A 57,671-nucleotide genomic window follows, 5' to 3' on the forward strand; every position below is an offset into this window, starting at 1 on the left:
AAAGCAGCATACATCCTATGTGGCACAGACAGAATATTATCAGCAGTATATTCAAAGTCGAGAGGATTGGGAGTATGTCGGAATTTTTGCTGACGAAGCGAAAACCGCAACTAAGGTAAAAAATCGTGACGAATTTTTACGGATGATGAAGGAATGCGAAAAAGGTAATATTGATATGATTATCACCAAATCCGTCACAAGGTTTGCCAGAAATACGGTAGACAGCATAGAAACCATCCGAAAGCTGAAAGCACTTGGAATATCGGTATTTTTTGAAAAGGAAAATATCAATACCATGTCCGAGCAGAGCGAGCAAATGCTGACCATTTTAAGCTCCATCGCACAGGGAGAATCGGAGAGCATTTCTACTAATAATCGCTGGGGCATCCAAAAACGATTTCAAGATGGCAGCTTCAATATCGGTTGCGTTGCATACGGATATACCAAGGATGAAGATGGCGAGCTTATCATAAAAGAGGATGAAGCAGAAATCATCCGCAGGATTTTCAATGAATATCTCGCAGGAAAAGGTAGTTACACCATTGCAAAAGAATTAAACTATGATAGCATTCCAACCATCCGCAATGCAGAAAAATGGAATGACAGCGTGGTAAAGGCGATTTTGCAAAATCCCATCTATGAGGGTGAGCTGCTTATGCAGAAAACTTATACGACAGAGGTGCTCCCTTTTACCAAAAAGCGAAATAATGGCGAACTGCCAATGTATTCTATCAAAGAAAATCACCCGGCTATTATCACACAACAGCAGGCAGAAAGAGTGAGAGAAATCTATGCCTACCGCAGAATACAGATGGGTGTTGATGACAGTGGCAAATACCAAAACCGCTATGAATTCAGCAGTAAAATCATCTGTAAAGAATGCGGCGGAGTATTCCGCAGGCAAAAAATTTATATTGGAAAACCATACGAGAAAATACAATGGTGCTGCATTACTCACATAGAGAACATCAAAAAGTGTAAAATGAAAGCAGTGAGAGAGGACATGATCAAGAACGCCTATCTCACCATGTGGAATAAGCTGGTCAGCAATTACAGTGAAATACTCTATCCCCTCTTGGAATCGCTAAAGAGTCTCAGAACCAGCCCAGAGCAGGAAGTGCAGATATTAGAGTTAAATAATAAAATAACGGAATTAACAGAGCAGAGTCGTATCCTAAGCAGAGTTGTGCAAAAGGGATATATCGACTCTGCTATTTTTATGGAACAGCAAAACACCTTGAATGTACAAATTGAAGAATACAAGAAACGAAGAAATACCCTGCTTGATGATAATGGGTATGAAAAAGAAATTGACGGTACAAACAGGCTGCTGCAAATTATTAAATATAACCCTGTCATTATGGAGGAATATCAAGAGGAATTATTTATCCATACCGTAGATAAGGTGCTAATCGGAAATAACGGAGATATCACCTTCCGACTGATTAATAGCCTTGAACTGACAGAAATAATTATAAGGGGGTGAACCAAAGTGCAAACACACTTACCCATTGGCTATAAAATGGTGGATGGCAAAATTCAGATTGAACAGGAAAAATCAGCTACTGTAAAGAAAATCTACAGCGAATATGTCAATGGAAAATCCATACTCGCTATCTCAAAAGAGCTAAAAGAAAATAATGTACCCAATGCCAATAATAAAACCAACTGGACGCATGGTGCAGTGGGAAAAATCTTGCAAAACATCAAGTACATGGGTGATGACCTTTATCCCCCACTTATCATCAAGGAACTGTTCCATCAGGCAAAGAAAAAACGGCAGCAAAAAACAGCACAGTTAGGGAGAACGGCACAGCTCAACAGTATGAATAATCATAACGCATTCACCAACAAAATATTTTGCGGAGAGTGCGGAGAGCCGTACCGCAAATATGTGGAACACTGCGGTAAGCCGCAGGAAAAGGTACGCTGGAAATGTAAAAAGTACATTTTTAATAACAGAGTTGTATGCAGAAACCTTTTTTATACTGAGGATGAAATAAAGGCTGTTGTTATATCAGCAATCAATAAACTGCTGCAAAAAAGAAAGCTACTGGATAAGCCTTATCGAAAAGAACCTCTGAAAAAGGATTTGGCGCTAAGAGAGGTAGAGATGCAAGTTGCAGACTTGGAGGAACAAGAACAGTTTTCCTCGCCGGATCTTGCAACGCTTATCTTCAAACGAGCAGAGCTTACCTACAAAGCTTCAAAAATAGAGGATTATCAATTTGCCACCCAACGGATTAGGGAGAGCATAGAGGAAATCCACGAACAGACGGATTTTAACGAAGAACTGATGGTGCAGATTATCAAAAAAATCACCATCTACAAAGATGGAAAAATAGAAACAGAATTTATCAATGGACTGAAATTCAGTGAAATCTTAGAATATAAACGAAAGGATGAGCCTAATGGCAGTACAGAAAAAGAATGTGGCGATTATACCGCCGCAGATGAAATATGATAAACAGCTTCGAGTAGAGCAGAAAACCTTGCGTGTAGCCGCCTACTGCCGAGTAAGCACCTTGCTTGAGCAGCAGGAGGGCAGCTATGAAGCTCAGGTAGATTACTATACCAATAAAATAAACAGCAATCCCAACTGGAAGTGTGCCGGTATATTCGCTGACGACGGCAAAAGTGCCACGCAGACCAATAAGCGTGATGACTTCAATGCCATGATAGATGCCTGCCTTGCAGGTAAAATAGACTTAGTCCTTACCAAATCAGTCAGCAGGTTCGCCAGAAATACCGTAGATGCCTTACAGAACATCCGAAAGCTGAAAGAGAAAAGTATCCCCATCATCTTCGAAAAAGAGGGCGTGAATACAATGGAAAGCGGTGGAGAGCTTCTCATCACCATTCTAAGCAGCCAGGCACAAGAGGAAAGCCGTAACATCAGCGAAAATACAAGATGGGGTGTGACAAGAAGATTTGAGAATGGAATCGTCCAGGTCAACCACAAGAAATTTTTAGGCTACACCAAAGATGAGGACGGAAACCTTGTGGTAGTGCCGGAAGAAGCAGTCATCGTCAAGCGGATTTTCCGAGAATATCTTGAGGGCAGTAGTATTATAAACATTGCCCGAGGGCTCCAGCGAGATGGCATTAAAACAGTAACAGGGCTTGACCACTGGCACCCAGGAACCATAGATAAAATGCTCTCAAACGAGAAACTGTGCGGGGATGCCTGTATGCAGAAAACCTATACCGTAGATTTCCTCACCAAGAAAAAGGTTAAAAATGATGGCTATGTCAGACAATACTATATCGAAGATAATCATGAAGCTATCATACCCAAGGAGCTGTTCCATCAGGTGCAGGAAGAAAAGCTCCGCAGAGCTTCTCTGAATAAAGCGGCGGTAACCCGAAAGAAAAACAAAGAGGAAAAAGAAAAAAGCAAATACAGCTCCAAATACATACTGACCGACCTCATGGTCTGTGCGGAATGTGGACACGCCTATCGCAGGCAGATATGGAGCAAATACGGTGAAAAATCGGCAGTATGGAGATGCGAAGATAGGCTCAAGCAAGGTAAAAAGTCAAGATGTCAGAACTCACCGACCTTAAAAGAGGAACAGCTACACGATGCCATCATGACAGCCATAAACAGTGTGGTGGAAAATACAGGTGAATTTATAGGCACCTTCCGAGAAAATGTCATCAGAGTAATCGGCAGCTACAGCACCCAAGGAGTTACAAGCGAATATGATACGCAGATAGAAAAGCTGCAGCAGCAAATGCTGATACTCATAGAAAATAATGCAAAGCAAGGAGCTGTCAGCGAGGATTTCGATGCAGAATATAAGCAATTATCCGAGCAGATCAATGAGCTAAAAACAGCCAAAATCCAAATGGTACAGGCACAGAAACAAGCAGAAAACTACAAAGAGCGTGTGGATCAGCTGGATAAGGCAATCACCACGGTAAACCCACAGGTGCGAGAGTTCGACCAAGACCTTGTAAAACGGCTCATATCCTCCATCAGAGTGCATAAGGGCATGAAACTGGAGATACAATTCCACTCGGGGATTGTGGTAAAACAGGAAGTAGACTACTATGAATAGGCAGTAAAATAGGAGTGGGGTGTGTTCCCCGCTCCTATGATAAAATTGCTAAGACTAAAGCCTTTGGTGCGTGTCGAGGGCTTTAGTCTTTGCAATTATTAGAACAAGAAGGTTGATGTTGTAATAAGGCAAAAAAAGATATAAAATAAAGTGTGTAGATTAGCGAATAAACATGAGAGGAAAATCACTATGAAAAAGCCTGTAAAAGAAACTATTCATGCTAAAGGTGTAGATATAACCATATATACACATAATTTTCAAGATGAATTTTTATCATTGACGGATATTGCACGCTATAAAAATGCAGATTATCCAAGTGATGTGATTAATAATTGGATGCGTAATCGTAACACAGTTGAATATTTGGGGATTTGGGAGCGAATACATAACCCTGATTTCAATTCCCTCGAATTCGAGGGAATTGACCGAGAAGCAGGTCGTAATGCTTTTGTGCTTACACCGAAGCGTTGGATTGAAACGACAGCTGCAATTGGAATGACCTCAAAGCAAGGAAGATATGCTGCAACTTTTGCACATAAAGATATTGCATTAAAATTTGCAGCATGGCTTTCCCCTGAGTTTGAATTGTATATCATTAAAGACTATCAACGATTGAAAAGTGATGATAGTAGCCGCCTTTCATTAAATTGGAATTTAAACCGTGAAATTGCAAAACTGAATTACAGAATTCACACAGATGCAATTAAGGGGAATCTTATTCCGCCGCAGCTGACGCCGTATCAGATATCCGTTACTTACGCCAGTGAAGCAGATGTGCTGAATGTTGCATTATTTGGTATTACCGCAAAAGAATGGCGAGAGCAAAACCCCGGTAAAGCTGGCAATATGCGAGATGATGCTACACTAAACCAGCTACTTGTCTTGTCTAATATGGAAAGCTATAATGCTATTCTAATTGAGCAAGGAAAGCCGCAGGGGGAGCGATTAAAATTGCTAAATGAATTGGCAATCAGACAATTGAAAACCATAGAACAAATCAATACAGATACCATTAAAAAGCTTGAAGAAAAATAGATGAATAGGTCTCATTTATGACGGAAGATGTGTTGCCGCCAAGGAACTGTTAGGTCTTGGCAGCATACTTATTGTCTCCTCAAGGCATGTCGAGTGTATAATAATGATGCGGAATTGTGGTTTGGAGAAAAAATAGAGACTTAAACTACAACATATAGTAGTTTTTGCGGAAAAATCGGGAGAAAAATCAGGCTAAAAACGGCCGATTTTGACCCCGATTTTTTGGCTCTTCCACAGATGTGAGATAGATAAAAGGAGATATGGAGTAAAAATCAAGGGCTGACCGACTGATCACCGAATCCGAAGTCAGATTCCATATTTACCAGATTATCTGCCGCCAAGCATACCGTAGTGGAATTGAACCAGGCGGTAAAAGCAATATGAGAAGTGAGCGATAGGTTGGAGATGTCAAGGAAAAAGCTGCTGGCTTCGCTGGAGGCAGAGGTTCCCAGAGATATAGACGCTGTGTGCAGCGTGATACGAAATCATGGAGATTATAAATTTTTGCCGATAGATGATCTGAGCCCAGAGGAGTTTGCAAAGTATATATTGAGGATCCATCATGTGGCAATCGAACTGAAAATGGAGATTTTCTATGATTTGAAGGAGTTTGGAAGGCAGAAAACGAGGGAAAATGGCCCTGTCAATACTTACTATGATGTTCTGGTCGATAAGGTCCGCCCGATCCCACAAATCAACGCAGACTTGCAAGAATTCCGGTTCTACAATTCGTTGGCCTTGACTGCTTATTGGAATGACAGGGATTCCACTTTAGCGGTTATATTGGGCGGTGAGACGGCAATTCTTTTTAAAGATTTGATACAGGAGAAGATAAATAAAAACTTGGGTGACTGTTCGGAGAAGGGGCTGGCAATGTACCTCTCAAATGAACTGCTGGGTAAGAGGATTTTTACCATGTACCCAAATGTTGAGGAATATGGGGGAGAGTTATGGGGAGTCCTTACCGTAAAAACATACGGGGAATTAAATCAGCGGGAGCTGGAGGCATTACGAGAAGAGTGGAGAACCATGGCAGACGGTGGCTGGGGAGAGGATTTATTTTACCGCCCGATACTGACCAAGCGAGGGGAAAATTATATCGGATTCTGGGACACAGACAATAATGACAATCTGTTCATAAAAATTGAGGATGCATTTAAATGGGAATTTCCAGATGGTATTCATCCGGGCCGGCTAAGAGGTGAAGTGACCGAGGAATCGGAATCGCCATTTAAAAGTTTTATAAGTCCATTCTTCTCTGAATGAAATAGAATAGAACAAATGTTCTGGAATACTATTGCACTCTTTTTCGCGGTCCTGTATAATAGGATCAGAAGCAGGAAGGAGAAGTTTGCGTGATACGGTTGTTTGAATTTCGAGATTTAGATAAAATAATGGAGATCTGGCTGGAGGGAAATCTGCAGGCCCATGCATTTATAGGGAAAGAACACTGGAAGCAGAACTATGAATCAGTCAAAACGGTTCTGCCCAATGCGGAAGTATATGTGTTTGAGGAGGCGGGGGAGATACGGGGCTTCATTGGAATGGAGGCCGATTACATTGCCGGATTATTTATAAAAGAGGAGTACCGGGGCAGGGGAATCGGTCACCAGCTGATTGAGACTGTAAAGCGGAAGAAGCGTCTGTCCCTACATGTATATAAAAGAAACACTGGAGCAGTGGCATTTTATCGGGCAGAAGGTTTCAAGATTCAACAGAGCATGACAGAAAAAGAGAGAGGGGAGAAAGAATTCCTGATGGTTTACGGTGAATCGGAATAGAGGTATGTTTGGAAAACTATAGTAAAGATCGTTACCTGTTTTGTAATTTGTGGGGGTGGTACGATGCCAACGTGGAACCCTTGGCATGGCTGTAAGAAAATTAGTCCGGGCTGTCTGAATTGCTATGTGTATCGCAGAGACGCGGAATTTGGAAAAGACAGTAGCATTATATCTAAAACGGTCAGCTTTCATCTGCCCGTTAAGCGCAGCCGAAGCGGTGAGTATAAGCTCCAGCCCGGAGGAGAATGTGTTTATACCTGCATGACCTCGGATTTCTTTTTGGAGGAGGCCGATGAGTGGAGGCTCGCGGTATGGAACATGATCCGGGAGCGCAGCGATCTGCAGTTTGTGATTATCACAAAACGAATCCATCGCTTTCGCGTAGGTCTTCCAGAGGATTGGGGAGGCGGATATAACCATGTTACCATCTGCTGCACCTGTGAAAACCAGAAGATGGCGGACGCCAGGCTGCCGATTTTCCTGGAATTGCCCATCCGGCATCGTACTATTATCCATGAGCCTATGCTGGAGGCAGTGGATATCCGCGAGTACCTGGCTGGCGGTCAGATTGAGCAGGTAACCTGTGGCGGAGAGTCGGGGCCGGAGGCCAGAATCTGTGATTTTGCATGGGTTTTAAATACAATGCAGCAGTGCATGGAATATGATGTCCCATTCTGGTTTAAGCAGACCGGAGCGAACTTCAAAAAGGGAAAACGTGTGTATTACATTGAGCGCAAGGATCAGATGAGCCAGGCCGAGAAGGCTGGGATTAATTATAGACATGAACATAGGGTATAAAAAGATGTGTAAGAACAGATACGATTCTGGAAGATTTTGTTCTTAGCTTTTGTTAATAGACATTACTTTCCGAATGAACTAAGAATATGATAGTTACGACAGTATGGATATAGATAAATTTGAATTTGTAATAGAGCTTATTTATATAGGAGGAATTACCAATGCAAGATTTTTTTGAAGCATTAACAAGTGAGAGTAAAAACACAGCATTACCTGACGAGTATAATTATTTTGGAAAACTTATCGGCAGTTGGGCGATAAACTATATTGAGGGTAACAATTCCCTTGCAATTAAAGGGGAATGGTATTTCTCATGGGTTCTTGAAGGAATGGCGATTCAAGATGTTATTATTCTGCCCGATTATGAATGTGGGACATCGTTGCGTATCTATAATCCCGATACACACGCATGGGATGTAGCTTATGGTTATACTGGAAAAATAATACAGCTTGAAGCAAAAAAACAAGATGACATGATAATGCTCACCTTCGTCAATGATGAAAGAAGAAAGTGGGTTTTTACGAATATAGAGGATAATCGTTTTCATTGGGAAAACATTACTGTAAAAGATGATGGCGATTGGTATATAAATGCGGAAATATATGCTGAACGTATCATATAACTAATGTTCATAATGTTACAAATTCCAGGTTTGTGGGATTGGAAAATTAGAATTGATGGAAAAAATTATGATAAAAAAGTTGGCTTTGATATTAAGCGTAATATTTATAATATTAACATTTGTTGGAGCTGGATATGTCCTCTTTAATGGTGGAAAAGTTAATGCAGGGTATGCTTGTGTGCCTATGATTTTTGCATTGATTTCTATGTTTTTTTATCGGGAGTACAAGTAAAGTGCAAATCCCACCTGATAAGGAAGGAAAATTGGAATTTTGCCAAGGTGAAAAAATGATTATATTAAATATTCTTCAAGGCGTTTCTTTGAATACAGGTGAAAAATTGTTATTGGAAGAAGGTTATATTGCAGAAGAATGTATCGAAAAAAACGATACTTCATGCGACAAGTTATTCCTTTATCCTTATTGCTTATATGATACTCAAGGAAAAAAACTTGATTGTGTTTATCTTGCCGAATATTGTAATTACGTAATTGATGATGAATATATAGATGGTAGGATGATGTGGAAATCTATCAAAGCAAAATGGACAAGGAGATAATGGCCTGCCAACTTCCAGCTTGTCGGGAAGAAAAATTTGAAGTTGAGGGGGGATTTTTTTGAATCAGTCTTTGTGCGAAAAAGTTACTCATATTATTCAACAGAGAAATTTATATAGCATAATGAACAATACAAAATGGACAGAACTTATTTCTTCAATCATTCAAGAAATGCCATTTCCAGCCGCCTTTGTTATTAAATATGTGACTTCTGAAATTGAACCATCAATAGATGTGTCGGCTTGTAATTATTGCGGGGACTGGACGGGCGAGAATTTTCCGCCTTTAGAATACTATTTCAATATTGAATGGATTAAAGTACAGCCACGGTATTGTAAGCATATAGGACAACTTGTTAGTCCGGAGATTGTTGAACTATAACACCAATTATTTTGTACAGGGATGATTTTTACTCTGGGGCTATCAATGTACCAGACTGTCAACCGTAATGTACGGACCATTTCAAGGAAATAATACAGCCTGGAACAGAGTATGGTGTTCCAGGCTGCTTCGGTATCTATCAGATACGAGATGTTCAGGTGGCATGCTGTGAACCGCGCGAATAACGGTATTCAGAACCCTGAAATTTTGTATCTTGAAAACGGTAAATCAAAAACGGTAAATCAAAATTGGTAAACCAAAAACGATAAATCAGAATCTAACGGAAATCTAACATAGCATATGGTATTCTTAATCAGACTTCCAGCCATATAACAGGCAGGGTTGTGATTAAGAAAGGGGATTTCCATGAAAAACAGGAATTATAACAGACTCATAAAATTGACAGCTGCGGTATTGACAGCGTCTATTGCTCTGACTGCCTGTGCTGCGCCTGGCACAGAGGGAATAAAGAGTTCCATAGCGGCAGACATTATAACCAGTGAAGGACAGGAAACGTCCTCCGATAACCCTACGGCAGGGCAGGCGGCGGATTATCTGATTCAGGCTGCCGAAAAATACGGGAGAGCCTCGGATCGGGCAGACGTTCTGGCGGGATTTCAGGAAGAGGAGGCAGTCACATGGATGCAGCTATTGGTACTGGCAGGCCGCGCATTTGGAGAACTGCCTGCTCCGGAAGGAGCCGCTAAGCTGATGGCGCCGCCGTCGGTGGATCTGTCAGGTGTCCCGGAGTGGGCTGAGGCAGAGCTGCAAAATCTGGCCAACGGTGGGATACTGGCTCCTTCCGATCTGGAGCAGGCGGAACAAACAGAAATATCCGCAGAGCAGAATCCTTCGGCGGATACAGAAAAACCAGCTGCCATGAAAGATTTGGAGAACCTCACATCGCGTTTCCATGCACGGTTGGGGACCAGTCTGAACGATGATTTTTACCATACAGTAAATAAAGAGCTTTTTGACCGTCTTGAAATTCCGGAAGGGGAAATGTTTGCGGGAGGTGCAAGCGCGGTGACTGCTAATACAAACCGGCAGCTTCATGAGTTGATTCTGGAGCTCACGGAAAGCGGGAACGAATATCCCATCGGCAGCTCCGAACAGAAAATCCGTGACTTATATCTAAGTGTGCTGGATACAGAGCTTAGGAACCGGCAGGGGATAAAGCCTCTTGAAAAATATTTTTCGGCGGTTGACAACGCCCGGGACTATTCCGAGCTAAATGCCGCCATTGCGCTGGCGGTTAATGAACTGGGGAATTCCGGGAACGGCCTGTTTCCGATGATCGCGGTAGCCGACACGGAAGACAGCAGCTGTTATATCATGCAGCTATTGACCATGCCGGCTAACCTGTCTTTAGAAGATTATACCAATGAAGACAGTGAGGTTCTAAAGGAGTACCGGGAATCCATAATAAGACAGTTAACAGTCGCTGGAGACAGCCTGCAGGAAGCAAAACGGCTTGCAAACGCCATCATCCAGATGGAACGTGAACTTGCCGGACAGACGACTGACCCGAAGGAGCTGGGAGATTTACAGAGAAAGCCAAAGCGATACACACCGGAAAGCCTCGATGCGCTGATGCCTCAGGCGAGACCGTCCGAATTGCTTGCCGCCATTGGTTTAAGCCCGGATGTAGTTATGCAGGCGTTTGATGAGAAACAATTTGAAGCCTTTGCCGGCTGGTTTACTCCAAAAAATCTGGAATTATTCAAGGCATACCAGAAGATGGTGCTCCTGACAGGATTCAGCGGCTATCTGAGCGAAGAGCTGGCATTTGAATTCTACTATGGACAGGCCGCTGTCAGCGATGCTGCGAATAGTGCGGTTCAGATGTTTCTATCCGAAGAATTGGGGGAACTCTACGTAGAACGGTATTTTTCTTCTGAATCCAAGGCAGGGATAGAAGAGATGGCTGATATGATGATCGATGTGTTTAAAGACCGTATAAGACGCCTGGACTGGATGGAAGAAAACACGAAACAGGAGGCTCTCAAAAGCTGGACAATATTACGATCCTCATTGGATATCCGGATGAGTGGCAGAAAACCGATGTGACGAGTGATGTCTTTCCATATATGTGGGCTGAAGCAAATAATTACTATTATCGCGGGCGGCTGGTTGCAAAAACAAAAGGTGGCTCTTTATACAAGAAACCAGAAATTATTTTGATAGATGAACCGGAACCAGATGGTGATTACCTGCGATTTGTAGATATTCCGGCTATGGTTGTAAAGAATCGCGAAATTATGGAAAGCCTTGCACAGGAGACAATAAAGAAAATCTACAATTACTTTATGGAATTTCGTAATAAGGTGGATGTTTTCTATGTTGCTTTTAGTGGAGGTAAAGACAGTGTTGTTACACTGGATTTGGTATCGAGAGCATTGCCACATAATGATTTTAAAGTTTTATTCGGCGATACAGGGATGGAGTTCCCAGATACCTATGAAACAGCAAATAATATTGAGGAATGGTGTGGAGCACAAAACATTGAGTTCTTGAGGTCAAAATCCGAATTCAATCCTGAATATACATGGAGCCAATTCGGCCCGCCGGCTACAGTTATTCGATGGTGCTGTAGTGTTCATAAAACTTCCCCACAAATACTGATGCTTCGAAAAGTTACTGGGAAAGAAGACTTTACAGGAATGGCCTTTGTCGGGGTTAGAGGAAGCGAAAGTATTGCAAGAAGTGAATATGACTATGTCAGTCTGGGTGAAAAACACAAAGGACAATGGAGCTGCAATCCAATATTAGAATGGAATTCTGCAGAACTTTATTTATATATATTTACGAGGAGTCTAATCCTTAATGAGGCTTATAAAAAAGGGAACAGACGAGCAGGGTGCCTAGTATGTCCAGGAGCATCGGAAAGAAATGAGTATATGGCTAGAGCTTGTTATTGTGATGAGTTTGATGCACTAATCTCAAAAATAAAAGACCATTATAGGCAGAATTTCCAGTCCGATGAACGCCTAAAAGAGTTTATTGAGAACGGCGGTTGGAAAGCAAGAAAAAACGGCAGGGATTTGCACTTTCTCCCTAAATACTCAGACCATATAGAGAAGGATAACATTATCATTCAGCTCAATAATCCCAATATGGATTGGAAGATATGGATGAAAACGGTTGGTGTTCTTCAAGAAGACAATGGCAGCTTTAGCATTATACATCGAGGCAAATGTTATTGTTTTGAAGTGATTGAAAGTGCTGATAATATTACGGTTTCAATTGCGAATGAAATAGCGAAAAGAGATCCGCTGTTTATTAAATTTTTTAAAAATGTATTTAAAAAAGCATCTCAATGTATTGGATGTCATGAGTGCGAAGCTGATTGTCATAATGGATGTTTGACCATGGAAAATGGGAAAGTCCATATTAGTGATAAATGCAAACATTGTTCAGAATGTCATAAAGCTTTAAAAGGATGTTTAGTCTACAATTCAATTGAGATGCCAAAAGGAGAAACAGGAAATATGAAAGATATGAGTTTGAATAGTTACTCCCATTTTGCACCAAAAATAGAGTGGTTTGAACAGTTCCTGAAATATGAAGATGAATTCGATGATAATCATTCTCTTGGATCACAGATGTATAGCTTCTTTAAGAGGTTTCTACGTGATAGCAGTATGATTATTAACAATCATTTTTCGCCAGTCGCAAGGGTGGTAAAGAATCTTGGACTTAGTAATCTGTCGGCTTGGGGAATTATGCTTGCGAACGCTGTTTATTCACCGCAGCTTCGGTGGTTCGTGCGAAATCTGGAGTTTTATACAGATTATCCGAAGGATTATACCATTGCTATGTTACAGGATGCTGGCGCCAAAGAAACATGGGCAAAAGACATCTGGAGTTGCTTTAATAGATTTACGGATCTTCATTTTGGAAATATAGGCATGGGGACTGGGAAAAGGGAGAAGAATAAGCTGGTTGCAGTGTATAGGACAGCATGGAACAATCCGGATCCAGTGGTGATTTTGTATTCCTTGTACAAGTTTGCCGAAAAGTGTGGAGGATATTATAATTTTACACTTAGCCGTTTGCTTGATCATGACGTTGATAGCGATGGCATCAGCCCTACGCAGATTTTCGGCTTGGATCGGGAGACAATGGTTCGGTTGTTAAATGGCCTGGCTGCTAACTACTCGGAATTCATCACAGTGTCATTTACAATTGATTTAGATAATATTTACCTAAAGAGCGAAAAATCATCAGAGGATGTTCTTGAATTATTTTAAGCGGGGGGATGTGGACATGGCAACCAGTACCTATAGAAAGTACTTTAATATTAAGAAACAGTACTATCCTTGTGTTACGGATGAACTGATTAGAAAAGGCAATGTGGATTGGCGCGATTTCTATCCGCATCCTACGTTTGTAAATCTGCTTGAGACAGCGGCTAATGTTATTGAAAGAAAGCAACCTTTGGGTATCTGGGTCGAGGGTGGATACGGAACAGGGAAGTCATATGCAGCCTTGGCTCTTGGCAGCCTTTTGAAAGCAGATAAAGAAACAACAGAAGCGTATTTTGACAGATATAAGCTTGATAGGACCCTTAAAAAGCGTTTCTGTGCTATTAAAGAGCGCAAGGATGATAGCGGTGAAATTAAGAAGATTGTAACTGTTCATTGCTACGGAACTTCATCGATAGATGGTGATGCTGATCTATGTTCAATTATGCAGCAGAGCATTCTCAAGGAATTAAAAAATGAGGGATGTGAGCATACTGGGCAGGCGTCTTTGAAGGATGCTGCTTTAAATTGGCTTTCTATAAATCGTAATAAGATATATTTTAATTCAATTATTTCTGAGGACAGTCGATTTATTGGACAGACGGCTGATGACGTTATTGATGGATTAAATACCTATACGGGTGAAGCGTTGACCATGCTCATGGGAAAGATTGCCAAGGTTGGCAAGGAGAATGGCATTGAGCCGATGAAACTCGATGTCAAAATCTTTATCAAATGGCTGAAAGATATTATCAAAGGAAATAATCTGCAAAGCTTGTTCTTTATTTGGGATGAGTTTACAAAGTATTTCGAGAATCATATCCATGATCTAACGGGATTTCAGGAAATTATGGAGGTAACGGAGACAAATAATTTCTGTCTCCTTGTTGTGACGCATACGGGTGTTAGTGAAGATGTCGTGGCCAAAGAAGGTGGAAGCGATAAAAAACTGATCAATCGCTTTGTAAAGCCAACATCGGTCATTGATCTCCCTGACAATATTGCGTTCAAGCTGATTGGACATGCACTTGAAAAAAATGATGATGAGCAGATTGCGGAAGAATGGAAAGAGATTTGCGAAACCCAGTTTTTTGATACAGCCAACAGTAGAAAACTTGTCATGGATAAGCTTAATAAGCTGACAGATGAGGATATTACAGATGAGGATATGATGAATATCCTGCCCCTTCATCCATACGCTGCACTTATCTTGAAATATATTGCATCGTCCTTTCAAGAGAACACCAGAAGCATGTTTGAATATATTAAAAATGATTCCGGTGTGAAATTGAAAGATTTCCAGTGGTACATAGATACTTATGGACCTTTTACGGGGGATCCGCTTGTGACAATAGATATGCTTTGGGAATATTTCTATCAGGATGAAGGTCGTTATCTGCGTCAAGAGATTAGAAATATTCTTAGAGCTATCAGTAAATCGAAAAGCAATAAATTGGATGATGATCAGACCAAAATTCTGAAAACCGTTCTTCTTATGCAGGCTATATCTTATATGAATGGTGATGCGGTAGAGTGTTTCTATGCAACCGATAAGAATTTGAATTTGGCATTTGAAGGAACTCCTATCGGTAATAGCGCGTCCAGTATTGCAGAAACGCTTTGCAAGAAAGATATTCTTTTTCCAAAAACGATTCAGGGGAAAACAGTTTATATTGTGCAGTTGATTGCTACTTTCACGGTTAGTCGGGAAGATGTTGAAGCAAAATGGTCTACGGCAAAATTGATTGAAGATCCTAAGTTTAGCGATCCATTATCATGGCCTGGGGCATTGAAACTTCGATATAATTTTATGTCTGCAACATTGGACACTATACCTAGCTGCATCACGAAATTTAAAAAGCTTGCTTACCGAAAGGGCAGCTTCAACTGTCTATGCGTATATTCGAAGAATGACGAAGAAAGCAGAGAAATAGAAGTCGAAATCGGCAAATGCTTGAAAGAACCGAAAAATGAGGAACTGAATTTGATCATTGTCGATACAGGTGCGACCCCTTTTGGCAATGACAAGTGGAACACCTTTATTGATTATATGGTTCAGAGTGAATCATTCGATAAGAACGATAATACTCAGAGTCAGAATTATTCGCTGAAAGCTTCTGAAGTCATAGAGGATTGGAAACAAGCTATGCAGAATAGTGGCGCTTTTTATATCTGCCGACTGGCAGCTAACGGTACTGTTAAACGTGAACGAAGAAGCAATCTTGATGATTTGTATTCTGGTTTGTATACCATCATTAGAGATACTTATCCGCAAGCGCCAGAGGTGAATTATGATCTAATAGATGGTGTTTATATCATTAGCGCATTGAAGCAGGGCGTAAAGTCTGCGGTAAATGGAAAGATCGAAGGCCCTTATAATGCCCCTCAGCCGAAGAAAAAACTTGAGAAGGCATTAGAGGGCGCATGGGGAATGCCTGCGGAATACCGCTATTGGGAAGAGAAGATGCATTTACATATTTCCCAGATTAAGACATGCGTAGAGAAGATTATAGCTGAAGAATTTGCTCAGAGTGATAGAGTGGCTATTTCTACTATCTACAACAAATTGACAGAAGCGCCATTCGGTTTCATGCCGTGTAATCTGACGGCGTTTCTTCTGGGATTTGTTTTAAAGGATTACGTTGGAGATAAGTACGGATATGATGATGGTATCGCAGGTGGCGAGATGAATCTGGCAAACCTGCAGGCTATGGTCGAATGGGTAATTAAGTATGCTGCTGGTCAGGACACAAAATATCGAGAGAAGTACATTGTTACAATGACGGAGGAAATCCGTAAGTTTAACGAATTGACTTGCGCTGCCTTTGGAATTAGCGCCGAACAGTGCACAAATATTCCTAATACCAGAACTTATATCCGAAACCAAATGAAAGAACGGACATTCCCTATTTGGTGTGTGGAATACTGCCTTAATGATGTTTCATTAGCTTCCAGCAAATCAGTTGTAGCTAGTGTGATTCAGCTTTATTCTGGTTTAGCAAACAATGCTAATATGGGAAAAGCGGAATCGGATATAGCTAAAGAAATCGGTACTCTTTACAAGAACAACCCGACCCTGATTCAAGATTTACCGTATCTTTTTACAAAGGATATGTGTCGGGCTGGCATGAATTATTATTTGGCTGAATACAATGATGGCGAACTTGTTCAACTGTCAGAGCAAATTGAGGATGACGGTCAATTCCTTAATGAAGTAAAGAAAAAATTTGATGCGGATTCAGCCAATTGGGTATGGATTAAAGAAACTGCTGACAAGAAGATTTCTGAAGTTATAGCGGAATATACTATCATAGCAGAGAGCAACCGGCTCATTGGAAAGGCAAAAACACTTAGAGAGGCATTGGATGGTTGGAAGTCTAAATGCGGAAATATAAGAGTGTCATATGAAGCTTCTAAAAATTATCTTGGAGATGTTGAACCGCTTGTCAAGGCTTTGTACGACTTGAAGCAGCAGGGATCCCTTCTTGATTCACAGAAAGCAGCTTTCCTGAAAGGGCTGCAGGACAAGGGCGACCTTTTTGATGAGTATTATAAAGGACAGTTTAATCTTTTTGTGAAGGTCTGCAGCTTCTATGTGAGTGAGTTTGATGCAGAAGAGCAGAACAGCTTGTTCATGACACTGCCGACTGGAGACACATTCACCAAAGAAAAAGCACAATATTTTCAAATGATCGAAAAGGCGGTGAAGGACTTTAAGAGCACATTAGGAAAAATTAAACTCAAAAATTTGTGGAAGGCTAGAACCGGAACTGAATCACCAGAAGAGTGGTCTAAGAGTAATTTAACACCTATCGTTTGCATGATCGATGCACAGGACTATGATGCGGCTCGTCAGGCGTTCTTGACACTTTCGCGCGTGCACCCGGAAGATAGCGAAACTGAAAAAGCTATAAGTTTCCTTGAATCTGCAACATTTTATGAAGCTTTGGAGGATTCGAAAAAAATAGATGACGCCTTCAATAAGAAAATCCTTAAAGAGTATGCAGTTTTACTTAAAGCCGATGAAGTTAGGGCGTATTTGAAGGAACGCGCAACAGCACAGCCCCATGAATGGTATTCAAATCCGATGGTTGATAAGCTTATAAGGGAATATGCTTCTGCCAGATACGATACTGAGGGCAGTGTTATTGCGACCAATATTGTTGATGCAATGGATGATATTAACACGTTAAAAGAATATTTAAAAAAACTTATTCAGGATGACATATCGGTTGGCCTTAGTATTATCAAAAATGCGGACCGAAAGTAACGAAAGGTGACTTTGATGAACGATTGTATTGAAAGAATCAATAATTATCTGCAGGACGAGAATATAACATACCCGCTCTTTGTGAATGTGGAGAATGTTGCGCAAAAAATGGAAATCCTAGACTATTACGGAGTGGGTGATAATACAATCGTTCATATTGCTAATTTTGCTAAGAAGGATAGCCTGCCTAATGTGATGGGAGTAATTGATGACATAAAACACGCTTCTGGCAATATGTTTGTGTTTGAATTAACCACCTATCTTAAGCTGATTAGCGGATCAGAGCTTCAAAAGACCATGCAGACACTTTGCAATATGAGCATTGCAAAGAAAGCAGTAATTGTATGCTTTCATTGTGATGAGATCTTAAAAAAGATGATCCAAAAGGATTTAAGAGTAGCACAGCGTATTGTTGCAGCTGATTCCACAGTTGATTCTGTAAAACCGCATATCACATTTGTGGCTCAGGAATTTTCTTTTGGTTCAGCGAAAGTTGTGGAAGGCGTGGAGTTCCTTCCTGAGACGATTGAAAATGCTGTTCAACCAGAAATATATATTCGGACAGCTAAAAAGGCATCTGTTTTTGCGAATGGACAGTACGCCATTGCAACGTTGGATACACCGTTGCAGATACTTCAGAATAAATACCCAGAGCTTGGGGGATTTAAATATGATGAAGCCGAAGATTCCTATTGGAGATATCTGTTAAATCTTAGTGAAAACAAGGTCTCGTTCCGAGCAATAGTAATAGCACTTTTCAGTAATGTCAATAACTATGAATATATGCTGCAGGAATGGTATACCTATGAGGACAGAATGCAGTGGTTATTGTTTATTGCGATGAAAGCCTTTCCGGATGCAAAGAACCAAATTATACGAGATGCGGTTTCGTCTTCCAATAAGCATACCGAAGTTATACGTAATTTAATAAGGGCAATTTTGAACTATCCTCAGAACGGAAAAGCTTTTTCTCAGATATATAAGCAGTGGAAGTCCCTGAGATACAGGTTAAATATCCCGGAAGAGGAAGTTGCAGATTATTGTGAGTTCGTGGATCAGAAAGGAAAGGATGCATTGTACTATCTTTCAGATTTGACCAAGATGGAGAAGGAAAAGGCGATTAAACTTATAGGAACATACCAGGCTGATTATGATGATGAAACGTTACTGGGAGTACTTAAGAGTAATTTTCTTGACTTCTATAATTATGTCAGTCCATTTTATTTCGGTAATGATTTGTTGGATTACTACTTTTCTCAATATACAATGCAGAAGCTTCGGAATGTAATATATCCAGAGTTTGAGAAACTTGTTAATACTGAGGTTGAAGAACAGCACTTTGTAGAACTTCCGACTAGGGCAGAAATTGTCGGTGATGCAGATAAGCATAATTCTATTCTATATTTCGTAGATGCACTAGGGGTGGAATTCCTTAACTATATTCTGCAAAAATGTGCTGCGAAAGGCCTGTTTGCTGAACCCAAAGTCGGAAAATGCAATCTTCCTTCTATTACATTAGGAAACAAAGAGTTCGTTGATGCATTTAAAGCGTGTGATGCTGAAATAGTGGATTTCATTAAGAAAATAGACAAAGATAAGCACGAAGCAATTGGCGACTATAATTTTGAAAAATCAGAATATCCAATTCATTTGATTGATGAACTTGCAGAAATTGATAAGGTACTTTCTAATATTTGCAAAAGACTTTCTTCGGATAAGTATGATCAGGCTTATATTATTTCTGACCATGGAGCGAGCCGATTGGCGGTTATCAAAAAGTCTATTTTGCCTATTGAATCAAAAAGGACTGGAACTCACGGGGGAAGAGTTTGTGAGGACAATGAATTAACCAAGAAGCTTTCACATGCAATTCATGAAGGTGGACTTTGCATTTTGGCGGGATATGATCGATTCGATGGTTCACGACCTTCCGCAGTGGAAACTCATGGCGGCGCTACACTTGAGGAGGTTGTAGTTCCTGTTATCAGGATTACAATGGATAATATTGTCTGGGAATTTAAGGTGATGAATGATGAACACAAGGTGCTATTCAGTTACAAAACGCAACCGGTTCTTGTTATCTGGTCTAAGAATGAGCTAAACAATCTTTCTGTGAAAGTTAACGGAAAGATGTATGTAGGGAAACAGGATGCGGATAAGAAAACATTCAGGTTTGAATTGGACAAGCCTGAAAAAGCATGTGACTGTAGCGCTGATATTTATCTTTCGAGCAATTGTGTTAAGCCGGGAGTAAAGTTTAAACTTGAGCGTGAAGGTGTCGAAAAATCACAAAAATTTGAACTTGGTAATATGATGTTTGGAGGAGAAAAGAAGTAATGATAGATAAGTTTAGAGATTGTTTCAACGGAATGATTGTTTATAAAGATCTTAAAAAGAACAATTTCTTTTCAACATTAAGTCTTCCGTCCTTCATGAGAGACTGGCTTCTCGCAGAGTTTCAGAATGAAGATGGGGGGTTTGAACCAGCGCAGATTTCAGAGTTTGTGAAAATATATATCCCAAGAAAAGAAGATTGGACGGCGATTAAGGATAAAATTATTTTTGAACGTAATAAGGTTCAAATCTTAGCAAAAATAACAGTTGATATTGATATTCAGACAAGTGAAATCACATTTACACTTCCTGATTTTGGCTTGACGGATAAGGATACTATTATCGATGATAGCGTATGGGAGCAAGTGAAGGACGAGCTGATTGCTGAACATGAAACTTGGGGAATGATTGAACTTGGATATCGTGCACCTAATGAGTATGATCAGCAGTTCGAAGAAGATAGAGTTAAGAAAGGCAAAAAAGGCAAAATTAAACTCACGAATTTTAAGAATTTCTGCCCGTATACAATTGATCTTGAATATTATAAGGATGTTCGAAATGAGTTTGATATTGATGAATGGATCGATATTTTGCTTGGTGCGATCGATTATAATGCCTCGGGATATAAAAACAAGGAACAAAAACTTGCGATGTTGTCAAGGCTTCTTCCGTTTGTTGAAAAACGTTTAAATATTATCGAATTAGCTCCTAAGGGAACAGGGAAATCATATGTCTTTGGCCATGTTAGCAAATATGGTATGCTGACAGATGGTGGAAAAGTAACAAGAGCAAAAATGTTCTATGATACTTCGCGTAGAAGTCCAGGCTTTATTATTGGCAATGATTTTGTGGTAATAGATGAGGTAAAACTTGTCCAGTTTGGTGATGTAAATGAAATGCGTTCCGTTATGCAGGGCTACATGGAATACGGAACATTTAACATCGGTGGATACGACGGAAAATCCGATGCTGGCGTTGTGTTCCTTGGAAATATTCATCAGGACAATATGGATGAATATACCAATATGTTTACAGAACTTCCAAAACTTTTCCAAGAAAGCGCTCTGCTTGATAGAATTCATGGCTTTATCAAAGGATGGGATATTCCTCGAATGAATGATGACTTGAAGATTTGCGGATGGGCATTGAATTCAGAGTATTTTAGCTCTATTATGCATCATCTACGTGAGGATATAAGTTATCGAGCTGTAGTAGATGCACTGGTGGAATTACCTGATGGAGCGGATACCAGAGATACAGAGGCTGTAAAACGTATTTGTACCGCATACCTCAAGCTATTGTTCCCTAATGTGCGGTCACCTAAGGATATAACAATGCATAATTTTAATTTGTATTGTCTGCGACCGGCGTGCAAGATGAGAGGCATCATTAAGACACAGTTGGGTATACTTGATATTGAATATAGAGGAAAGAGCGTTCCTCAATTTGCAGTAAGGGATTTGTCTAATGAAGATTAAGTGCGTTGTATGTGGAAGAGAGGATTTTGATAAAGACACTATCGGTCTAAACAAGAAGCTTTTGAGCAAGAATATTACAGAATTTTATTGCCTGGATTGCTTGGCAACTTATCTTGACTGTACAGTAGAAGATTTGCAGGATAAAATTGAAGAATTTAAAGAAGAAGGATGTATCCTTTTTAAGTAAACAGAGGTGATCGAATTGATATATGCTGATAATGCAGCTACTACACAACTCTCACAAGAGGCACTGGAAGCTATGCTGCCATTTTTAAAAGCCGAATATGGAAATGCTTCTGAACCGTATTCCTTTGCGCGGTCAGCAAAAAAAGCACTGTTATCAGCTAGAAAAATGATTGCACAGTGTATAAATGCGTTACCTGAAGAAATCTATTTCACCTCAGGTGGAACAGAAAGCGATAACTGGGCGCTGAAGGGTACAATGTTTGTATATGGGGATAATCGGGAGCTTATTACTTCGCGGATAGAGCATCATGCGGTCCTAAATAGTGCTGCAACAATAGAAAAAATGGGTTATCCTGTAGTATATTTGCCAGTAGATGCAGAAGGCGTTGTTCAATCAGACACACTAGAACGATATATTACAAACAGGACCAAGCTGGTTACTGTAATGTTGTCAAACAACGAAATAGGAACTATTCAACCGATAAAGGAACTGGCTAAGATTGCACATACTTATGGGGCGTTATTCCATACAGACGCAGTACAGGCAGTCGGTCATGCTCGCATAGATGTCAAAGAACTTGGAGTAGATATGCTTTCAGCGTCGTCCCATAAATTTAATGGGCCGAAAGGTATAGGTTTTCTGTATATTAAAAAAGGAACAGAAATTGCACCTTACTTTGATGGCGGCGCACAGGAATTTGGTAAAAGAGCAGGAACAGAGAATATTGCGCTTATTGTGGGAATGGCAACCGCATTGTATGAAAATAATCTTACTATTAAGGATAACGAGGTTCATCTTCTTGAAATGGAACAGACTCTATTGCACCATTTAGATGAGGTGGGTATTGACTATATTCGTAACGGTTCAAAGAACTGTATGCCAGGAACACTGAGTCTTTCTTTCAGAGGTTTTGAAGGCGAAATGCTATTACATCGGCTTGATCTTAAAGGAATTTGCGTGTCTACCGGATCTGCATGTGATAGTAAGAATACAAAGATTTCGCATGTTCTGCAGGCAATCGGACTTGAAGAAGAGTATGCGGTAGGAACCATTCGGATATCCTTGGGAAGATTAAACACTACAGTGGAAGTGACTGCAATAGCGGATGCAATTATATCGATAATCAAGTAAATTATTAGTTGGATGGAAGAACATTGTAGACGTTAATAGCATCTGTAAATTTATCCTATCATGGGCAGCAGGGAAATATCGAAATTGGTACAATGATAGAACAAAAGCATGTTGCTAGGCAAATAGGTGATGTGTTTACTAAGCTGACTTGTTCTAAGGTGTTTTTTGAAACACCACAGACCTATAGACAAAGTCCGAGGATTTTGTCATTAAAAGAGCTATAAAGTCTCTTGTTTTTGGGTTTTTATAGCTCTATTCTGATATAATGGGAGTATCAAAGGAAGGCGGGACGTTTCTATGATGACTTAGAATACGGACTCTATATAAACCAAGGGCTGTACGCTCATAGAGAAGCTTTCAGCCCTGCCATTATCATAAAAGATCTGCTTTTACAGAGATTTCTTCACACACTCCATGTCGACAATCCTTGTGCTATAATAAACCAAGGGCCAAAAGCCACAAAGAGCGCCTTCAGCCCCAATATTATCATAGAAGATCTGCTTTTACAGAGATTTCTTCACATACTTTGAGCCAGGAATCACAACATAGGTACAACCCAGCCATCTGTACGCCCCACAGAGTGTGACGCACAGATGGCGGAACGCGATTTTCAATCACATTTTGAACCTATCTATCTAGTAAACCACATGCTTCAAATTGCATCATTGTGCGACTCCTGTCCATTCCCATTCACTTTTCCGGCAAACTCTTTGATATATGGCTTAAAGTTTTTATGTCCTGCGGGCTGCATTGCAAGAGGGATAGCAAAATCGGTTACCGTCATTGCAAAAAACTGGCTGCCGTCTTTAAAGTAAAAAGCCACTTTGCCCATTGCTCCAAATTTTACTTCTTTCAACATGCTGGCGGTGACATGTAAAATAAAATCCGGATCTACTTCCATCTTTGTCATGGACGGGCAGGGAACCGCCATGATATACATCTCACCCTCACGGTAGCGGACGATCAAATTTAGCATATGGAAATATCCGGTCGAGCTCCTGTCATAGCCTTTCATCGTAGATACCGCGTCCTTCGACCCCTGTGCCATCACAATCTCAAAACCAGTTGTTTCCGGAACCGCGCTTTCGGAACCTTCTATAATCGACTGCAGAAGCATCGCATGTTTTCGTTGCGTTTTCTTTTCCGTGACCTTAATAAGCACAAGCGCTAAAATGAGTGGAACACAAAAAAATAGAATCAAATACATGGTTTCGTTCTCCTTTTCTTTATCGCCTTTTTGAAATGAATCCGTCAATCTTTTTCACAATATCATCCACCTGTAAACAAATCATATCTTCTACATGGCGGCTGACATTCTTGTAGCCCACTGGATTTCCTGCATAGCCGAGTGGGAACAGAAGCGGCGTATTTTGAAACTTTGTCCAGTTTTCCTCTGCCATTGTTTCCTGAAAAATAGATGTAAACATATCTTTTTCTCCTCTCACCTTAATAGGTGCGTTCCGTTCGACAGGACACAATAAATATATCACAATTATAGGTATGTCTTGCGGATGATTCATTACATTTTCTTTGAATCGAAGACAAAATTATGGTAAAATTATACCCGTTCAGGCACCCGCAACTAAATGTTACGCATGGGGGTGCTATGTACGGCAAAGTATGACAATTTTACGAACGGATTAGGAGAACGATTATGTTGCGGATGGGTATTTGTGACGATGAGCCTAATATATTGAACTATCTCTCAGCTTTATGTACGAAAATCTTGCCTGAAGCAGCTATTGCAGAGTAGCAAAGCTGAATGTTCAAGAATACAGAATTTGAAGAATATTTTCAATATTATGATTATCCTGTGGAGGAGAATGCTGTGTTGTCCAGGACGCAGTTCTATGATGAATTACAGAACTTGTACAACAGATCTATGGAACGATTTCAGTATTATATGCATCAGCCAGCAGGACAAAAATTGCCTAAAATATTATCTGAATTCAGAGGTTATTTAAATGCGAAAGAATATGCAGAGGCTATTGAATACTTTGCCTTTTGGATGGATCTGATTTGAGTTTTATACTTAATATTTTTCTTTTTATCCCATTCGGTTTTTGTGCCCTATCATAAGCCATGCATATGAACGTGCAAGGGATACATAAAAGCATTGCGCTGGTTGCTTGAATAGCGATAAGAGAAAGCCAGAGCATTGTCGTAAATGCAAAATAAAGGACTGTATTAAAAGACGGATTAATTCCAGATTAGAGAGGAGATTTCTATGGTAATAAAAAGAATAAACCATGATTTTACGGTATGTAAAGTACCGGACTACTCACAGGTTAATATTGAACGTGAATATTGTTTCACTGGAAAAACAGATGAGGAAAAATCCCTGGTGTGCCTAACGGAGTGTGTACCGGGTAATGCCGATGAGCGTGACGATGGCTGGAAAGCCTTCAGAATACAAGGAACTTTGGATTTTTCGCTTATAGGGATATTATCTAAAATATCTACGTTATTGGCAGATAATGAAATTGGAATTTTTGCGATATCAACCTATAATACAGACTATATTTTGATTAAAAAACAAAATTTTGAAAAAGCGATCACTGTATTGTCAGGCGCTGGCTATCAAGTAGTCTGAATACGGCGCCGGTGTAATGAACGATATATGGTAATGATATGAAAAGAGCCGCAGAGCTTTTCTGCACACGATATAATTACCTTATGAAATTCTGTCGGAAAAAGGAAGACTTGTGATGAAATAGGAGCGGTCATCCGGAAAGTTTTCCGGGTGGGTTTTAAAAACGCTGCCACACAGCTATTTGGCATGGGAGTTTTTTCCTGATATCAGGAGCCTTGACGATGCTCTCTATACACAGGATAAAAAAGAAAAACAGAAATTTTGAGGAAAGGAGTGATTTAAAGAGAGCCATGAGGCTCGAAGAAGAGATAACAGAAGACAGAAAAATGAAACGGGAAAGTTGGGGAGGGGTATGGATTTAATAGACAAGAAGATAGAAAAGCTGGAACAGATAACAGACGGTGTCGCTGCGTATAATGCAATTTCTTATATTGAGAAAAGAATCAATGAAGAGAATCGGGAAAAAATTATGGGGCTCTTATGCAGTATGGTGACAAAGGACTGGTTGAATTTCAACGTGGTTTTGCGGTGGAGAGAGTCGCTGCGCTGATGGAGCAGGGGGACGTTCAATACCGTGATTTTTTTATGTCTTGTATCCAGTCTGGGGACAGCAAGGCATACTGGGCAATTGGGGGATACGTCAAAGCCGTTGGCAGAGCGGCCTGTGATGCTCTGATTCCATTTATATTTCATGATGACTTTCCTCTGGAGTGCAAAGCAAATATTATTTTGCAGTTGTCAAAGGCAACCAACAATACATTTGAACAGGGCAAATCTGTGGATCCCGGATTTTGGAAAGAGAGCGATATAGATTATGGAGTGATACGAAACTGGGCAGAACAGGGATTCCCCTGCGGTAACGGATATGCGGAGCCTGTCCGCCATGTTTGCCTGGATTCCCCGGAAACAGCCGAAGAAAAGGTTTATGCAAAAATCGAAAAAAAGCTGGAACAGAAACGGACAAAGGAACAAAATCTGGCTTGTCCCACAAACTGGCTGGTTAAAGCGGAACAAACCGATTTGGAGCAGATTAGCCGGAAATGGCATTTACCTGAAGATTACAGGGACTTTCTTTCGAAGGCTTCTCCTCTTAGGGCGGATTTCAAACTGAGAGGATATCGTGGGCATGTTACGGTATACGGGGCCCATAATCTTATTCAATGTCAGAAGGGCTACAGCTATAATCCAGTTAAAAAAGAGAGTATTGACAGCTGGAAGAAAGAGTATATTGTGATAGCGGACAGAGGAGCCGATCCTTTTTGTATTGATCTGTTGCAGGAAAAATCGCCTGTCTACTTTGCGCTGCATGGTATGGGCAAGTGGGAGTTTTCAGAAGTATTCGGGGATTTTATGGATTTCCTGAAGCACATCACGGTCTGACTATTAGGCATCAACAGCTCAAGACTATAAACTTGGAACGGAACCCATATGCTTATGAGCAGAGTGAACGGAGGTAAACTTATGACCAGGATTAAACGAACACTCACATTGATGTCGCTCTGCCTGCTCCTGCTTCTTTCCGCATGCGGCTGGAACCGTGGCACATCAGTTGTGATTTATGATGATGCGCCCGTCTCGGCAGCGCCGTTGGACTGGGTGAACGGCCGTATTGCCAAGGGGAGACGTAAGGCATCAGTCATTACTTCTTCATTCAATATACATGATGATTACCACCAATACTATTTATTGGAATTGGCAGATGGTACTTTTATTTTGACGCAGATTCCGCAGAACGATGTTTTTGATTTGGAGCGGGGAAATAAGGTCCTTTTGCCAATCGGCCGAAAAGCGAATGTTTCAAGCGCCGCCAGAAAATACCTGTCGGAAATTTGAGAAAAATATGGGGACCTCAATGGACGGTGTGTTTTACGCCTTCGACAACAAATGGTATGAAAAACATTACTTGGCGCTGTTCTTCTTGTGATTTTGGGTTGCCGCCGTGGTGTTCTTTTTGTTAGCCATTGCCATGGTGACGGCTGGATATAGGGGGGGGATTCGGGAGGAGACATTGTTGAATAAAATGCTCCGGCGTGATAACATGGACTTGGTCTTCAAAATATTCAACGATGTTCAGAAAAGTATTATGGAACTGCGAAATATTTATGCATCGGGAAGACGTTTCAGCTTAGCGTTATGCTGCAGAGGGCCTGGGAGGCAAAGAAAAATGAAAATTATAAAGCCAGGGGAGTGATGATATTACGCTTCCAGTAACAAAAACGTTTGAACTGGTCGATAAGGAAAAATGCTGCTATATATTGGTATCCGGCACAGAAGTGATATTTGAAGGGAATCGATGAATTCTGGGTGAGTATGAATCAGTATCGGTAGGAGATAGAAGTCCTGCAGAGGGAAGGGGAAAATGATAGAACCAACGAAAAAAGATTGGAAACTTTATAGAGAAAAGATATCTGGGTGGCAGGAAGCTTATATGGAAAGACTTATTAAGCAATATTCGGAGTTTTTATCTGAGGATTTGCCGGCATCAACGAAATTCTGGGAATTAGAAAAGAGAATTCATAATGATAAAAGAAGACCGGGCGTATGTATTGATTTAAAAAGATCCACAATGGTTTGGGATATCATCTCTCTAATTAATGACGGTTTAATAAATGTTGATGCTCTTGAAGAATTCAGTGATGAATTGAAAGATGTTGTAAGGTTTATATTAGAAAGGCAGCCAAGCTCTTTTTAGAATTGAAATAGGACACTGTTTCGGGACAAAAAGGCAATGATATGTTAGCCTGACTATTACATGTAGAAACCATTGTTTTATTGGAGCAAAATATGTTTATTCCAGAATATCTAATGGTTTCATATATCAGGCCATTTGGACATGAATGTTTTTCAACCCCTTGACCGTGTCGTTTTACCAAGTATGGATCAGGAAGTAAATGCAGCATTTGAAAAAATAATTTCAGTCTTGCCGGAAAAATAGCTCATTGTTTCGTCCGATTCCAGCTCGGGAGCATATTAGGAAGAAACAATCAAATCATAGCGTATGCTTTCCATGAATTTACTGGTCCGCGCAAAAACAATTAATTAAATTACGGTTCATAAACGAAGAAAAGGAGCGAAACTATTATGACACAGGGATATTTGACACAGGAATCAAAACGCGCAAATGAGGCTACAAAGAAAATATTTTCCAGAGTAGGCATTGCATATGTCGTCCTTATCGCGATTCTTTATTTTCTTATGAGGGATTCCTTTGATTTAAATGACCCATCCTACCGGGAAATATTTTCTATTTTGAAAATTCTTACCGTGGTTGTTTTTCTTGCGCTGGCCGTAAGGTTATTCAGAGCAAGCCGGATTGCTACGAATGGAGAAAATCTGATTCTGCCTTTTGAAGAAGGTACAAAACAAGCGGTGGGACAAATTATCGACCAGGAGGCATTGGAAGGTAAAATCCAGGTGGAGGAATACATATACGAGATCGAAGAAGGAAAGAAACCTCACGGAGAAAAGATTGTACTGACGCCCTCTTATCTGCTGCTATGCGGGGACAGAATGAAGGTGACGGCAATTCCGCGTGATAAGATTTATTGGATCTGTGCCCAGGTTGGCCAAAAGGGCGGCCCCTTTATTGTGCGGATTCTGATTTTCACTGAAAAGAAGATTTTCAATATGACCGGAGTCGATATCGAACACGTAGAGCGCATTGCTGAGAAGATACATCAATACATGCCTGACATTTTCAGCGATTATGATCCTTTTTTCTTGTCTTATGAATTAGAAAAACTTTATGCCAAAAACCGTGAGGAGTTTTTGGTGTTCTATGAGAAGGAAAAAAGAAAGCATGAAACAATACAGTGAGACATGAAGCAAACTATTACCAGTTAATGGAATGAGGAAAACGACGATTCTTCGGTGTTTTGTGATAAAAAGACAGATGGGAACGCTGAGAAATTTACACGGTTACTTAGAGAACCGATAGGGAACCAGTCTGGAAAGGCATTTGGTTAAAAAAACTAACTACCTGGATATGATTTACTGAAAGCTGTCGATTATGAAAATGCCGCCGTGACTTCTTTTCTGCCGCCGGGTGTATCAAGGTTATCCTTGCAGGAATCCTAAAAGGGCTGTGCCGGAGGCGGTAAGGATTGGGCAAGAGGAGCTTTACCTTGTGATGCGTGTAATGATGCAGCTCAGATAGTTAGTGAAAATAAATCATTTTTATAGTCAGAAATTTCAACTTAAATGTTGCAGGGGGTAAAATATGGAGCAGATTATAAATTATCAAGATATGTCTTCCGAACAAAGGCGTTCAGCTTTGTATGCATTAGACTCAATCGGTTTTCATCCTGCCCACGGAAAGATAAAAACGATGCAGAATATAATGGACAAGTCAGTTGAGGATAAGATGCCACAGTTCTATTTTGTTTTTAGGGACAAGGAACTGATAGGCTATTTGTTCCTTATCGGTGATGAGAAAAAATTTCGTGCATTTCCGTGGATTGCCATTGATAATCTTGACGAATTGCCGATGAGAATTGTTGAACCGTTAGCCGATATCGCAATTAAGGCATGGAATAATGAGGAAGGTATTATTGTTAATGCTGATGGCAGTCACACGGAAAAGAAATTAATTGCGCTGAACTATAAACAGCGATTAGAGAATTATAAATGTGGGATTGGACGTCGAAATGAACGTGAAACCCGCTGACAATTCCGGTTTGCGGAGCTGGAAAAATTTCATTTGATTTGATTTGCTCCATGAACCTGTGCCGGAGGCTGAGAATATCCGCAAATACCCGTAAATACCTGGCAGCAGGCCAGATTGAGCAGGTGACCCGTGGCGGTAAGCCATTTCCGGAGGCTGGATTCAATTATATATGCTAATATAGATAAAGGCTGTAATGACAAAGTGTTCAAAAGTCATGGCAGCCTTTCTTTTTACGTTTTTTCATACTATAAATAATTTCTAATTAAAAAAAAATAGGGGAACAATGTCTTTTTAGAACAGGAGATGAAAAGAATCATACAAAATAGCTGGTATCGTGACACGGCTGGATTCTTAGGTTAGTTATGCTATAGGAAGACAGAGGGCTATGCTTGTATGTGTCTGGAGTTCACGGAGACGGAGGCATCCATTATGACGGCAAAGCTTAGAGCCATCAAGAGCCATTCTTCAAATGAACTTCACGGACACAGGGATTTGGTTAGGGTATGATATACATGGAAAAATGTAATAAAACAGAGAAGTAAAAGAATGGTCCGGACAATACTTATAATGTTGAGGAAAAAGAGGCACACCATGAAGCAAAGGGACAAAGGAACAAAGGAGTAAAGGAACTAAGGAGTAAAGGAGCAATGAAACAAAGTCCTCCAGGACTGGAATCAAAGAGCGTAAGTTGCACAATAAGACAGGAACGGAATCGTCGCTTATAAGTCCATCCTATTTAGAATAAACCAAAACAGAACATTTGTTCTGTTTTGCTATTGCACTCTTCATCGCGGTCCTGTATAATAGGATCAGAAACAGGAAGGAGCATTTACGTGATACGGTTATTTGAGTTTCGGGATTTAGATAAAATAATGGAGATCTGGCTGGAGGGAAACCTGCAGGCCCATGCATTTATAGGGGAAGAGCACTGGAAGCAGAACTATGAATCAGTTAAATCGGTTCTGCCTAATGCGGAAGTTTATGTATGTGAGGAAGCGGGGGAGATCTTGGGATTCATTGGGATGGATGCCGACTATATTGCCGGATTATTTGTAAAAGAGGAGTATCAGGGCAGGGGCATCGGCCGTCTGTTGATTGAGACTGTAAAGCGGAAACAGCGCCTGTCATTACATGTATATGAAAGAAACTCCGGAGCGGTGGCATTTTACCGGGCGGCGGGTTTCAAGATTCAACAAAGCATGACGGAAAAAGAGACAGGCGAGAAAGAATACCTGATGGTCTATGGAGAATCTGAATAGAGGCCTGTTTGGAAAATTGTAGTAAATGAATGGTCACCTGTGGCGGAGAGTCGGGACCAGAGGCCAGAATCTGTGATTTGCATGGATTTTAAACACAATGCAGCAATGTGTGGAATACGATGTCCCTTTCTGGTTTAAACAGGCCGGAGCGAACTTCAAAAAGGGAAATCGTTTGTATTGCATTGAGCGCAAGGATCAGATGAGCCAGGCCGCGAAGGCTGGAGTCAATTATAGATGTTAAGATAGGTATAGGAAATATAGGTATAGGAAATATGGGCAGGATCGGATACAACCCTGGAAGATTTACTTCTTGGCTTTTACAAACCGATATTGCTTTTCAAACGAATTCAGGATACGATAGTTACGTTCAGGTGCAGACAAATTAGAATTTAACGAGGAGGTGCTGGATATGGAATATGGTCCCAATCCCAATGCAATTTATCCGAATGAAGCAATTAAAAGTGTATGCTTTATTAAAAATGTAATCACACGGCCGAATATAATCATAGGCGATTATACTTATTATGATGATATAAATGGTGCGGAAAAATTTGAAGAGCGTGTAACTCATCACTACGAATTTCTCGGTGATAAACTCATAATCGGTAAGTTTTGTGCCATTGCAAAGGGTGTTGAATTTGTAATGAACGGGGCAAATCACAGAATGAAAAGCATTACCACATACCCATTTAATATTATGGGGGCCGGTTGGGAGAAATGCACCCCTGCACTTGATGATTTACCCATAAAAGGAGATACCGTTATTGGTAATGATGTGTGGATTGGGCAAAATGTTACGGTTATGCCCGGAGTTCACATTGGTGATGGGGCAATCATCGCCGCCAATTCTGTTGTAGCAAAAGATATCCCTGCGTATCATATTGCAGGCGGAAATCCGGCCCGAATAATCCGAAAACGATTTGATGATGAACTTATTTCATATTTGAAGGAATTAAAATGGTGGGACTGGCCACCTGAGAAATTATTTATCAATCTTGAGGTTTTATGCAGCGGCAATCTGGAACAGATACGACACATTTCCGAATGATTAAATCTCGGTTTGTCCAGCTTAAAACGGAAGCTGCAGAGGTCACAAACGGGAAATGATGGAGGAAAATTAATTGTGTAAAGAATATATGATTCCGGCATGTTCCGGAATAAAAATTGATGTCGGGCAAGGCCAAACTATAACAGTGATTGACATTGAAGGCGGCCAGGTAGTGGATTTTTTTGCAGAGGTAAATGGAAACGCAGATGAATTTCTTTCAACCGGAGTAACGATTGACTGCAACGAATCTTTGAAACTGAACATCGGTGATGTTATCTATACAAATTTATACCGGCCTATGATGAAGATACTTTCTGATGATGTTGGAGAACATGATTTGTTCCATCCATGCTGCCGACCGGAGATGTATGATTTTTTCTATCACAATGGAAAAGGGCATCCCAACTGCCTGGATAATATAAATAAGGCACTTGAAGAACACCGTACTATTATCACACCGGTCAATTTGTTCATGCACACGAGAATTAACACCGACGGCAGTATTTCAGTGGAAAAACCGATGTCTAAAGCGGGTGACAAGATTGTGTTGGAAGCACAAATGGATATCCGGTTAGGGATTGCCGCATGCAGTGTTTCTGAAAGCAAGTGCAACAGCGGAACATGTTCTTCTGTTAAAGTTGTCATAGATTAATCAGCTCCTGGTCTGCGGAACCGGAAAACATAAAACATATATTTGCAAAGGAGAATGCAGTATGGAAAAGTTAATGTACATGATGATGATCGAGAAAACCAAGACCTATAATAAGCTGACCGGGAAAGTAGTTACAGAACATGTTGAGAACATAAGAAAGCTGGACGACGAGGGAAAGCTGGAATTCTGCGGTGTGTTTAAGGGGTATCCGGGGATGGCGGGCATGTATATTCTGAAAACAGATAGCCGTGAGGAGGCGGAAGAACTTTGCAGTAGGGAACCTCTGGTTACCGGAGGATATGCAACCTATAAATTAGTTGCTTTGCAGGCCGCGAATCGGGAAAATAACTATCTGCTAAAATCATGAAGGAAATAAATACAGAAAACAAAGCAGATTTGATTTTGAAGAGGAGAACAGATGATAACAGGATACTATTGTACCAATATTTTTTCTGAGCGGGCGCAAGAACTTATTGAGTTCTATAGGGATATATTAGAAATTCCTTTTATTAAGACTGATGTGGACGAATCAAATGGAGTTTATCTTGGCTTTATAGAAAATGCCCCCACTCTTTGTATATGGGATTGCAAAGCATTCAACGCACAACCAACCGGATATCAATCATTTGTTTTTCAAACAGAAGATCTCGATACAACAATGATATGTTTAAAGGAAAAAGGAGTTACACTATCAGATCCTATTAGATATGACTGGGGTACTTACGAAGTCCGTTTAAAAGACCTTGATGAAAACGAGGTAGTGATAGTTGAGTACACATAATCACAAATTTCAGTTTAATTTGATAATAAACTATGCCTTATCCGCATAGTCACTCTATCACTGTCAAACACAAACGAAATCGATTGCCGAAATGCTGCAAATCGGGTAACAAAAGGATTTTGAAGAGCGTCTGAAAGAAGATGAAGATTATTTAGATGAATATGTATTCTGGCTATATTATTCTGTAGTACAAGATGACAGTTTGTTAATAGGCGGATACGAGGGAGATGCCACTGATTTGTTGAGGGGAAAAATAGGAATTTAGAACAGAACGGGCAGAAGCACGGCTTTGTACACCTTTGACGGCGAAAGCCAACCCGTCGATGTGAAAGAATGGAAGACCGGGGGAACTGTGATGGCAAATATAAAAGCAGAAATCAAGATGGATGATTTGGAAAAAATTGATATCAGGGTAGGAACGATAGAATTGGTCGGGGACATACCTAAATCAGATAAGCTGGTAAAAATGACTGTGGATTTTGGAACATTTAAAAGGACAATTCTTGTTGGATTGAAAAAAGAAAGAGAAAACCCAAAAGAAGTAGAGGGGAAACAGGCATTGTTTGTTGTCAATCTGGCACCGAGAGAAATGTTCGGTGTTATATCACACGGGATGCTGTGGGATATAGGGTATGAGGACGGAATAATCCCGGTTCTGGCGATGCCGGAAAAACCTGTGCCAAACGGAACAAGAGTCGGGTAATATACGGGAAAGAACCGGATAAGATTAAGGAGATTTTAGTTTACCGGCCCGGAGGGAAACCTTCTTGAAATCGGAATCACGAGTGAAACGTAAATGGAAGTTACAAGGGGATGAGCGGTATAAAACCGTCCATCCCCTTCTAAAATCCACAAATCATGGCATCAAACTTAAAATCAGCCTCATCATCTCTGGCGGCATTTCAAAACACTATCGAATCGATTTGCCCAGCCAATCCTCTATGGATTGTTTTTTTTCTTCCGAAAAATCCCGGTAAACCTCGTCCTTCAGCCATGCCAGATTTTTGTTGGACAGATAATTACGCATCTGATCTTCCGCTTCGTGCATAACAACTTTAATCAGGCAGGGTTTGCTGCAGTTGCAGGCATCATTTGCGTCGGCCAGAATATTATTTTGCCTGATTTCTGCGCACTGGAACATATAAGAAGGACCTTCAATTGCTTCAACAATCTCCCAAAATGAAATGTTCTGAGCGCGTTTGGCAAGCTCATATCCGCCCTTCGCTCCCTGGATGGATCGAACAATACCGGCTTTCCGCAGTTTTGTAAAAATCTTAGAGAGATACGTTTCGGATAACTGGTTTAGTTCAGCAAGCTCTTTGATTCCGATTGTTGTGCCTACAGGCATATCAATCATATAAAAAAGCGAGTGAAAAGCATACTCCACACCCTGGCTTAATTGCATAAAATCACTCCTTTACAGATAATCTATATCTATTATAGCACGATATTTTTTTAGTATCAATTGACTTTTCAATATTAGTATGATATAGTTATATTACGGATAACATATATCTGTAATATACTTAATTGGAGGACTTTATGTTTAATGAATCATTTTTAGAAGTGTTAAAGCACGAGGGCGTTGTTTCCGTAACATCCTGGTCAGATGAGAATACGCATGTTGCCAACACCTGGAACAGTTATCTGCACATTACATCAGATAACCGAATCCTGATTCCAGCCGCCTGGTTTAATAGAACACAAAAAAATGTTGATGTCCAGAACAAAGTTATCATCACCTTAGGCAGTCACGAGGTACAGGGTAAAATGGGTATGGGCACGGGCTTTGTTGTAGACGGAACAGCTAAGTTCCTCACGGAGGGCGCCGATTTTGACATGATGAAAGAAAAGTATTCCTTCCTTACTCGTGTTTTGGAAATAACACCTGAAAAAGTTAGACAAACAATATAAATATAGGCAAAAAATAACCGTTGTGGCAGGAGTCAGCGCAGCGGTTATTTTATTGTGTGGCAATGAAAATGTGTGGCAATGAAAAGTTCGCGAAGCGTGCTTTTCGTTGTTGCCAATTTTTAAAACCGGCGATGCTGACGACCGTCCATATCCCGATCTCGGAGCTTGGAAAGCAGACAGCCAAGATCCTGATCGACAGGATAGAATGCGGGCACACCTTGCCGGTAAAGCTGGAACTGCCGTTGTCCCTTTCGAAAAGGGACAGTTGCGCGGTATGCAGCCGCCTGCATTTAAAATCTAAAAATTGTTAAAATGATGCTCTTGAGTTCTTGCTCAAGGGCTTTATTTTTGCAGGAGCTGTTGGCAGAACCGTTTTTTGTATCGCGGTTTAAGGTATTCCTGGGCAATATTTATCAGATCGTCAAGCCTGGATTTCTATGATATAATTTGAATATATCTATATGAAATCGGGGCGGACTATGGTTGTGACCGCAATCTGCCCCCGCTTCATATGGGAAAGGACCGGATGGTTGTATACAGGAGATAAAGTATGGCGGGGTATAATTTTTACGAGATTTTTCAACCAATGGAATTTCAGAATTTTGCCCGGGATATGGTACAAAAACGGGAGGGAATTACTTTTGAGACTTTTGCAGGCGGACCGGATCAGGGGATAGACGGAAGATGTGTCCTGAAGGATGGAAGCGTAATCATTCTCCAGGCCAAATGGGGGCGCATTACCAGTGGAACGATATTAAAGATAGCTAAAGCAGAAAAGGGAAAACTGGACAGGCTGGCAGAGCAGGGAGTCAAGATCTGCCGTTATATTCTGGTGCTTTCCGATGATATTGGAGTGAAGAAAAAGACACATGTTATGGAACTGTTTTCCCCATATATCGTAACGCCGCAGGATATAGTAACCGGAGCGGATTTGAATAATGATTTGAGCAGTGGAGACGTAAAATACCGGGCTGTTGAGGAAAAATATCCCAAGCTTTGGATACAAAACGCGAATACGCTAAGACGTACACTTCATGAAGTGGTACATAGTCCATTGGTGGAACGATCCAGGATCAATCTTGAGGAAGCCATTGAAAAGGCAAAATTTTTTGTAGAGACAGACGTTTATGAGGAGGCAATAAGGAAACTGGAGCGCAGCCGAACCTTAATTATATCAGGAGCGCCGGGGGTTGGTAAAACAACTCTGGCGAATCAGACAGCGCTGTATTACTATACTAAGTTTAAATTTCAGTCCTTTATTTATGCAGCATCGGTGGATGATCTGTATATTGCGGAGAGCGCCGATTCTAAAAAGGTGATCGTTTTTGATGATTTTTGGGGAGATACCGGTTTTGATACTTTTGGGAATGGAAAAAGAACGAAAGATTTGATTTCATTTATTGAACATATTCAAAAGAAAAAAGACTGTATCCTGATTATCACTACCCGGGAATATATTTTGGAACAGGGACTGAAGAAGAATGAGGAATTCAGGAGGCTGGTAGAGAATTATAAACTTGACTGCCGTGTCGAGCAGTATTCCAATCCAGATAAGCTGAGGATTTATTATGGACATTTAAAGAACGCGTCCCTGACTTGGATTCAGGTGAAACGGCTTAGCGGCGCCGGTCCTGAAATTATAAAATCACCTAATTATAATCCGCGGGTGATTGAAACATTTGTTGGAACGATTACTCCGGATATGACGCCCGATGATTGTGTGAAGGAGTTCTTTCAATATCTGAACTGTCCAATGGATTTCTGGAAAAAAATATTTGAAGAATTGTCCCAGGAGGCGAAGGTTCTATACCTCTTAATGGCAATTATGCCGCTTCCTTTGGAGTGGATGATCCTGGAAAAATGTTATTTTGCGGTGCTTAAGGCATATGACAAATTTTTAGAGTGGAAGGGGTTTACCGAAGTCGTCGTGGAACTTGAAAAGACGGTCATTCGAACCGACTTGTATAATCAGGATTCCGGAGCATTGTATGCAATTACTTTTCAAAATCCATCCGTCAAGGATTTTATTCAAGATATAATCAGGGGAAATATAGAAAAATATGGACCAATTTTGTTACAGAGCTGTATTTATTATACTCAGTGTATTGAATTCTTGAAACTTTTGAAGGGGATGAAAAATGCAGATGCCTGGTATCATGAGGTGATGAACAAAGCAATTATGCTGTTGGATTCTGATTCCATCATTTTCTATGACAGATATAAGGAGATTCTACAGCTTAATAATGAGATGAAACGTTATTTTCAGACATTCAGAACAGAACAGACAGGAGCGGAGCAGAGTTTTGGCCGTTGGCTGCAATTATTTATGCTTTATGACAGGAAAAAATGCCCGGCGCTGAATCCCTGGTTTGAAGAGAGCTTTTTTTCGCTTGTTCAGAGCATGGAGCAGTATCCGGAGTCTGTCCTTAGTGAAGATTTAGAGTTTTTTCCCGATGTTGCCGTTCAGATGATAGAGATGGGAATCTGCAGGGACAGGGAGTGGCTGATCGATATTTACATGGATAGTCTGATGCGAAACAGGATGGAGTTGGAGGGCGGAGCATTCGAACAGAGCTGCAGAAATGAATGGGATCGGTACATCGAGATTAACAAAGAGAAAATTTCGGCGTACCTGCAAAAGCTATATGGTGCGGAATTGTGCCTGGCGGCCGTTAAAAAAGATGAGGGAGAATTTTCTGATTGGGAGATTCAATGCGAAGATGCATATCATGACTTTGGTCTGGAGCTGCCGGAGGCTTTACTGGCTAAAATCCAAAAGTATGACCTGTGGCTGACGCAGGAAACCGAAAACGGTTGTGAGTATGAAGACAATGAGGATAAAACCGATGAACGTCCCAAACGTCCTGAATGGACGGTAAACGAGATTAAGCAGGAGTTCGAGGATGGATATCTGGATGTAATTCTGCCCACAAGGGTGGAGGATCCGGCGGAATGGCTTCGAAGCCGTGAAATACCGGCTCAAATAAAAGAGGTTATGACGGCCAGAGAGCTGACCTGGAATAAATATTGGTCTTCCTTTATGGATGAGGAAGAATCATTGGATTTCATGATTGGCTTTATTCAGCGGAACGGAAAATTACCGGTGGATATTCTGACGGCATCGTGCGCGGTTGTGCAGTTTATTGCTAAACAGTGTAAGGTATCGAAAGAAGTGTTGGAAAATTTCTTAACCCCAATGGCTTTATCCGGCAATGAGGAAGGGATTTTTTCACAGAGTGAGCTGGAGCAATTGTTTCCGGAGCTCATTCTGTGGGATGACAAAGTGATTCGGGAACTGGAGAAAATTCATGTTTTAGTGCATCGTCAAAAGTGGTATTATCTTTCGAACCGCATTCCCGCGCTTAGTTTCCATATTGAACGTCTGCGTGCTCTGCCTCCGGAAATGTTGGGAACATATTTTTATTATATACTTCTGGAGGAAGAAGAGGCGCTGAAATCAGTGCCAACACAGCCGGGAGATTTAATGGAGCTGATTGAAACAGGAAAACGATGGTTGAATTCTTCTCAACAGGAGAGAGAATTTATTTCCCTGCTCTATCAATTGAATCCGGATGTGTTTCTAGACCGGGTCATGGTACCGCTGGCCAAGCATATGCATGATAAATTGCATGCAGATACGGAGGAAGAGATTGCCGCAAACCTGGTGGATTTTTTTGATATAGAAGCCACCTTTGCGATGGATGGAACATGGACCGGAGGTTCCGGAAGTTTAGAAAAATATTTTTGGATATCGGAGATAATCTTTGATGAAGATTTCCTGGATGTTTTCCCGGATGAACTGACGGAGGAACAGATGAGGACGTTGACGGATATTGCCGGCATGGACGAGGGGGAGTGGGAAATCAGCGTAATACAATTGAAGGAGAAAGGTTTATTAAGGTATTTTGGAATCTATGACAAAATGCTTACTATCTGGAACAATATATGCAAATTGATTGCGGAGGAGATAAGTGATGACCGGAAAAATAGGGCAGGCGACGGGAGAAAGAGGTAAGAGAGAAACGCTTAAAGAACGTCTGCTGTATGCGGTGGGAAAATACTCTGACTACAGCAGATATGAAGACAAGCTTGACAATGTGGAAGAAGAGTATGATGAAACCCTGGAACTATACAATTTTGACATATGGTTTAATAGTTCCGAGGGAACGATCCGGGATAAGGCGGCGGAGTTGTTACGGGTTACGGCCGAGCTGTTCAGAGATCTTAAGAGTAACGCGGCTCGTGAACTTTTTTATGTGATGCGTGAGATCATTGAAACGGACAAGGAGAGTCAGGAAGAAATTTGTGGGATTGTGATTCCGAAGGAGCTGTTTACGGAAGATGAGTTTTTTGAGATGTTATCTAAGTGGGCAGAGTATGAATATGGTCAGAATGAGGCGCTGGAGGCTTACTTGCAGGTACTGAAGGAGTGGGAATGGGGGCGGGAATGATTGATACCGCCCGATAGAATATTGATATCCCCCCAGGCCGTCATTTTTACTGCTATTTTTTATCATATACGGTCAATGGACAAGAAGACGCATTTATGGTAAAATATGGTTAGCTGAAACTAACTGTTGCTGTAACAACAAATCTTCGATAGAAAGGACGAGTATAAATATGGCGCCAAATCTTGGAGTTGTACAGGAAACCATGCTGATCCCCCTGGTAATTAAGGCCAATGAAACGCTTCGCAGCAAAGCCAGAATCAGGGACGGGAAAGCGGTTGAGATTATAAACAGGCTGCAGATAGAGACGGAAAAGTATGATAAATTCATGAGCCATGAGGGGGTCGTGGCCAGGACCATCATGTTTGACCGGGAGGTGAAATCATTTTTAGAAAAATACCCCAATGCGGTTTGCGTGAATCTGGGCTGCGGCCTGGATGCCCGGTTTTACCGTGTCGACAATGGAAAACTCCTCTGGTATGACATCGATCTTCCCGATGCGATGGAGGTCAGAAAGCAGTTCTTTCCGGAGGAGGAGAGGGTGCGCCGGATTGCGGCCTCTATTTTGGAGACAGATTGGACGGAGGCTGTAGAGAAGGGGAGACCTGTAATTTTTATCATTGAGGGGGTGCTGATGTATTTCAGCCGGGAGCAGGTAAAAACATTGCTTTCTATCCTTGCAGATGCCTTTCCTCAATATGTTCTGCTGGCGGAACTGATGCCGCCGATTGCCGTAAAGCAGGCGAAACACCACGATACCCTTAAAAGCACCAAAGCTACCTTCCGGTGGGGAACAAAGACGGGAAAGGAGCTGGAAACGCTGTGCCCGGGTCTGAGCCTGCTGCGGGAGAACAGCTTTAATGATGTCATGAAGACATTTACGTTTTTAGGCTGGCTGTTCGGCACACTGCCGAAAATAAGGGATTGTAATGACAGGCTGGCCGTATTCCGGTATAAAAAACCGGACAGATAACCGTATAAACCAGATGAAAAATTAAATAGCGTGCATGTATACATATTATTTGAATACGTTAACTATAGATGAAATAACGGCGGAAAGAATGAGGTGTATTCATGCACAGGGCACTGGATGAAAATTATATTGATTTGCTGATTGACAATGTGATAGCAGACAATCTCAGACGTGATTATGATATTACAAGGATCAATGAAAGATACTCCATTTTACACTCACCCAGAGAAATGCTTGATATGTGTTACCTGGGTTTTCATCCATACCATATATTTCCGACCATTTATACATTGTGCTCCGATATTGCGCTGGAGAGTTCGGGGGTATATTCTATCCAAAGCAATCCATACTTCGATCTTTTTGGAAAAGGCGTTTTAGTAGGATTTATTGATACGGGAATTAATTATCAGCACCGGGCATTTTTAAATCCCGACGGTTCGTCGAGAATCTTATCCATTTGGGATCAGAATATAGAAAACGACGGAATCAGTTCCGAGGTACCATTTGGCTCAGAATATGATAATCGAATGATCAATATTGCCCTAATGGACAGTGATCCGCTTTCAATCGTACCAAGTATTGACGAAATCGGGCATGGAACCATGTTAGCCGGAATTGCTGCCGGCAGTAATGATGAAAGTCAGGAATTCAGAGGGGTGGCTCCTCAGGCAGAGCTTGTAGTTGTTAAGCTTGCCCAGGCAAAATATTATAATCGCGCTATGTTTAATATTTCCGACACCGTCATCTGCTATCCGGAAACCAATATTCTCATAGGCATTGAGTATATTAAAAACCTTGCGGACAGACTGAAACGTCCGGTTGTGATTTGTGTGGGAGTGGGTTCAAGCCAGGGCGGACACGATGCAGACAGTGCCTTGTCGTTATACTTGAACGGCCTGGCTTCAATTCCACGAACCGCCGTCTGTGTGGCGGCCGGAAACGAGGGGAACAAAGGCAGGCATTACAGCGGAAATATTCCGAATGGACAATCTTACAATGAATTTGAGCTGAGAGTGGATGAGCTTGATAAAAATTTTTCGATGGAGATTTGGCAAAGATCGCCTGACAAACTTGATATTAGAATCTTTTCACCCACCGGTGAGCAGACGGCGCTGGTGCGGCCGCAATTCGGCCAATGCATTGAACATGATTTTATTTTCAGTGATACCAAGGTTTACATCAATAATATCATAGCGGAAGAAGAAAACGGTGAGCAATTGATATTGATTCGGTTTTCAAATGCAATGAGCGGTATCTGGAAGATGCAGGTCCTTAAAACTGAAAATATTATATCCGAGTTTAATGCGTGGCTGCCGTCCGGGAATATTATTTCCGACAGAACGTATTTCCTCACACCGGATCCTTATACGACAATTACATCTCCCGGTAATGCCCGTAATCCGGTTACTGTGACGGCGTATAATCAAAATAATAACGGTATTTTAATCGGTTCCAGCAGAGGATATGCTGTATTTGGAGGAATTAAACCAGATATTGCGGCTCCGGGGTTTGAGCTTAAGTGTCCCAATCTGTCGGATGCTTACGGCAGCGCCACCGGTACCGGAGCTGCCGCAGCCCATACCGCGGGAATCATAGCTTTAATACTGGAATGGAATGTTTTAAAGGGACACTATACGACAATATCAGGCAGAGATATTAACAGGCTGCTCATCCGGGGAGCAATAAGGGAGGACAATATGGAATATCCCAACAGGACCTGGGGATATGGCAGAATTGATATTCTGGGTCTGTTCCGGGGGCTGGTTTAGGTACTGGTTTGGTAAATCATTGGACATTAAGCCGGGAAAGTTTTAAAATAAAGGTGCAGCAAAGAGGGAAATGTAAAATCTTTGCCGCACCTGTTGTTTTTGGCGGAGATGAATCTTTGTGGGAGGTTTTAGTGCGGATGAATTAAGAAACCGCGGAAAGATTCCACTGCCTGTCTGTTATTTCATCAGGTAAGCAAGGATTGTCAGGGCATCTGAAACATGTATGAAGGAGGAACGCAGAATGGAATTTTTTGAAGTAATCAGAAATCGCTATGCATGTAAAAAATTTGATGGTCGTCCGGTTGAAAAAGTACAACTGGATGCCATTCTGGAGGCCGGAAGACTGGCGCCGACGGCAAAGAACCTGCAGGAACAGAAAATTTATATAGTCCGGTCGGAAGAGGGGCTTGCCAAAATCGACAAAGTGACTCCCTGCAGATACGGCGCAGCCACGGTTGCGGTCGTGGCATTTGACAGGAACCGTGTATTCACCTATCCGGGGGAAAAGCGTGATTCCGGTATCGAGGACGCAACGATTGTGGCGACGCATATGATGCTGGCCGCACACGCAGCGTGCGTTGATAGCTGCTGGATCAATTTCTTTGATCCGGAAGTGACTGCGAGAGAACTGGGGCTGCCTGAAAATGAGGAGATACTTATGTTCCTTGACCTCGGCTACGCGGCAGAGGGTACAACCCCCCTGGCGAATCATGCGCAGCGCAGGGAGCTTTCGGAAACTGTTACATATATGTGAGAAGCGGAGGGATGTAACTAAAGCAGCCGCGGTGAGCCCCCTATCGTGCAATAAGGAGGCAATGACCATAACCCGTTGACCGGAACCATGGAGGATATAGACGAACTCATTGGGAAAGTTCAGCATTACGGTGGAACTGAATTCCGCCTGCATGATTTGACATGAGGGCCACACTCTCAAACTCCCGATACAGGGAAAAGATAGTTTGCTACAGTCTGAGACCGGCTGCCCATGAGGCTGCCGGTCTTTCCTAAAAAGAACCCTCCGCAGGCGGAAAATTGCAGGCATATTGGGAAACAGCAATGGTGAAAAATGAGGAGATAAGAGGGCATGAACAGTAAATATCCCCAAAACTCAAATTCTGTGGTATAATCAAAACTCAACGATTAGAAAGAACAAGCTAATCCAAACGAACAAGACAATCTAAAAGAACAAACCAATCCCAAAAGAGATTTGTTTTTATATCACAAAAGTTTATAGGAGAGAATATGCAATTTAAAGAACTGAATATCATGCCTTCAATTATAAAGGCATTAGAAAATGAAAACTACGAAATCCCCACTCCAATCCAGGAAGAGGCCATTCCGGTTGTGTTAAGCGGTAAGGATTTGCTCGGTTGTGCGCAGACGGGCACCGGGAAGACGGCGGCGTTTGCCATTCCAACGCTTCAGATACTCAGCGAGGAAAAAATACCGCGTTGGGAGAAGCAGAATATCAGGGCTCTGGTTGTCACGCCCACCAGAGAGCTTGCCATACAAATATATGAGAGCTTCAATACTTATGGAAAGTTCCTGGATTTAAAAACCTGTGTGGTGTTTGGTGGTGTATCTCAAAAACCACAGGAAACGAGTTTGAGACAGGGAGTCGATATCCTGGTGGCAACACCGGGAAGATTATTAGATCTCATGGATCAGAAAATCGTAAATATAGAGCACATCAAAATCCTTGTGCTGGACGAAGCCGACCGCATGCTGGACATGGGATTTATCCATGATATTAAAAAAATCATAGCCAAAACACCGACAGACAAGCAGACGCTGTTTTTCTCAGCCACAATGCCTCCGGACATTGCAAAGCTGGCGGGAAAGATTCTGAAATCACCGGTGAAGATAGAGGTGACTCCGGCGTCGACGACCGTGGATTTGATTGAGCAGTATCTGTATTATGTCGATAAAGGCAATAAAAAAGATTTACTTTTGCACATACTAAAGAATGAGAAAATCGATTCGACCCTGGTGTTTACACGAACCAAACACGGGGCCGACCGCATTGTAAAACAATTGTCGAGAAGCAAGGTGGTAGCCCAGGCAATTCACGGCGATAAATCACAGGGAGCGCGGCAGAAAGCGTTAAACGATTTTAAGAATAAAAGGTTACAGGTACTCATTGCAACCGACATTGCGGCGAGGGGCATTGATATTGATGAACTGTCCCATGTGATCAATTATGATCTGCCGGATGTGCCGGAGACTTACGTGCACCGCATCGGCCGAACCGGCAGGGCAGGCCTCGGAGGTGTTGCAATTTCTTTCTGCGATTTTGATGAAAAAGAACAGCTTGCCGACATCGAAAAATTAATCGGTAAGAAGTTAACGGAAGTAAAAGAACATCCGTATCCTCTGGTAAACAATTTCCCGGCGGTAAAGGCAGTTCAGCCAAAGAGAGGAGCCAGAGCAGCATCCCAGGAACCGTCCTCAAAAGGGTCCCGGAAACTATCCCAGGAACCGTCCTCAAAAGGATCCCGGAAACTATCCCAGGAACCATCCTCAAAAGGCTCCCGGAAACCATCCGCAGCGGCGCCGGTACCGGGGAGCCAGACGGCAAAGAAAAAGCAGCGGACGGCAGAGGACAGGCCGCAGGCCAGAATACAGGACAAGCCGCAAAACAGGCCGCAAAGGAGCAGAAAACCGAAAGAAAAAAGGAACCAGAACCAACTTCAAAAATAACACTACAGGAGGCAGCCATGATCAAGGTCCGGGATTTGTCCTATTCATATCCGCAGAAGGATTTATACCAAAAGGTTTCATTTACAATAGAAGACGATGTGCATTGCGCCTTAATCGGTACCAACGGCACGGGAAAAAGCACGCTGCTTGATTTGCTGATGCATCAGGACGAGTATCTCTACGATGGAAAAATAGAAGTCGGCAGCACGGACCGGATCGGATATGTCAGCCAGTTTTCCCAGTTAGATCCCAAAGAAGACGTGACGGTATTTCAGTATATCAGTGAAGAATTTTTAAAGCATGAGCAGAAAATCGCTGATTTTTGCAGGGAAATGGAGACGGCGGAAGATCTGGACCGGATTTTTGAGGAGTATCAGAAAGAACTGGACGAGTGGAATGCAATCGATGGAGATTTCTACGAAAGCAATATTAAAAAGCGGTTAAAACTGGCCGGCTTACAGAAACTGGAAGAACAGAAGATAAACAGTCTGAGCGGCGGGGAATTTAAGCTGGTTCAGGTAATCAAGGAAATGATGCTGAGCCCGAAGTTTCTGATTATGGATGAGCCGGATGTATTTCTCGATTTCCAGCATCTGAATTCCCTGAGAAATCTGATTAACACCCATAAAGGGACGCTTCTCGTCATCACACATAACCGTTATCTGTTAAATCATTGTTTCAACAAGATACTTCATATGGAAAATATGGATGTCCAGGAGTTTGACGGAACTTATACGGAATACAACTATGAACTTCTCTCTACGAAAATCGCTTTGGCAGAGGCGGCGGCAGCCGATCAGGCAGAGATTGACCGCCAGAGCAAAATTCTTGCCAAATCCAGGGCCAGGGCATCGGAATTTGACAATGCATCCCTCGGAAGAGCCGTTCATGCAAGACAGACCCTGGTGGACCGTTTAAAGGAAAGAAAAACAAAGGCTCCTTTCGTGGATATCAAACAGCGGGAGATTCATTTCGAGACGGAGGGGGAAGTGACGGATGAATATATCCTGGAGTTGACGGACTACAGCGTTTCGTTTGATGAACAGCTTCTGGAACATGTGGATTTTCAAATGAGGCCCGGGGAGCATGCGGCAATTGTAGGCGGTAATGGAACCGGCAAAACCACACTCCTCTGTGACATCTTTGAGAACGGGAAAGAATCCGTCAGGATAAGCGAAGAGGCGGAAACCGCTATGTTTTCACAGGTTACGGGCTCAAGATATGACGATTCAAAAACGCTGCTGGAGATTATGGCTGAAAAGGGATTCGAGGTCCCGAATGACGCCGGGAATTATCTGAAAAAATTTGGGTTTGAAGGCGATACGCTGCATCAGAAAGTGAGTGAGTTATCGGGCGGTGAAAAAGACCTGTTTCAGTTGGCGGTGCTTTCATTAGGAAAAGCAAACCTTCTGCTGATGGACGAGCCGACGGGACATCTCGATATCTACGCCCAGATTGCATTGGAGCAGGCAATTACGGAATATAAAGGAGCGGTACTCATGGTCTCCCATGATTATTATACGGTCGCAAACTGTGTGGATTACGTGCTCTTAGTGGAAAATAATACTCTGCGCAGGATGAGCAGCCGCAGATTCCGGCAGATGGTTTATGCCAATTACTTTGACAAAGATTATCTGCTGCTGGAACAAAAGAAGAAAGAACTGGAAACCAGAATCCAGCAGCAGCTTCGGGCAAATGAATTCGAAAAAGCAAAGGATTTGATGGGGCCGCTGGAAGAATGCATCAAAAAGATGAAACCGTTAATGGCCTGATGCGAAAATACCCTGAGGAACACATCCCGGGTGAACGGTAACGGTCCGGTATAATTTACAACAAAAAGGGAGAACCTAACAAGGAAAAATAACTCCCATTTATCCAAAGAGGATATATTTGCACCCACAAATATATCCTCTTTTTTCAAAGAAAAGAAAGGAGGTGGTTCCGTGGACAATCCGAACAATACACCCAATAGGTTAATCAATGAGAAATCCCCGTATCTTTTGCAGCACGCATATAATCCCGTGCAGTGGTATCCGTGGGGAGAAGAAGCATTTGAGAAAGCAAAGCATGAAAACAAGCCTGTTTTCCTATCTATTGGGTATAGCTGACCGGTCTGCGTTAAAGTACTTGTCACTGGTGCCATGTGATGGAAAGAGAATCATTTGAGAACCGCGTGATCGCGGAACTGTTGAACAGAAATTATGTCTGCGTAAAAGTGGACCGGGAAGAGCGCCCGGATGTGGATTCGGTCTATATGTCGGTCTGCCAGGCCATGAACGGCCAGGGCGGCTGGCCGCTTACCGTCATTATGACGCCTGAGTGCAGGCCGTTTTTCTCGGGAACGTATTTTCCGCCCAGGGCGCGGTATGGCCGGATGGGCCTGGAAGAACTGCTGACTGCGGTGGCAGGGCGGTGGAAGGAAAACAGAGAGGAACTGTCAGGCAGCGCGGAGCGGATAGAAGCTTATCTAAAAGAGCAGGAGCAGATAACAAGGCCGGGCGAGCCTGGGATGGATGCGGTCCATCGGGCCTTCCGGCAGTTTGCACGCAGCTTTGACGCAAAGAACGGCGGATTCGGCGGCGCTCCGAAGTTTCCTACGCCCCATAATCTGATGTTCCTGATGGAGTATGGCGTGAGGGAGGAGAGCCGGGAGGCGCTGGACATGGCGGAAACGACGCTGGTTCAGATGTACCGGGGCGGGATTTTTGACCATATCGGAGGCGGATTCTCCAGGTATTCCACCGATGAAAGATGGCTGGTTCCGCATTTTGAAAAAATGCTCTATGACAATGCGCTGCTGGTTATGGCTTATTCTGAGGCCTGCATTATGACCGGACGGAAGATATATGGGTGTGTGGCAAAAAAGATACTCGAATATGTGGAACGGGAACTGACGGATGAGCAGGGCGGATTCTACTGCGGTCAGGATGCGGACAGCGACGGGGTGGAAGGGAAATATTACGTATTTACCCGGGAAGAAATAAAGAAAGTTTTGGGGAAAAAGGACGGAGAGGCATTCTGCACCAGCTATGGAATCACCAGAGAGGGAAACTTTGAAGGAAAGAACATTCCCAATCTGCTGGAGAATGAAAAATATGAACGGCTCTGTGAAACGGAGGCGGGTGCAAAACTGTATGAATACCGCATCGGCCGGACGCATCTTCACAAGGACGATAAAATCCTCGTTTCCTGGAACGGTTTGATGATCTGCGCCTGTGCGAAAGCCGGAGCCGCGCTTGGTGAAAACCAGTATGTGGATATGGCTGTCCGGGCGGAAACGTTTATCCGTAAACACCTTGTAGAGGACGGACGCCTGCTGGTGAGGTACCGCGACGGAGACGCCGCAGGGGAGGGAAAGCTGGATGACTATGCCTGCTATATCCTTGCGCTGATGGAACTTTACAGCGTAACGTTCCGGACGGAATACCTGAGCCGGGCGGCAGCCTGGGCGGAGACGATGCTGGAACAGTTTTTTGATTGGGAAAACGGAGGATGCTATCTGTATGCAAAAGACGGGGAGCAGCTAATTGTGAGGACAAAAGAAACCTATGACGGAGCGATGCCGTCGGGAAATTCCGTGGCGTCCAGGGTACTTCAGCAGCTTGCACAAATCACCGGTGAGCCAAAGTGGCAGGAGGCGCTGGAAAAGCAGCTTCAATATCTGGCGGGAGCCATGGAGGAATATCCTTCGGGAAACAGTTTCGCACTGCTGACCATGATGAATGCACTTTATTCATCCAAAGAACTGGTTTGCACGCTTTCCGACGGCTTGGATTCTGAAAAGAGAGAAAAACTGTTTGCACAGCTCGGCCGTCTGGCCGAAGCGGTACCGGGATTGTCTGTCGTAGTCAAAACGGGGGAAAATGAACGGGAGCTTGGAAGACTGGCGCCTTATACCGGTGATTATCCGGTGCCGGAGGAGGGAGCTCAGTTTTATCTTTGTTCCGGCAGCAACTGTATGCCACCCGTTACGGAGCTTTCGGTAATCCTTTCACAACTGGAGGATGGACGTTGAGTCCTGCCCCCAGACACCATCCCGAGGGAAGTGTATGGATTCACACGATGATGGTGGTGGGCGCGGAGAAGGAAAAGAGAATATGGAAATTTCTATGTATATTTCGTTTTAAAGAGCTAATGTCAGCTCTGCATACGGGTAAAAACAGTTGGCCGGTTTAATTTACCCAGCGATAATAATTCCGAGTTCTGGCTGTAATCCTGAAGTCCGGCGGTGCTGATCCCGGATTCATTATAAGTTTTGAAATAGTATTCGGCCGTAGCCAGGCTCATAAAAGCCGTGTACTGAGTGTAGTCCGGTGTCTGCCGGTTTGTAATGACGATTCCTTTTGGGATGCTAACACCTTCCATAACGTGAAAACAGGATATAACCGCTTCCCTGTCGTTGGCAGGCGCGGGAACATGGCTTTTCTGGTAAGCGGTTTTGACAAAGCGGGCAGGGGGCGTGTAATCTCCAGGCAGGCCGATTGTACCGGCGCCCTGTCCAAAGGGAGTAAGCTTTACAGAATTCCACCTTGCTTCCGGCCTTTGAAATGTCTCTATATTTAAATAATTGCGCAGGTTGGTCATATGCCAGGAAAAATCCGGACTGTTTGACAGGATTCCCAAAGGATTATTCCAGATATACAGACCGCCTGCCATTTTTTCGATTACCGCGCATCTGCCGCTCTGCTCCGCAATAATCCAGTGAAGAGGAGCAACGGATTGCGTAATATTGTCCTTTGTGCCGACAATGCGGACGTTATCGAGGAGGCCGGCTGCCTGCTCCACGGATGCACAGTTTCCCAAAAGATAACCCAGAAGCTCATTGGCGGCGATTGACACCGTGGATGTGTCATGTGGATTTTCTTCATCATACTGGGCGAATCCGGGAAAATAAAGGGCTGCGGCCGCAAATCCTTTTTCGTTTACCCCGTCTGCAAATGCAAGGTGAGAAATAGTCTGGCCAATACCGATAAAACAAAAACGGTTTTGAAATGTCTGCCCGTTCAGGGTGCTGTTCCATTGATAGTTCCTGGGTACAATGTATAACTCGGGATCAAGGGGATAGGAAAAATCCATGGTACGGCCCAGAAAAGTATTATCCTGAAGGGTTTGTAAGGTCATTGCTGTGCACATGGAAAGACCTCCTGCGTGTTTAATCTATTTATGTGTATTCCGGAAATTGAAAACTATACATGCTGATTTACCGCATTAATACAGTTGCAAAGAAAAGATTTCATCCTAAGCGTTTTTAGGGATGGCAGTCAAACAGGGCATCGTCAAATTTTAATATCTGTGATATAATCACTGGACAGGCCTATGAACAGCCGGGATGCAGAGGGACTTTGCAGTTCTCTGCATTTATTTTTTTCATAAGGAAGAGGCAGATGGATAAACAGGAAAATAATCATTTTAATAATTACGAACTGTCCGATACAATTCTCAGCGCACTGAAGGTGCTGGGGTATCAGACGCCGACGGAGATACAGAAGTCGGTCATACCGGTTATGTTATCGGGCGCCAATGTACTTTCAAAGGCTCCCACCGGGAGCGGGAAAACGGCGGCGTTTGCAATTCCGGTCTGTGAGAATGTGATCTGGGAGGAGAACCTTCCGCAGGCTCTAATTCTGGAACCCACCAGGGAACTGACGGAACAGGTGCGGGATGAAGTCTTTTTTATCGGCAGGCTGAAGCGGTTAAAGGTTGCGGCCGTATACGGCGGTTTTCCCATTGACAAGCAGATTCAGACCTTGAAACAGAAGTCCCATATCATAGTGGGAACGCCGGGGCGTGTCATGGATCATATCCGCCGCGAAACTTTAAAGCTGAGCCAGGTGAGATGGGTTGTAATCGACGAGGCGGATTTAATGCTGGATATGGGATTTGCCGACGAGGTAAAAGAAATTCTGGCGCAAGTCCCGGAACATGCAGGGATTTCTCTTTTTTCCGCCACACTGAAGCCGGAGATCTGCCGGTTGACGGAAGGATTCATGCAGGAAGCCGTCACCGTGGCGTGTGATGCGCAGCAGGAAGAGGAACCTGCTATTGAACAGAAGCTGTATGAAACGGAACCGGACGACAAATACGATACCTTCATTAGAGCGCTGAAGCTGGAGAATCCGGAGAGCGCCATCATCTTTTGCGGGACTAGGGAGATGGTGAATGTCCTGTTTCAAAAATTGAGGCGGAACCGGATTTTCTGCGGAATGCTGCACGGCGATATGGAGCAGAAGGAACGTTTGAAAACCGTCAATGCGTTTCGGAGAGGCGGTTTCCGCTTTTTGATTGCGACCGATGTAGCAGCCAGGGGCATTGATTTCAAGGACATTACCCATGTATTCAATTATGACTTCCCAACCGGAAGGGAAACCTACGTCCACCGGATTGGACGCACCGGCAGAAACGGAAAAACAGGGACGGCGGTAAGTCTGGTCTGCGAAGAGGATCTACGGATGCTCAAGATGGTGGAGGAATTCACCGGCCGGACCTTTGAGATCGGGAAATGCCCGGAAGTGGAACAGGCGGCCGAGAAAAAATTCTGGGCAAGCCAGCGGGCCAAAACGGAAGTAAAAACGCAGAACGGCAGCGGATTTACCAAAGAAATCATGAGACTGTCCATCGGCGGAGGCCGGAAATCCAAAATCAGGGCCAATGATATCGTTGCCACCATCTGCAGTATTGAGGGAGTGGAAGTGACGGATATCGGAATCATCGACATCAGGGACAGCTTAAGCTATGTGGAAATACTAAACCGGAAAGGCGCTCTTGTTCTGGAAGCTTTGCAGAACAAAACCTTAAAAGGAAAGGTGAGAAAGGTGAAAAGCGTCAGGGCTCCGGGGATGATTTAAGTGGCTAAGCCGGATTTTTCAGGCGAAAATATTGAAAGCAGGGACTAAGAAAACCGACGGATAAAACTAAACATCACGATTAAATGAAAGAGATTTTGACGAATGAGACGGAAACCGGAGAAAAGCCGGTATCCGTCTCATTTTTGTATGGAGGCCCGGAATTCTTTTTATATCATTCTTAATAACTATAATAAAACATTCAATATAATTATTTGCTATTAAAAAGAGGATATTTTATTATGAAACTAAGGAGCAGACGGGCCGGTGAGACAGACCGGATATCATTGGAAGAGGTGTGAAAAATGGAAAAAATAAAATTGAACAACGGTGTACAAATGCCCCGGACGGGTTTTGGCGTATTTCAGATTACGGATCAAAAACAGTGCGGAGAATGCGTATTGGAGGCATTGAAAACGGGTTACCGCATGATTGATACGGCAGCATGCTACGGGAACGAAAAGGCGGTAGGGAATGCTGTCTTACAAAGCGGCGTTGCCAGAGATGAGATATTTCTTGTCTCGAAAGTGTGGATTCAGGATTCCGGTTATGAGAAGACCATGAAATCTTTCCGGAAAACTCTTGAAAATTTGCAGACGGATTATCTGGATTTATATCTGATTCACATGCCCTGCGGAGATTATCACGGCAGTTGGCGTGCCATGGAGGAACTGCTCAGGAGTGGGAGGGTAAGGGCGATAGGAGTTTGCAATTTCCTGTCCGACCGCCTGATGGATTTGATTTTGAGCCATAAGATCGTTCCGGCGGTGAACCAGATAGAGATGCATCCCTTCTGCCAGCAAAGGGAGCTTCGCAGAGTGATGGAACAATATGATATTAAAACCATGGCCTGGGCGCCGTTTGCAGAGGGGAGAAATGGGATATTCCAGAATGATATTCTGTCCGGAATCGGAGCGGTTTATCATAAGACGCCCGCGCAGGTGGCGCTCCGCTGGCTCAGGCAGGAGGGAATTATTGCAATCCCAAAGTCTGTTCACAGAAAACGGATGGAACAGAACCTGGATGTGGATGATTTCAGCCTCACGGACAAAGAGATGGAAAAAATCAGAGATATGGATACGGGCAACAGTATGATCCTTGCGATACACAGTCCGGATGAAGTTTACCGGCTGCATGGAATCAAATTTGAGCAGTAATAGATCGTAAGCAACAGCAAAAGGAAGAAGAAATAAATCAGGAACAGGAGAAGCAATTGATGAACGGAAAATTAATGAACGGAAAATTAATGAGTGGAATATTCATGAACGGAAGAAAGAAAAGAAACATTTTGATGGCCGGTACGGCAATGATATTGGCTCTGACCCTTCAGGCCTGCGGAAACGGCGGAGGGGCAGAGGCGGCTGAGAAAGTTCCCACAGATGCAGCATCGGCTGAGACAATACCCGGGGATGCAGCTTCTTATGAGACTGAAAAAAAGGTTCTGGTAGCATACTTTTCCTGCACCGGTACAACAGAAAATGCCGCAGAGTATGCGGCGGAACTGCTGGGAGCCGATCTCTTCCGGATTCAGGCGGAAGATCCTTATACCGGCGGGGATCTGGACTATACCGACAGTACCAGCCGTTCCAGTATAGAACAGGGGGACGACACCGTGCGCCCCGCTGTTTCTGGCAGTGTAGAGGAGATGGAGCGGTATGACGTAATATACTTGGGTTACCCCATCTGGCACAGCCAGGCCCCACGGATTCTGAACACATTTCTGGAAAGCTATGATTTTTCCGATAAAACAATAATACCGTTCTGCACGTCAGGCGGAAGCGGCATTGGTCAGAGTGCGGAGAGCCTGAAAAAATCATGCCCGGGCAGCACGGTCTGGTATGAGGGCGTCCGTTTCGGCAGCGGAACATCTCAGGCTGAGATTTCGGAATGGATTGACGGACTCAGCCTGCCGGACGCAGCGGACTAACCGGGTATCCGGCTAAACGGGAAATCAGGATAAAAGAAGCTCTTCCCGGATCCGATTCATAAATATTCTTGCAGCAGGGGAAAAGGTCTGGTGTTTTTTCGTGACAATAAACAGCTCTACTTTTAAAGCTGGGTAAAAGGGGCGGAAAGCCAACCTGCGGTTTCCCTCCGTATCGACCAGATTGCCAAGGCAGAACGCATAACCGATTCCCTGCTCGACCATGAAGGTGGCATTATAAATCAAATTGTAGGTTGCGGTAATATTCAGTGAATCGTAATCGGCGTCGAACCATTCAAGCCGCTGATGCCTGCTGTATGTCTGGGCAGGGAAAATGAGGGGAATGCCCTGCAGGTCATCGAAGGAAACGGTTTCCTTCTGGGCGAGGGGGCAGTCCTCGGGCATCAGCAGGCCATACCGGTCGCTTTTATTTAAATGCAGATAATCATATTTTTCATGCTGCATGGGCCCTAACAACAGACCGAGATCCAACAGCCCTTTTTCCAGGCGTTCCATGACCGAATCGGCATCGCCGCTGTAAATGTGGAGATGGATATCAGGGTATTCGGCCTGAAGTTTTTTGTAAATACCTGTGATGAATTCCATAGCCGGTGTTTCTCCGCACCCCAGACAGATATCACCGTGCAGCGTTTCTTCATCTCCGTAAAAAACGGATTCGGTCTGCTCCATCAGATGAATCATCTCCTGGGCACGGCTGCGGAGAAACGTTCCCTCCTCCGTCAGTATTATCTTTTTCTTTCCCCGTATCATCAGCTTTGTGCCCAGTTGTGCTTCCAGTTCCATCATCTGCTTTGAAAGCGTCGGCTGGGTGATATGTAAAGCCTCGGCGGCCTTTGTAATGCTCTGTTCTCTTGCTATGGCCAGAAAATAATAAAGCAATCGCGTCTCAATCATAGAATTACCTCTTTCCGTCCGTTTCATGTTCACTTCCGTCTTTTTTCATCATATCAGCAAAATGCCCTTTCAGTCAACCGCTGCCATATCCCGGCGATATTATCCCGGCACTGTAATGCCTGAGAGCCGTATAGACGGCGGCCGCGCGTGCCAATCGTGCGTACCGGCCTGCACGGCTTCCTGCGGTAACGTTTCAAAATAAACCCCATATTATGATAGTGTAATATACTAAATAAATCCGATATTTGCGATCTTTAATCCGGGAGGAAATTTTATGGGAATGCCTATCATACAGCCGAGCAACATTTCAAGATGCCAGTCTATCACGGATATCATTCAGTCCGTGGCTCTTGAACAGGCTGCCCTGGCTCATATATTAAATGCAGAGGGGGAGAAAATTCAGAAAATTGTGGCGCTGTCAGATTCGCCGCAGGAAATGCTGATGGTTAACAAGTCGGTAAATGATATTGTTAATTCGGTCTCCATGCTCGAAATCGTTTTAAAATCAAAACTTGCGCTGTTTGAGGATTGTCTGTGCGAGGAGTGTCCCTGTGCGGCCATAACCGATACCTCACTCAGTTTTATAAATCTTGCAGATACAGGCGACGAGATTATAAAAAATAATAAAAACAGCTATTCCGTTCTTATCGGCAACTGTAATGAGCTGCCGGTTTCCATGCTTTTTGCAGCTACGCCTGCCGCATTTGTAAGAGCGGTCAGCCTGCCGCCTTCCGTAACGTTCCAGAATAGCATCATAACTGTGAACTGTATGCTGACGGACAGCGGGACGGTTGTCCTTGAAGTTGGTGAGGGAAGCTGCAGACAGACTGTAACAATTGACATTCGCATAAGCTGCGAGTGCGACTAAAATAGATAGAACAAGGAGATGATGATATGCCGGCTACAATAACGGGCATAGTGTTTAATGATTTAAACCACAACGGTCAATATGACCCGGGTGAACCGGGAATACCCGGTGTTTTTGTGGTTTTATATAATACGTCCAGCGGTCTGTGTACTCCGGCCGTTACCGATGCGGGAGGAGTTTACAGCTTTTCCATTACAACGGCGGGCACCTACCGGATTTATGAGACTGTGGAGGACCCGGGTACTTTCTGTCCGCCCTCCACATTTACCCAGCCGGAGGGCTTTACCGTGTCCAACGGTCCGAGGGTGCTGTCGTTAACGGTTACAGCCACACAAATCACCAATAACGCGGTGATTGGAAGCCAGAACTTCAGCCACGATACGAATGACAACCCGCTTGCATGTACCAGGACGCTGGTCCAGTTCGTTAATGAACCGACCCAGTGGTACAATATCGATGTGGTAACGGGAGTCTCCGAACTTCAGGGATTTCTAAACCCAATCAACAATGTAAATGCGATTGGATATAACCTGCTGGATAACTATATTTACGGTTACGATCAGACGGTGCACAGAATTGTACGTGTTGATAATGCCGGAAACCTGATGCAGCTATCACCTAACCCCACAGGGCTTCCAAGCAATGACTTTAACGTCGGCACCTTTGATCTGGACGGGCATCTGTTCCTTTTTGTGAATGCCACGTCAAGATTTTATACAGTGGATTTGAACCAGGAATCGGCCACATTTATGAAACTGGTCGATCCGACGAATGGATATATTGAGCAGACCAGTAACTTCGGTACGGCGCTGAGTACCTCGCTCAACGTCAGCGACTGGGCATACAACCCGACTGACGGCTTTTTATACGGCGTTGAGTCGGTGGGCAACACGAGCCGTGTCGACCGGGTGAATCCGGCCACGGGAACCGTTACGCCCCTGACTACAACAGCTCCCGTTTTAAACCCGGCGGGACGTTCATGGGGAGCCGTGGCAATGGATGCGTCCGGCCAGTTGTTTGCCATTTACAACGGAAACGGTAATGTTTACCGTTATACAATTACGGGAAATACGGCGAACGGCGTGTATATCTCCACCACGTTTGAAACCAGCTTTAACGATGCCGCCATGTGTCCGGCGGCGGAAGTCGGAGCGATCGCCGATATGAGCGTTGTGAAAACCACGGTTACCAGCCCCGTTGTTGCGGGCCGGCCGATTATGTACAGTCTCACTGTGACTAACGGGGGACCGGACAGCGCGGAAAACGTCATTCTCACCGATGCGCTTCCTCCGCAGATTGATAACGCGGAGTACAGCCTGGACGGAATCAATTACTTCCCGTGGACCGGCAGCCTGAACCTGGGCACCTTTATTAACGGGCAGTCGGAGACCGTATATATCCGGGGAGACCTTTCCCCGTCCGTAGACGGAGCATT

The 57,671-nt window shown here is 42.9% G+C and carries 50 protein-coding genes and 1 pseudogene (1 of these 51 running past the window's edge); 46 read left to right on the top strand and 5 right to left on the bottom strand.

Going from position 1 to position 57,671, the window contains the following annotated elements:
• The 16 genes from QZT18_RS00005 to QZT18_RS00080 all read left to right on the top strand — a co-directional run.
• Window positions 1-1,486, top strand: a 1,486-nt coding sequence (locus tag QZT18_RS00005) for a recombinase family protein (protein WP_294143418.1), incomplete at its 5' end; no start/stop codon positions are given.
• Window positions 1,487-1,492: 6 nt separating this feature from the next.
• Window positions 1,493-2,464: a recombinase family protein gene (locus QZT18_RS00010; RefSeq protein ID WP_294143420.1), complete on the top strand. Its 972-nt coding sequence runs from the start codon at window positions 1,493-1,495 to the stop codon at window positions 2,462-2,464.
• Window positions 2,412-4,064 carry a recombinase family protein gene (locus QZT18_RS00015; protein WP_294143421.1) on the top strand — a complete coding sequence of 551 codons (1,653 nt, stop codon included), beginning with the start codon at window positions 2,412-2,414 and terminating at the stop codon, window positions 4,062-4,064. Before QZT18_RS00010 ends, QZT18_RS00015 begins: the two co-directional genes overlap by 53 nt.
• 189 nt (window positions 4,065-4,253) lie before the next feature.
• Window positions 4,254-5,099: a KilA-N domain-containing protein gene (locus QZT18_RS00020; RefSeq protein WP_133527984.1), complete on the top strand. Its 846-nt coding sequence runs from the start codon at window positions 4,254-4,256 to the stop codon at window positions 5,097-5,099.
• 387 nt (window positions 5,100-5,486) lie between these two features.
• Window positions 5,487-6,365 carry a hypothetical protein gene (locus QZT18_RS00025; RefSeq protein ID WP_294143427.1) on the top strand — a complete coding sequence of 293 codons (879 nt, stop codon included), beginning with the start codon at window positions 5,487-5,489 and terminating at the stop codon, window positions 6,363-6,365.
• Between the two features lie 89 nt (window positions 6,366-6,454).
• A complete protein-coding gene (locus QZT18_RS00030; protein ID WP_294143428.1) occupies window positions 6,455-6,880 on the top strand; it encodes a GNAT family N-acetyltransferase in 426 nt (141 codons plus the stop codon).
• A 63-nt stretch (window positions 6,881-6,943) separates the two neighbouring features.
• Window positions 6,944-7,678, top strand: a complete 735-nt coding sequence (locus QZT18_RS00035; protein WP_294143430.1) for a DUF5131 family protein — start codon at window positions 6,944-6,946, stop codon at window positions 7,676-7,678.
• Window positions 7,679-7,839: 161 nt separating this feature from the next.
• Window positions 7,840-8,301, top strand: a complete 462-nt coding sequence (locus tag QZT18_RS00040) for a hypothetical protein (RefSeq protein WP_294143432.1) — start codon at window positions 7,840-7,842, stop codon at window positions 8,299-8,301.
• Between the two features lie 233 nt (window positions 8,302-8,534).
• Window positions 8,535-8,858 carry a hypothetical protein gene (locus QZT18_RS00045; RefSeq protein WP_294143434.1) on the top strand — a complete coding sequence of 108 codons (324 nt, stop codon included), beginning with the start codon at window positions 8,535-8,537 and terminating at the stop codon, window positions 8,856-8,858.
• A 58-nt stretch (window positions 8,859-8,916) separates the two neighbouring features.
• Complete coding sequence (locus QZT18_RS00050; protein ID WP_294143435.1) at window positions 8,917-9,237, top strand: DUF6678 family protein; 321 nt, start codon at window positions 8,917-8,919, stop codon at window positions 9,235-9,237.
• Between the two features lie 366 nt (window positions 9,238-9,603).
• A complete protein-coding gene (locus QZT18_RS00055) occupies window positions 9,604-11,307 on the top strand; it encodes a hypothetical protein (RefSeq protein ID WP_294143437.1) in 1,704 nt (567 codons plus the stop codon).
• Window positions 11,304-13,490: a phosphoadenosine phosphosulfate reductase family protein gene (locus tag QZT18_RS00060; RefSeq protein ID WP_294143439.1), complete on the top strand. Its 2,187-nt coding sequence runs from the start codon at window positions 11,304-11,306 to the stop codon at window positions 13,488-13,490. The genes QZT18_RS00055 and QZT18_RS00060 overlap by 4 nt, the downstream gene beginning before the upstream one ends.
• A 16-nt stretch (window positions 13,491-13,506) precedes the next feature.
• Complete coding sequence (locus QZT18_RS00065; RefSeq protein ID WP_294143441.1) at window positions 13,507-17,754, top strand: hypothetical protein; 4,248 nt, start codon at window positions 13,507-13,509, stop codon at window positions 17,752-17,754.
• A gap of 15 nt (window positions 17,755-17,769) precedes the next feature.
• A complete protein-coding gene (gene pglZ / locus QZT18_RS00070) occupies window positions 17,770-20,091 on the top strand; it encodes a BREX-4 system phosphatase PglZ (RefSeq protein ID WP_294143443.1) in 2,322 nt (773 codons plus the stop codon).
• Window positions 20,091-21,566, top strand: a complete 1,476-nt coding sequence (gene brxL / locus QZT18_RS00075) for a BREX system Lon protease-like protein BrxL (protein ID WP_294143444.1) — start codon at window positions 20,091-20,093, stop codon at window positions 21,564-21,566. Before pglZ ends, brxL begins: the two co-directional genes overlap by 1 nt.
• A 193-nt stretch (window positions 21,567-21,759) precedes the next feature.
• Window positions 21,760-22,884 (top strand): cysteine desulfurase family protein, encoded by a 1,125-nt coding sequence (locus QZT18_RS00080; protein WP_294143445.1) that lies wholly within the window; start codon window positions 21,760-21,762, stop codon window positions 22,882-22,884.
• 652 nt (window positions 22,885-23,536) lie between these two features.
• On the opposite strand, the gene QZT18_RS00085 is transcribed toward QZT18_RS00080, so the two are convergent.
• Entirely contained in the window at window positions 23,537-24,091 is a 555-nt protein-coding gene (locus tag QZT18_RS00085) for a hypothetical protein (RefSeq protein ID WP_294143446.1), read from the bottom strand.
• A gap of 19 nt (window positions 24,092-24,110) precedes the next feature.
• Window positions 24,111-24,311, bottom strand: a complete 201-nt coding sequence (locus QZT18_RS00090) for a hypothetical protein (protein WP_294143447.1) — start codon at window positions 24,309-24,311, stop codon at window positions 24,111-24,113.
• Window positions 24,312-24,646: 335 nt separating this feature from the next.
• On the opposite strand from QZT18_RS00090, the gene QZT18_RS00095 reads away from it, so the two are divergent.
• The 15 genes and pseudogenes from QZT18_RS00095 (at window position 24,647) to QZT18_RS00170 (ending at window position 34,586) form a co-directional block, all read left to right on the top strand.
• Entirely contained in the window at window positions 24,647-24,907 is a 261-nt protein-coding gene (locus tag QZT18_RS00095; RefSeq protein WP_294143448.1) for a hypothetical protein, read from the top strand.
• 204 nt (window positions 24,908-25,111) lie between these two features.
• Window positions 25,112-25,477: an ACT domain-containing protein gene (locus QZT18_RS00100; protein ID WP_294143449.1), complete on the top strand. Its 366-nt coding sequence runs from the start codon at window positions 25,112-25,114 to the stop codon at window positions 25,475-25,477.
• A gap of 352 nt (window positions 25,478-25,829) precedes the next feature.
• Window positions 25,830-26,027, top strand: coding sequence for a hypothetical protein (locus QZT18_RS00105; RefSeq protein ID WP_294143450.1), 198 nt, complete (start codon window positions 25,830-25,832; stop codon window positions 26,025-26,027).
• Complete coding sequence (locus QZT18_RS00110) at window positions 26,006-26,857, top strand: SMI1/KNR4 family protein (protein WP_294143451.1); 852 nt, start codon at window positions 26,006-26,008, stop codon at window positions 26,855-26,857. Before QZT18_RS00105 ends, QZT18_RS00110 begins: the two co-directional genes overlap by 22 nt.
• Window positions 26,858-26,938: 81 nt before the next feature.
• Window positions 26,939-27,310, top strand: a complete 372-nt coding sequence (locus QZT18_RS00115) for a hypothetical protein (protein ID WP_294143452.1) — start codon at window positions 26,939-26,941, stop codon at window positions 27,308-27,310.
• A gap of 216 nt (window positions 27,311-27,526) precedes the next feature.
• Window positions 27,527-27,688, top strand: a pseudogene (locus QZT18_RS00120) (hypothetical protein); the annotation flags it as partial.
• A gap of 148 nt (window positions 27,689-27,836) precedes the next feature.
• Entirely contained in the window at window positions 27,837-28,169 is a 333-nt protein-coding gene (locus QZT18_RS00125; RefSeq protein ID WP_294143453.1) for a multidrug transporter, read from the top strand.
• A gap of 389 nt (window positions 28,170-28,558) precedes the next feature.
• Window positions 28,559-29,293: a hypothetical protein gene (locus QZT18_RS00130; RefSeq protein WP_294143454.1), complete on the top strand. Its 735-nt coding sequence runs from the start codon at window positions 28,559-28,561 to the stop codon at window positions 29,291-29,293.
• A gap of 403 nt (window positions 29,294-29,696) precedes the next feature.
• A complete protein-coding gene (locus QZT18_RS00135; RefSeq protein WP_294143455.1) occupies window positions 29,697-30,143 on the top strand; it encodes a hypothetical protein in 447 nt (148 codons plus the stop codon).
• A gap of 833 nt (window positions 30,144-30,976) precedes the next feature.
• Entirely contained in the window at window positions 30,977-31,402 is a 426-nt protein-coding gene (locus tag QZT18_RS00140) for a GNAT family N-acetyltransferase (RefSeq protein WP_294143456.1), read from the top strand.
• Window positions 31,403-31,811: 409 nt separating this feature from the next.
• Window positions 31,812-32,450: a Vat family streptogramin A O-acetyltransferase gene (locus QZT18_RS00150; RefSeq protein WP_294143457.1), complete on the top strand. Its 639-nt coding sequence runs from the start codon at window positions 31,812-31,814 to the stop codon at window positions 32,448-32,450.
• A 73-nt stretch (window positions 32,451-32,523) separates the two neighbouring features.
• A complete protein-coding gene (locus QZT18_RS00155; protein WP_294143458.1) occupies window positions 32,524-33,102 on the top strand; it encodes an urea carboxylase-associated family protein in 579 nt (192 codons plus the stop codon).
• Window positions 33,103-33,163: 61 nt separating this feature from the next.
• Complete coding sequence (locus QZT18_RS00160) at window positions 33,164-33,469, top strand: YciI family protein (RefSeq protein ID WP_294143459.1); 306 nt, start codon at window positions 33,164-33,166, stop codon at window positions 33,467-33,469.
• Window positions 33,470-33,520: 51 nt separating this feature from the next.
• Window positions 33,521-33,883, top strand: coding sequence for a VOC family protein (locus tag QZT18_RS00165; RefSeq protein ID WP_294143460.1), 363 nt, complete (start codon window positions 33,521-33,523; stop codon window positions 33,881-33,883).
• Window positions 33,884-34,238: 355 nt separating this feature from the next.
• Window positions 34,239-34,586: a tRNA-binding protein gene (locus tag QZT18_RS00170; RefSeq protein ID WP_294143461.1), complete on the top strand. Its 348-nt coding sequence runs from the start codon at window positions 34,239-34,241 to the stop codon at window positions 34,584-34,586.
• A gap of 207 nt (window positions 34,587-34,793) precedes the next feature.
• Here the strand turns inward: QZT18_RS00170 and QZT18_RS00175 are convergent, their stop codons facing one another.
• Window positions 34,794-35,288, bottom strand: coding sequence for an Rrf2 family transcriptional regulator (locus QZT18_RS00175; RefSeq protein ID WP_294143462.1), 495 nt, complete (start codon window positions 35,286-35,288; stop codon window positions 34,794-34,796).
• 137 nt (window positions 35,289-35,425) lie between these two features.
• On the opposite strand from QZT18_RS00175, the gene QZT18_RS00180 reads away from it, so the two are divergent.
• The 10 genes from QZT18_RS00180 to QZT18_RS00230 all read left to right on the top strand — a co-directional run bounded on the left by QZT18_RS00180 (window position 35,426) and on the right by QZT18_RS00230 (window position 49,702).
• Window positions 35,426-35,797 (top strand): pyridoxamine 5'-phosphate oxidase family protein, encoded by a 372-nt coding sequence (locus QZT18_RS00180; protein WP_294143463.1) that lies wholly within the window; start codon window positions 35,426-35,428, stop codon window positions 35,795-35,797.
• Window positions 35,798-36,347: 550 nt separating this feature from the next.
• Entirely contained in the window at window positions 36,348-39,812 is a 3,465-nt protein-coding gene (locus tag QZT18_RS00190; RefSeq protein WP_294143464.1) for an ATP-binding protein, read from the top strand.
• Window positions 39,772-40,248: a hypothetical protein gene (locus QZT18_RS00195; RefSeq protein ID WP_294143465.1), complete on the top strand. Its 477-nt coding sequence runs from the start codon at window positions 39,772-39,774 to the stop codon at window positions 40,246-40,248. Before QZT18_RS00190 ends, QZT18_RS00195 begins: the two co-directional genes overlap by 41 nt.
• 169 nt (window positions 40,249-40,417) lie before the next feature.
• Entirely contained in the window at window positions 40,418-41,218 is an 801-nt protein-coding gene (locus QZT18_RS00200) for a class I SAM-dependent methyltransferase (RefSeq protein ID WP_294143466.1), read from the top strand.
• Window positions 41,219-41,319: 101 nt separating this feature from the next.
• Window positions 41,320-42,987, top strand: a complete 1,668-nt coding sequence (locus QZT18_RS00205; protein WP_294143467.1) for a S8 family peptidase — start codon at window positions 41,320-41,322, stop codon at window positions 42,985-42,987.
• A 241-nt stretch (window positions 42,988-43,228) separates the two neighbouring features.
• The gene (locus QZT18_RS00210) at window positions 43,229-43,741 is read left to right on the top strand and encodes a nitroreductase family protein (protein WP_294143468.1); all 513 of its coding nucleotides are present in this window, start codon (window positions 43,229-43,231) and stop codon (window positions 43,739-43,741) included.
• A 488-nt stretch (window positions 43,742-44,229) separates the two neighbouring features.
• Complete coding sequence (locus QZT18_RS00215; protein ID WP_294143469.1) at window positions 44,230-45,687, top strand: DEAD/DEAH box helicase; 1,458 nt, start codon at window positions 44,230-44,232, stop codon at window positions 45,685-45,687.
• Between the two features lie 17 nt (window positions 45,688-45,704).
• Window positions 45,705-47,459 carry an ATP-binding cassette domain-containing protein gene (locus QZT18_RS00220; protein WP_294143470.1) on the top strand — a complete coding sequence of 585 codons (1,755 nt, stop codon included), beginning with the start codon at window positions 45,705-45,707 and terminating at the stop codon, window positions 47,457-47,459.
• 249 nt (window positions 47,460-47,708) lie between these two features.
• Complete coding sequence (locus QZT18_RS00225) at window positions 47,709-47,795, top strand: DUF255 domain-containing protein (RefSeq protein WP_294143573.1); 87 nt, start codon at window positions 47,709-47,711, stop codon at window positions 47,793-47,795.
• 38 nt (window positions 47,796-47,833) lie between these two features.
• Complete coding sequence (locus tag QZT18_RS00230) at window positions 47,834-49,702, top strand: thioredoxin domain-containing protein (RefSeq protein WP_294143471.1); 1,869 nt, start codon at window positions 47,834-47,836, stop codon at window positions 49,700-49,702.
• Window positions 49,703-49,824: 122 nt separating this feature from the next.
• Here the strand turns inward: QZT18_RS00230 and QZT18_RS00235 are convergent, their stop codons facing one another.
• The gene (locus QZT18_RS00235; protein ID WP_294143472.1) at window positions 49,825-50,820 is read right to left on the bottom strand and encodes a choloylglycine hydrolase family protein; all 996 of its coding nucleotides are present in this window, start codon (window positions 50,818-50,820) and stop codon (window positions 49,825-49,827) included.
• Window positions 50,821-51,071: 251 nt separating this feature from the next.
• Here QZT18_RS00235 and QZT18_RS00240 point away from each other — a divergent pair, with 251 nt between their 5' ends.
• The 3 genes from QZT18_RS00240 to QZT18_RS00250 all read left to right on the top strand — a co-directional run bounded on the left by QZT18_RS00240 (window position 51,072) and on the right by QZT18_RS00250 (window position 54,456).
• Window positions 51,072-52,532, top strand: a complete 1,461-nt coding sequence (locus tag QZT18_RS00240; RefSeq protein ID WP_294143473.1) for a DEAD/DEAH box helicase — start codon at window positions 51,072-51,074, stop codon at window positions 52,530-52,532.
• Window positions 52,533-52,834: 302 nt separating this feature from the next.
• The gene (locus tag QZT18_RS00245; protein WP_294143474.1) at window positions 52,835-53,686 is read left to right on the top strand and encodes an aldo/keto reductase; all 852 of its coding nucleotides are present in this window, start codon (window positions 52,835-52,837) and stop codon (window positions 53,684-53,686) included.
• Window positions 53,687-53,745: 59 nt separating this feature from the next.
• Window positions 53,746-54,456, top strand: a complete 711-nt coding sequence (locus QZT18_RS00250) for a flavodoxin (protein ID WP_294143475.1) — start codon at window positions 53,746-53,748, stop codon at window positions 54,454-54,456.
• A gap of 24 nt (window positions 54,457-54,480) precedes the next feature.
• Here the strand turns inward: QZT18_RS00250 and QZT18_RS00255 are convergent, their stop codons facing one another.
• Entirely contained in the window at window positions 54,481-55,368 is an 888-nt protein-coding gene (locus QZT18_RS00255) for a LysR family transcriptional regulator (RefSeq protein WP_294143476.1), read from the bottom strand.
• A gap of 274 nt (window positions 55,369-55,642) precedes the next feature.
• Here QZT18_RS00255 and QZT18_RS00260 point away from each other — a divergent pair, with 274 nt between their 5' ends.
• Together QZT18_RS00260 and QZT18_RS00265 are read left to right on the top strand one after the other, a co-directional pair.
• Entirely contained in the window at window positions 55,643-56,236 is a 594-nt protein-coding gene (locus tag QZT18_RS00260) for a hypothetical protein (protein ID WP_294143477.1), read from the top strand.
• A 26-nt stretch (window positions 56,237-56,262) separates the two neighbouring features.
• Window positions 56,263-57,671 carry the start of a DUF6923 family protein gene (locus QZT18_RS00265; protein ID WP_294143478.1) on the top strand. 1,477 nt of this gene lie beyond the right edge of the window, so the window shows 1,409 of its 2,886 coding nt (coding positions 1-1,409); its start codon is at window positions 56,263-56,265; its stop codon lies beyond the right edge, outside the window.

This window comes from uncultured Clostridium sp., assembly GCF_900547735.1.
Classification (GTDB): Bacteria; Bacillota; Clostridia; order Lachnospirales; family Lachnospiraceae; genus Otoolea.

Excerpts from the sequence above, each read along its gene's own strand:
- QZT18_RS00015 (WP_294143421.1), top strand. The coding sequence starts at position 2,412 with ATGGCAGTACAGAAAAAGAATGTGGCGATTATACCGCCGCAGATGAAA.
- QZT18_RS00020 (WP_133527984.1), top strand. The coding sequence starts at position 4,254 with ATGAAAAAGCCTGTAAAAGAAACTATTCATGCTAAAGGTGTAGATATA.
- QZT18_RS00035 (WP_294143430.1), top strand. The coding sequence starts at position 6,944 with ATGCCAACGTGGAACCCTTGGCATGGCTGTAAGAAAATTAGTCCGGGC.
- QZT18_RS00040 (WP_294143432.1), top strand. The coding sequence starts at position 7,840 with ATGCAAGATTTTTTTGAAGCATTAACAAGTGAGAGTAAAAACACAGCA.
- QZT18_RS00055 (WP_294143437.1), top strand. The coding sequence starts at position 9,604 with ATGAAAAACAGGAATTATAACAGACTCATAAAATTGACAGCTGCGGTA.
- QZT18_RS00065 (WP_294143441.1), top strand. The coding sequence starts at position 13,507 with ATGGCAACCAGTACCTATAGAAAGTACTTTAATATTAAGAAACAGTAC.
- pglZ (WP_294143443.1), top strand. The coding sequence starts at position 17,770 with ATGAACGATTGTATTGAAAGAATCAATAATTATCTGCAGGACGAGAAT.
- brxL (WP_294143444.1), top strand. The coding sequence starts at position 20,091 with ATGATAGATAAGTTTAGAGATTGTTTCAACGGAATGATTGTTTATAAA.
- QZT18_RS00085 (WP_294143446.1), bottom strand. The coding sequence starts at position 24,091 with ATGTATTTGATTCTATTTTTTTGTGTTCCACTCATTTTAGCGCTTGTG.
- QZT18_RS00090 (WP_294143447.1), bottom strand. The coding sequence starts at position 24,311 with ATGTTTACATCTATTTTTCAGGAAACAATGGCAGAGGAAAACTGGACA.
- QZT18_RS00095 (WP_294143448.1), top strand. The coding sequence starts at position 24,647 with ATGTTCAAGAATACAGAATTTGAAGAATATTTTCAATATTATGATTAT.
- QZT18_RS00100 (WP_294143449.1), top strand. The coding sequence starts at position 25,112 with ATGGTAATAAAAAGAATAAACCATGATTTTACGGTATGTAAAGTACCG.
- QZT18_RS00105 (WP_294143450.1), top strand. The coding sequence starts at position 25,830 with ATGGATTTAATAGACAAGAAGATAGAAAAGCTGGAACAGATAACAGAC.
- QZT18_RS00115 (WP_294143452.1), top strand. The coding sequence starts at position 26,939 with ATGACCAGGATTAAACGAACACTCACATTGATGTCGCTCTGCCTGCTC.
- QZT18_RS00125 (WP_294143453.1), top strand. The coding sequence starts at position 27,837 with ATGATAGAACCAACGAAAAAAGATTGGAAACTTTATAGAGAAAAGATA.
- QZT18_RS00130 (WP_294143454.1), top strand. The coding sequence starts at position 28,559 with ATGACACAGGGATATTTGACACAGGAATCAAAACGCGCAAATGAGGCT.
- QZT18_RS00135 (WP_294143455.1), top strand. The coding sequence starts at position 29,697 with ATGGAGCAGATTATAAATTATCAAGATATGTCTTCCGAACAAAGGCGT.
- QZT18_RS00150 (WP_294143457.1), top strand. The coding sequence starts at position 31,812 with ATGGAATATGGTCCCAATCCCAATGCAATTTATCCGAATGAAGCAATT.
- QZT18_RS00160 (WP_294143459.1), top strand. The coding sequence starts at position 33,164 with ATGGAAAAGTTAATGTACATGATGATGATCGAGAAAACCAAGACCTAT.
- QZT18_RS00165 (WP_294143460.1), top strand. The coding sequence starts at position 33,521 with ATGATAACAGGATACTATTGTACCAATATTTTTTCTGAGCGGGCGCAA.
- QZT18_RS00170 (WP_294143461.1), top strand. The coding sequence starts at position 34,239 with ATGGCAAATATAAAAGCAGAAATCAAGATGGATGATTTGGAAAAAATT.
- QZT18_RS00175 (WP_294143462.1), bottom strand. The coding sequence starts at position 35,288 with ATGCAATTAAGCCAGGGTGTGGAGTATGCTTTTCACTCGCTTTTTTAT.
- QZT18_RS00180 (WP_294143463.1), top strand. The coding sequence starts at position 35,426 with ATGTTTAATGAATCATTTTTAGAAGTGTTAAAGCACGAGGGCGTTGTT.
- QZT18_RS00190 (WP_294143464.1), top strand. The coding sequence starts at position 36,348 with ATGGCGGGGTATAATTTTTACGAGATTTTTCAACCAATGGAATTTCAG.
- QZT18_RS00195 (WP_294143465.1), top strand. The coding sequence starts at position 39,772 with ATGACCGGAAAAATAGGGCAGGCGACGGGAGAAAGAGGTAAGAGAGAA.
- QZT18_RS00200 (WP_294143466.1), top strand. The coding sequence starts at position 40,418 with ATGGCGCCAAATCTTGGAGTTGTACAGGAAACCATGCTGATCCCCCTG.
- QZT18_RS00205 (WP_294143467.1), top strand. The coding sequence starts at position 41,320 with ATGCACAGGGCACTGGATGAAAATTATATTGATTTGCTGATTGACAAT.
- QZT18_RS00210 (WP_294143468.1), top strand. The coding sequence starts at position 43,229 with ATGGAATTTTTTGAAGTAATCAGAAATCGCTATGCATGTAAAAAATTT.
- QZT18_RS00215 (WP_294143469.1), top strand. The coding sequence starts at position 44,230 with ATGCAATTTAAAGAACTGAATATCATGCCTTCAATTATAAAGGCATTA.
- QZT18_RS00220 (WP_294143470.1), top strand. The coding sequence starts at position 45,705 with ATGATCAAGGTCCGGGATTTGTCCTATTCATATCCGCAGAAGGATTTA.
- QZT18_RS00230 (WP_294143471.1), top strand. The coding sequence starts at position 47,834 with ATGGAAAGAGAATCATTTGAGAACCGCGTGATCGCGGAACTGTTGAAC.
- QZT18_RS00235 (WP_294143472.1), bottom strand. The coding sequence starts at position 50,820 with ATGTGCACAGCAATGACCTTACAAACCCTTCAGGATAATACTTTTCTG.
- QZT18_RS00240 (WP_294143473.1), top strand. The coding sequence starts at position 51,072 with ATGGATAAACAGGAAAATAATCATTTTAATAATTACGAACTGTCCGAT.
- QZT18_RS00245 (WP_294143474.1), top strand. The coding sequence starts at position 52,835 with ATGGAAAAAATAAAATTGAACAACGGTGTACAAATGCCCCGGACGGGT.
- QZT18_RS00250 (WP_294143475.1), top strand. The coding sequence starts at position 53,746 with ATGAACGGAAAATTAATGAACGGAAAATTAATGAGTGGAATATTCATG.
- QZT18_RS00255 (WP_294143476.1), bottom strand. The coding sequence starts at position 55,368 with ATGATTGAGACGCGATTGCTTTATTATTTTCTGGCCATAGCAAGAGAA.
- QZT18_RS00260 (WP_294143477.1), top strand. The coding sequence starts at position 55,643 with ATGGGAATGCCTATCATACAGCCGAGCAACATTTCAAGATGCCAGTCT.